At 39.1% G+C, this 57,671-nt stretch carries 55 protein-coding genes and 1 tRNA gene (2 of these 56 running past the window's edge); 42 read left to right on the plus strand and 14 right to left on the minus strand.

All coding sequences use genetic code 11. The features are described 5' to 3' along the window. Nucleotides 1-540, minus strand: partial view of a sodium/glutamate symporter gene (locus DYE54_RS07745; RefSeq protein WP_115310696.1) — the 5' portion only. 714 nt of this gene lie to the left of the window's left edge; only the first 540 of its 1,254 coding nucleotides appear in the window; it begins with the start codon at nucleotides 538-540; its stop codon lies off the left edge, out of view. A gap of 631 nt (nucleotides 541-1,171) precedes the next feature. Between DYE54_RS07745 and DYE54_RS07750 the strand changes: the two genes are divergently transcribed. Further along, nucleotides 1,172-1,639: a GlcG/HbpS family heme-binding protein gene (locus tag DYE54_RS07750; RefSeq protein ID WP_115310697.1), complete on the plus strand. Its 468-nt coding sequence runs from the start codon at nucleotides 1,172-1,174 to the stop codon at nucleotides 1,637-1,639. A 15-nt stretch (nucleotides 1,640-1,654) separates the two neighbouring features. Here DYE54_RS07750 and DYE54_RS07755 read toward each other — a convergent pair whose 3' ends face one another. Both DYE54_RS07755 and DYE54_RS07760 read right to left on the minus strand, forming a co-directional pair. Next, nucleotides 1,655-2,890 carry a M20 family metallo-hydrolase gene (locus DYE54_RS07755; protein ID WP_115310698.1) on the minus strand — a complete coding sequence of 412 codons (1,236 nt, stop codon included), beginning with the start codon at nucleotides 2,888-2,890 and terminating at the stop codon, nucleotides 1,655-1,657. A gap of 244 nt (nucleotides 2,891-3,134) precedes the next feature. After that, entirely contained in the window at nucleotides 3,135-4,019 is an 885-nt protein-coding gene (locus DYE54_RS07760) for a PocR ligand-binding domain-containing protein (protein WP_115310699.1), read from the minus strand. Between the two features lie 296 nt (nucleotides 4,020-4,315). Here DYE54_RS07760 and DYE54_RS07765 point away from each other — a divergent pair, with 296 nt between their 5' ends. The 22 genes from DYE54_RS07765 to DYE54_RS07870 all read left to right on the plus strand — a co-directional run bounded on the left by DYE54_RS07765 (nucleotide 4,316) and on the right by DYE54_RS07870 (nucleotide 22,316). After that, nucleotides 4,316-4,603 (plus strand): BMC domain-containing protein, encoded by a 288-nt coding sequence (locus DYE54_RS07765; RefSeq protein ID WP_115310700.1) that lies wholly within the window; start codon nucleotides 4,316-4,318, stop codon nucleotides 4,601-4,603. Next, on the plus strand, nucleotides 4,603-5,418 hold the full coding sequence (gene pduB / locus DYE54_RS07770; RefSeq protein ID WP_115310701.1) for a propanediol utilization microcompartment protein PduB: 816 nt from the start codon (nucleotides 4,603-4,605) through the stop codon (nucleotides 5,416-5,418). The genes DYE54_RS07765 and pduB overlap by 1 nt, the downstream gene beginning before the upstream one ends. A 27-nt stretch (nucleotides 5,419-5,445) precedes the next feature. Further along, nucleotides 5,446-7,107, plus strand: coding sequence for a propanediol/glycerol family dehydratase large subunit (locus DYE54_RS07775; RefSeq protein ID WP_115310702.1), 1,662 nt, complete (start codon nucleotides 5,446-5,448; stop codon nucleotides 7,105-7,107). Between the two features lie 12 nt (nucleotides 7,108-7,119). Beyond that, a complete protein-coding gene (locus DYE54_RS07780; RefSeq protein ID WP_115310703.1) occupies nucleotides 7,120-7,800 on the plus strand; it encodes a propanediol/glycerol family dehydratase medium subunit in 681 nt (226 codons plus the stop codon). A gap of 10 nt (nucleotides 7,801-7,810) precedes the next feature. Continuing rightward, a complete protein-coding gene (locus DYE54_RS07785) occupies nucleotides 7,811-8,329 on the plus strand; it encodes a diol dehydratase small subunit (protein WP_115310704.1) in 519 nt (172 codons plus the stop codon). 18 nt (nucleotides 8,330-8,347) lie between these two features. Further along, on the plus strand, nucleotides 8,348-10,174 hold the full coding sequence (locus DYE54_RS07790; RefSeq protein ID WP_115310705.1) for a diol dehydratase reactivase subunit alpha: 1,827 nt from the start codon (nucleotides 8,348-8,350) through the stop codon (nucleotides 10,172-10,174). A gap of 2 nt (nucleotides 10,175-10,176) precedes the next feature. Then, entirely contained in the window at nucleotides 10,177-10,554 is a 378-nt protein-coding gene (locus DYE54_RS07795) for a glycerol dehydratase reactivase beta/small subunit family protein (protein WP_115310706.1), read from the plus strand. Further along, nucleotides 10,551-11,147, plus strand: a complete 597-nt coding sequence (locus DYE54_RS10380; RefSeq protein WP_147285269.1) for a BMC domain-containing protein — start codon at nucleotides 10,551-10,553, stop codon at nucleotides 11,145-11,147. Before DYE54_RS07795 ends, DYE54_RS10380 begins: the two co-directional genes overlap by 4 nt. A 46-nt stretch (nucleotides 11,148-11,193) precedes the next feature. Further along, nucleotides 11,194-11,463, plus strand: coding sequence for a propanediol utilization microcompartment protein PduA (gene pduA / locus DYE54_RS07805; protein ID WP_115310708.1), 270 nt, complete (start codon nucleotides 11,194-11,196; stop codon nucleotides 11,461-11,463). A gap of 21 nt (nucleotides 11,464-11,484) precedes the next feature. After that, a complete protein-coding gene (gene pduL / locus DYE54_RS07810) occupies nucleotides 11,485-12,105 on the plus strand; it encodes a phosphate propanoyltransferase (RefSeq protein WP_115310709.1) in 621 nt (206 codons plus the stop codon). A gap of 9 nt (nucleotides 12,106-12,114) precedes the next feature. Next, on the plus strand, nucleotides 12,115-12,957 hold the full coding sequence (gene eutJ / locus DYE54_RS07815) for an ethanolamine utilization protein EutJ (protein WP_115310710.1): 843 nt from the start codon (nucleotides 12,115-12,117) through the stop codon (nucleotides 12,955-12,957). A 21-nt stretch (nucleotides 12,958-12,978) separates the two neighbouring features. Next, nucleotides 12,979-13,470 (plus strand): PduM family microcompartment protein, encoded by a 492-nt coding sequence (gene pduM, locus DYE54_RS07820; RefSeq protein WP_115310711.1) that lies wholly within the window; start codon nucleotides 12,979-12,981, stop codon nucleotides 13,468-13,470. Beyond that, the gene (locus DYE54_RS07825; RefSeq protein WP_115310712.1) at nucleotides 13,457-13,729 is read left to right on the plus strand and encodes a EutN/CcmL family microcompartment protein; all 273 of its coding nucleotides are present in this window, start codon (nucleotides 13,457-13,459) and stop codon (nucleotides 13,727-13,729) included. Before pduM ends, DYE54_RS07825 begins: the two co-directional genes overlap by 14 nt. Nucleotides 13,730-13,740: 11 nt before the next feature. Beyond that, the gene (locus DYE54_RS07830; RefSeq protein ID WP_115310713.1) at nucleotides 13,741-14,844 is read left to right on the plus strand and encodes a cob(I)yrinic acid a,c-diamide adenosyltransferase; all 1,104 of its coding nucleotides are present in this window, start codon (nucleotides 13,741-13,743) and stop codon (nucleotides 14,842-14,844) included. Beyond that, a complete protein-coding gene (locus DYE54_RS07835; RefSeq protein ID WP_115310714.1) occupies nucleotides 14,834-16,249 on the plus strand; it encodes an aldehyde dehydrogenase family protein in 1,416 nt (471 codons plus the stop codon). Before DYE54_RS07830 ends, DYE54_RS07835 begins: the two co-directional genes overlap by 11 nt. 12 nt (nucleotides 16,250-16,261) lie before the next feature. Beyond that, complete coding sequence (locus DYE54_RS07840; protein ID WP_115310715.1) at nucleotides 16,262-17,383, plus strand: 1-propanol dehydrogenase PduQ; 1,122 nt, start codon at nucleotides 16,262-16,264, stop codon at nucleotides 17,381-17,383. Between the two features lie 10 nt (nucleotides 17,384-17,393). Next, the gene (locus DYE54_RS07845; RefSeq protein ID WP_115310716.1) at nucleotides 17,394-18,119 is read left to right on the plus strand and encodes an MIP/aquaporin family protein; all 726 of its coding nucleotides are present in this window, start codon (nucleotides 17,394-17,396) and stop codon (nucleotides 18,117-18,119) included. A gap of 170 nt (nucleotides 18,120-18,289) precedes the next feature. Continuing rightward, nucleotides 18,290-18,652 carry an ethanolamine utilization microcompartment protein EutS gene (eutS, locus tag DYE54_RS07850; RefSeq protein WP_115310717.1) on the plus strand — a complete coding sequence of 121 codons (363 nt, stop codon included), beginning with the start codon at nucleotides 18,290-18,292 and terminating at the stop codon, nucleotides 18,650-18,652. A gap of 174 nt (nucleotides 18,653-18,826) precedes the next feature. Continuing rightward, the gene (locus tag DYE54_RS07855; RefSeq protein ID WP_115310718.1) at nucleotides 18,827-19,273 is read left to right on the plus strand and encodes a EutP/PduV family microcompartment system protein; all 447 of its coding nucleotides are present in this window, start codon (nucleotides 18,827-18,829) and stop codon (nucleotides 19,271-19,273) included. Between the two features lie 58 nt (nucleotides 19,274-19,331). Continuing rightward, complete coding sequence (locus DYE54_RS10260; RefSeq protein WP_218564765.1) at nucleotides 19,332-19,820, plus strand: hypothetical protein; 489 nt, start codon at nucleotides 19,332-19,334, stop codon at nucleotides 19,818-19,820. A 364-nt stretch (nucleotides 19,821-20,184) separates the two neighbouring features. Continuing rightward, on the plus strand, nucleotides 20,185-21,246 hold the full coding sequence (locus DYE54_RS07865; RefSeq protein ID WP_115310719.1) for an NAD(P)-dependent alcohol dehydrogenase: 1,062 nt from the start codon (nucleotides 20,185-20,187) through the stop codon (nucleotides 21,244-21,246). A 2-nt stretch (nucleotides 21,247-21,248) separates the two neighbouring features. Continuing rightward, nucleotides 21,249-22,316, plus strand: coding sequence for a CobW family GTP-binding protein (locus DYE54_RS07870; RefSeq protein ID WP_115310720.1), 1,068 nt, complete (start codon nucleotides 21,249-21,251; stop codon nucleotides 22,314-22,316). Nucleotides 22,317-22,410: 94 nt separating this feature from the next. On the opposite strand, the gene mobA is transcribed toward DYE54_RS07870, so the two are convergent. From mobA to DYE54_RS07905, 7 genes are all read right to left on the minus strand, one after another. Then, entirely contained in the window at nucleotides 22,411-23,067 is a 657-nt protein-coding gene (mobA, locus tag DYE54_RS07875) for a molybdenum cofactor guanylyltransferase (protein ID WP_115310721.1), read from the minus strand. A 212-nt stretch (nucleotides 23,068-23,279) separates the two neighbouring features. After that, nucleotides 23,280-24,980, minus strand: a complete 1,701-nt coding sequence (locus tag DYE54_RS07880; protein ID WP_115310722.1) for a sensor histidine kinase — start codon at nucleotides 24,978-24,980, stop codon at nucleotides 23,280-23,282. Continuing rightward, nucleotides 24,977-25,675, minus strand: a complete 699-nt coding sequence (locus tag DYE54_RS07885) for a response regulator (protein WP_115310723.1) — start codon at nucleotides 25,673-25,675, stop codon at nucleotides 24,977-24,979. Before DYE54_RS07885 ends, DYE54_RS07880 begins: the two co-directional genes overlap by 4 nt. A gap of 63 nt (nucleotides 25,676-25,738) precedes the next feature. Then, the gene (gene pstB, locus DYE54_RS07890; protein WP_115310724.1) at nucleotides 25,739-26,569 is read right to left on the minus strand and encodes a phosphate ABC transporter ATP-binding protein PstB; all 831 of its coding nucleotides are present in this window, start codon (nucleotides 26,567-26,569) and stop codon (nucleotides 25,739-25,741) included. Beyond that, nucleotides 26,569-27,471, minus strand: a complete 903-nt coding sequence (pstA, locus tag DYE54_RS07895) for a phosphate ABC transporter permease PstA (protein ID WP_115310725.1) — start codon at nucleotides 27,469-27,471, stop codon at nucleotides 26,569-26,571. Before pstA ends, pstB begins: the two co-directional genes overlap by 1 nt. Beyond that, nucleotides 27,458-28,366, minus strand: coding sequence for a phosphate ABC transporter permease subunit PstC (pstC, locus tag DYE54_RS07900; RefSeq protein WP_115310726.1), 909 nt, complete (start codon nucleotides 28,364-28,366; stop codon nucleotides 27,458-27,460). Before pstC ends, pstA begins: the two co-directional genes overlap by 14 nt. 3 nt (nucleotides 28,367-28,369) lie before the next feature. After that, nucleotides 28,370-29,254 (minus strand): phosphate ABC transporter substrate-binding protein, encoded by an 885-nt coding sequence (locus tag DYE54_RS07905; protein ID WP_115310727.1) that lies wholly within the window; start codon nucleotides 29,252-29,254, stop codon nucleotides 28,370-28,372. A gap of 356 nt (nucleotides 29,255-29,610) precedes the next feature. On the opposite strand from DYE54_RS07905, the gene alr reads away from it, so the two are divergent. The 4 genes from alr to DYE54_RS07925 all read left to right on the plus strand — a co-directional run bounded on the left by alr (nucleotide 29,611) and on the right by DYE54_RS07925 (nucleotide 35,203). Next, nucleotides 29,611-30,720, plus strand: coding sequence for an alanine racemase (gene alr, locus DYE54_RS07910; protein ID WP_115310728.1), 1,110 nt, complete (start codon nucleotides 29,611-29,613; stop codon nucleotides 30,718-30,720). Nucleotides 30,721-31,138: 418 nt separating this feature from the next. Beyond that, the gene (locus DYE54_RS07915; protein ID WP_245935708.1) at nucleotides 31,139-32,362 is read left to right on the plus strand and encodes an MFS transporter; all 1,224 of its coding nucleotides are present in this window, start codon (nucleotides 31,139-31,141) and stop codon (nucleotides 32,360-32,362) included. A gap of 84 nt (nucleotides 32,363-32,446) precedes the next feature. After that, a complete protein-coding gene (locus DYE54_RS07920) occupies nucleotides 32,447-33,355 on the plus strand; it encodes a DMT family transporter (RefSeq protein WP_115310729.1) in 909 nt (302 codons plus the stop codon). A gap of 306 nt (nucleotides 33,356-33,661) precedes the next feature. Beyond that, entirely contained in the window at nucleotides 33,662-35,203 is a 1,542-nt protein-coding gene (locus tag DYE54_RS07925) for an IS1182 family transposase (protein WP_245935709.1), read from the plus strand. Nucleotides 35,204-35,458: 255 nt separating this feature from the next. Here the strand turns inward: DYE54_RS07925 and DYE54_RS07930 are convergent, their stop codons facing one another. Both DYE54_RS07930 and DYE54_RS07935 read right to left on the minus strand, forming a co-directional pair. Continuing rightward, complete coding sequence (locus DYE54_RS07930; protein WP_115310731.1) at nucleotides 35,459-36,610, minus strand: tyrosine-type recombinase/integrase; 1,152 nt, start codon at nucleotides 36,608-36,610, stop codon at nucleotides 35,459-35,461. Nucleotides 36,611-36,651: 41 nt separating this feature from the next. Beyond that, complete coding sequence (locus DYE54_RS07935; protein ID WP_115310732.1) at nucleotides 36,652-37,149, minus strand: helix-turn-helix domain-containing protein; 498 nt, start codon at nucleotides 37,147-37,149, stop codon at nucleotides 36,652-36,654. Nucleotides 37,150-37,319: 170 nt separating this feature from the next. Here DYE54_RS07935 and DYE54_RS07940 point away from each other — a divergent pair, with 170 nt between their 5' ends. The 11 genes from DYE54_RS07940 to DYE54_RS07980 all read left to right on the plus strand — a co-directional run bounded on the left by DYE54_RS07940 (nucleotide 37,320) and on the right by DYE54_RS07980 (nucleotide 43,587). Then, nucleotides 37,320-37,538: a helix-turn-helix transcriptional regulator gene (locus DYE54_RS07940; RefSeq protein ID WP_115310733.1), complete on the plus strand. Its 219-nt coding sequence runs from the start codon at nucleotides 37,320-37,322 to the stop codon at nucleotides 37,536-37,538. Nucleotides 37,539-37,619: 81 nt separating this feature from the next. Then, nucleotides 37,620-37,835, plus strand: a complete 216-nt coding sequence (locus DYE54_RS07945) for a hypothetical protein (RefSeq protein ID WP_115310734.1) — start codon at nucleotides 37,620-37,622, stop codon at nucleotides 37,833-37,835. A gap of 6 nt (nucleotides 37,836-37,841) precedes the next feature. Further along, nucleotides 37,842-38,030 carry a hypothetical protein gene (locus tag DYE54_RS10120; protein WP_147285270.1) on the plus strand — a complete coding sequence of 63 codons (189 nt, stop codon included), beginning with the start codon at nucleotides 37,842-37,844 and terminating at the stop codon, nucleotides 38,028-38,030. Then, nucleotides 37,976-39,340 carry a DNA primase family protein gene (locus DYE54_RS07950; protein WP_115310735.1) on the plus strand — a complete coding sequence of 455 codons (1,365 nt, stop codon included), beginning with the start codon at nucleotides 37,976-37,978 and terminating at the stop codon, nucleotides 39,338-39,340. Before DYE54_RS10120 ends, DYE54_RS07950 begins: the two co-directional genes overlap by 55 nt. 290 nt (nucleotides 39,341-39,630) lie before the next feature. After that, on the plus strand, nucleotides 39,631-39,867 hold the full coding sequence (locus DYE54_RS07955; protein ID WP_115310736.1) for a hypothetical protein: 237 nt from the start codon (nucleotides 39,631-39,633) through the stop codon (nucleotides 39,865-39,867). A 6-nt stretch (nucleotides 39,868-39,873) separates the two neighbouring features. Continuing rightward, the gene (locus tag DYE54_RS07960) at nucleotides 39,874-40,128 is read left to right on the plus strand and encodes a hypothetical protein (RefSeq protein ID WP_115310737.1); all 255 of its coding nucleotides are present in this window, start codon (nucleotides 39,874-39,876) and stop codon (nucleotides 40,126-40,128) included. A gap of 31 nt (nucleotides 40,129-40,159) precedes the next feature. Further along, complete coding sequence (locus tag DYE54_RS07965; RefSeq protein ID WP_115310738.1) at nucleotides 40,160-40,384, plus strand: hypothetical protein; 225 nt, start codon at nucleotides 40,160-40,162, stop codon at nucleotides 40,382-40,384. Nucleotides 40,385-40,968: 584 nt separating this feature from the next. Further along, nucleotides 40,969-41,139 carry a hypothetical protein gene (locus DYE54_RS10160; protein ID WP_172460580.1) on the plus strand — a complete coding sequence of 57 codons (171 nt, stop codon included), beginning with the start codon at nucleotides 40,969-40,971 and terminating at the stop codon, nucleotides 41,137-41,139. Nucleotides 41,140-41,568: 429 nt separating this feature from the next. Then, on the plus strand, nucleotides 41,569-42,102 hold the full coding sequence (locus DYE54_RS07970; protein ID WP_115310739.1) for a hypothetical protein: 534 nt from the start codon (nucleotides 41,569-41,571) through the stop codon (nucleotides 42,100-42,102). A gap of 7 nt (nucleotides 42,103-42,109) precedes the next feature. Further along, nucleotides 42,110-42,967 carry a hypothetical protein gene (locus DYE54_RS07975; RefSeq protein WP_115310740.1) on the plus strand — a complete coding sequence of 286 codons (858 nt, stop codon included), beginning with the start codon at nucleotides 42,110-42,112 and terminating at the stop codon, nucleotides 42,965-42,967. 170 nt (nucleotides 42,968-43,137) lie between these two features. After that, entirely contained in the window at nucleotides 43,138-43,587 is a 450-nt protein-coding gene (locus tag DYE54_RS07980) for a hypothetical protein (RefSeq protein ID WP_115310741.1), read from the plus strand. Nucleotides 43,588-43,820: 233 nt separating this feature from the next. Here the strand turns inward: DYE54_RS07980 and DYE54_RS07985 are convergent. Beyond that, a tRNA-Gly gene (locus DYE54_RS07985) sits at nucleotides 43,821-43,894 on the minus strand. Between the two features lie 58 nt (nucleotides 43,895-43,952). After that, a complete protein-coding gene (locus DYE54_RS07990; RefSeq protein ID WP_115310742.1) occupies nucleotides 43,953-44,597 on the minus strand; it encodes a DUF3298 and DUF4163 domain-containing protein in 645 nt (214 codons plus the stop codon). 275 nt (nucleotides 44,598-44,872) lie between these two features. On the opposite strand from DYE54_RS07990, the gene DYE54_RS07995 reads away from it, so the two are divergent. The 4 genes from DYE54_RS07995 to DYE54_RS10165 all read left to right on the plus strand — a co-directional run. Continuing rightward, on the plus strand, nucleotides 44,873-45,478 hold the full coding sequence (locus tag DYE54_RS07995) for a beta-class carbonic anhydrase (RefSeq protein WP_115310743.1): 606 nt from the start codon (nucleotides 44,873-44,875) through the stop codon (nucleotides 45,476-45,478). Between the two features lie 101 nt (nucleotides 45,479-45,579). Beyond that, the gene (locus DYE54_RS08000) at nucleotides 45,580-46,941 is read left to right on the plus strand and encodes an MFS transporter (RefSeq protein WP_115310744.1); all 1,362 of its coding nucleotides are present in this window, start codon (nucleotides 45,580-45,582) and stop codon (nucleotides 46,939-46,941) included. A gap of 60 nt (nucleotides 46,942-47,001) precedes the next feature. After that, nucleotides 47,002-47,421 carry a GNAT family N-acetyltransferase gene (locus DYE54_RS08005; protein WP_115310745.1) on the plus strand — a complete coding sequence of 140 codons (420 nt, stop codon included), beginning with the start codon at nucleotides 47,002-47,004 and terminating at the stop codon, nucleotides 47,419-47,421. A gap of 847 nt (nucleotides 47,422-48,268) precedes the next feature. Beyond that, on the plus strand, nucleotides 48,269-57,671 hold the 5' portion of the coding sequence (locus DYE54_RS10165) for an ESPR-type extended signal peptide-containing protein (protein ID WP_172460581.1). It continues 5,870 nt past the right edge of the window; 9,403 of the gene's 15,273 nt are visible here — the first part of the coding sequence; it begins with the start codon at nucleotides 48,269-48,271; its stop codon lies off the right edge, out of view.

Genomic DNA, 57,671 nt, shown 5'->3' on the forward strand with positions numbered 1-57,671 from the left:
TACAAGGGCTACAACCATACCAAAGGTAGCGGCTGTGATGGCAACCGTTGTAGCACCTTCAATGCCATAGGTTGATTCAAAATAAGGACCAAAGGCGGCAGAGGTGCCGAGGCCACCCATCAAGGACACAGCGCCTGCTAAGATGCCATAGTGAGGATCAATGCCCATAGCACCAGCAATGGTCATACCTAATAGGTTTTGGAAGAAACCTAGTACAGAAGAAATTACTAAATACAGAATGAGGGCTAGACCACCATATTTGATTAACTTTAAGCTCGCCATCATACCGATTGTCGTAAAGAACACTAATAAGGCAACGGTAGACAAGGTATTATCAAAATCTACTTGTAAAATACCATTTACGCGTAAACCAGAGAGTATAAATGCTAATGGTAACCCGCCAATTACAGCGGCTGGTAGACTAAGTTTTTGAAATAAATGAACTTTGTTTTTAATCCAAACCCCAATAAAATACGTTACAAATGCGAGTGCGACAGCTTGTGTACTACTAATTTTGACAGTCAAGATTTCTGCGCCCATAAACAACGCCTCCTTTGAGCATGTGAATGACCCCTTTTTATGGTGAAATGGGGGTTTCATAATACGGATGCGTTGTATTGGATATAGAGTATTAAACCTTAGATTATGAATACGTAAAGCAAATCGTACTATGAAACAAAAATGAGAATTTGAGAAAGTTAATATTCACTGGAAAAGTACTTTCTTACACGTAATTATACGGCTGACTTAATTATACTATGGTGATGGTTAAAAATACAATAGTTTTACGAAAATTTTCTATGTATACAAAATCATGTATACCACTATAGAGTTAATATGCACGGCTTTGCGATGTTTTTATTTTTTATAAAAACTCAAAATATATTCTATATCTTGTGTATTAATTACAATTAAAGTGACTGTTTATGCGCATAATTTCAGAATTAATTCATGAAAATAAACATTTTAGAATACATATGTAATGTAAAAAAAGACAAAATGTAATGCTGTGATAGAAGAAAGTATAGTTACAGTCTCTAATGGCAGTTCTTGTTAGGGTTTGTATCTTATTGGTAGATATGTCATAAAAAGCGTATAATATAAACAAAAATAGCTTATAGATGGACATCTATAAGCTATGAGTTGAATGATTTGAGAAAGGAGTCTTAATATGAGTGAAGTAAGTGAGTTAACTTCAGAACTATCAAGTGCAGCTGAAGCTACTGTATTGCGTAAAATGGCAAAGTTATTATTAGAAGGGGCCGAGCATAAAGCCGAGGAATTAGGCGTGCCTATGGTTATTTCTATTGTGGATGCTCATGGTAACCCTGTTTTATTGTATCGCATGGTAAATGCTCTCTTAGTGAGTACTGACATAGCTGCCGGTAAAGCGTATACAGCGGTTGCCTTTAAATGTAAAACCGCTGTATTGCACGATAAAGTTCAGCCTGGGGCGAATTTATTTCAGGTAGAATCGATGGTATCAAGACGATTGGTAACATTTGCTGGTGGGTACCCTCTCAAGTTAGGCAAGCAAATCATTGGTGGTTTAGGTGTTAGTGGAGGTACGGTAGATCAAGATACCGCTGTAGCGGAAGCGGCTTTAGCTTATATGGAAGCACAGTGTTTAAATAGTTAGGTTAACTTAAGGGGATTATTGTTGATCTAAATATTGCACAAGTTCTAAGAGATATTGTGTGCCAGCCACTAAATCGTCAATATTAATGGCTTCTGCTGGGTTGTGACTGATACCTTTTTCACAAGGGATAAAAATCATACCTACATCAGTATAATCGCCCCAATTCATAGCATCATGGCCAGCGCCACTGGGTAAGGTCATGTAGTTATAATTGCCTTTGTTAGCAACTGTTTCCATAGCATTCAGCATTGTTTTACTCATCATGAGTGGTGTTTCATTGGCTATGAGTTCTAGGTCAATTGGAATCTGGCGAGTATTGCTAATTTCAGTAATAGCAGCTAGAATGTCTTCGGCAACATCAGTTTTAGCTGTATTTGAAATGCTACGAATATCAAGCCCTAAGGTGACTTCACCAGGAATTACATTCATTACGCCAGGGGTAGCTTCAATCACACCTATAGTCGCTACTACAGGTGTAGGTTCATAGGCTTTGGCAATACGTTCGGTTGCTAAAATAATATCAGCTGCTGCACAGAGACCATCATGACGATGTGTCATTGGAGTTGCCCCACTATGCCCCGCCGTGCCGTGAATGTGCACTTTATAGCGCGTAGGGGCGGCAATACCAGTGACAATGCCAAGCTGATGTTTGGTTGTTTCTAGGACGAGGCCTTGTTCAATGTGAAGCTCTAAAAATGCTTTAAGTGGTGTATGATAAGAGCCATGGGGTACTTTTTCAGGATCCATACCACGCTGTTGTAGTACTTCGTAAAGGCTAAGCCCCGTTTTATCGCTTAGTTGGATGAGTCGTTGTTTACTTAGTTGACCACGCATAGCTTGACTACCAAGGGTGGCAGAGCCAAAGCGGCTGGATTCTTCACACATAAAGAGGGCAATATCAATAGGTGATTCGAGGCGCTTATTAGATGTTTGTAAGGCTCTTACGACCTCAATGGCGGCTACAATACCAGCCAGGCCATCGTAGTGTCCACCTTGGGGGACGCTGTCTGTATGAGAACCTATCATGATGGCTGGTGCACTAGGATTTAACCCTTTATAGCGTCCTACTACATTGCCGAAGTTATCATATTGTATAGTGAGTTTCAGTTCTTTTAGGCAATCAATTAGATACGCCCGTCCTTGCCAATCTTGTTCAGTAAAGGCAACACGGTTAATGCCAGGAATACCTTCGATTGTACTGAGGGCATGCATTTGATTTAGATGTTGTTGGAGACGGTCTTTGTGTATCATACTAACTCCTTTGGTTTTAATGTAGTAAACGGTATGGTAGTTATAGCTATTATATGATAGTTTATATATCATATGTCATATAATGTATAAGCTATTAATTATAAAATTCAAATTATATAAAAAAGCAGTATTTAATTCATGTAAAATATGTCGTTATGGCGGAAGTGATTGAAAAGCAGGCCTTGGTGGCCTCAGCCTTTCAATCCGTCAAGTTTACGGCGTAAAGAATTAAATACTGCTTTTATTATTTATATTTTCTCCGATAAGAATGTGGTGTTTCAGACGTGGCTTCTTTGAAGACTTTGCAGAAGTAACTAGGGCGGTTATAGCCAAGATTACGAGCAATGGATTCGATGGAAGAGTCTGACCCACGGAGCATGAGTTTCGCTTGGTCTAGTTTACGTTCATTAATATATTGTACTAGCGAGAGCCCCACTTCTTGTTTGAAAATCTTAGACAGATACGATTCGCTTAAATATACATGATTAGCAATATCTCGCAAAGATGGATTATGGCATAAATTTTTATCGATGTATGTCAAGGCTCGTTTAATCTCTGGTCGATAGTTGGTTTTCATCTGCTGACAACTACTACAATTAGTGCTTTGTAATTCCGGTAAATCAAGACTCATGTTGAGGATATCTGGAAAATGATGTCCAGCCATGAGATTCAATACTTTAGTCGCGCTAGTGATTTCTTCTGATGAGTAGGTTGGTAATTGGCGATAGTAGCTTTTTAGCGTACTATCGTTATGCCATTCGCTACGTGCCGTAATTAAAGGCATTTGGGAATCAGTAGCGATAGTTTGTCCCGCTACGATATAACCTAGTAGATGGCCATTATGAATGATAGGCACAGAAATATCAATAATACCTGCATGACAGCGATAAGCTGAAGGACACCGCCCTTTAGACGCTTCCAGTCCACCATAGGCATCACAATAGGCACAAAGGCGCGATAAGGTTGGATGACTGCGAACATATTTGCAGAACTTACTAAAATTATATTTGTTAGAGAGGACTCGACCACGTAGGTCTACATATACGGCCGCTAAGTCCGTAATGTTAGTAAAATCGCGCATGATTTCATTAACCATGCTTGATTCAGTCTTAAAATTATTGGTTGGCACCGTTGCCACCCCCTTTTTTTCTGTTGTATGGGCGTACAAACAAAATAAAAAAAGATTGAAAAGTAGTAATAATTAAAATGATAAAAAATCATGATGAATACAGAACTTACTATAATTTTATGACTTTTAATAATTATTATTATAACAAAAAATTGTTATTTGCAGAATAAAATAATAAAATTTAGCAAAAATGTGTTAAAAAATAGGATACTGTTATTTTGTATACTATTTTTATACAGAACCGCAATATTTGTGGTAGAAAAATAGGATTGCGCCAAAGATAGGAGATGAATTGTATGTCGCAAGAAGCATTGGGCATGGTTGAGACGAAAGGCTTAGTAGGAGCTATCGAAGCAGCAGATGCCATGGTAAAAGCTGCTAATGTATCATTAGTTGGCACTGAAAAGATAGGATCTGGTTTGGTAACTGTTATGGTACGTGGTGATGTAGGTGCTGTTAAAGCCTCTGTAGATGCAGGTGCGGTAGCGGCAGAACGAGTTGGCCAAGTGGTATCTACTCATGTTATTCCACGGCCTCATAGTGAAGTGGAACGCTTGATCTTAAAAGAGAAAGGTGATGCGTAATGAGTAATACGGAGCAAATGGTAGACGAAATTCTAAAGCGTGTTTTAAGTAAGGCTGATAATTTGTCAGCTACATCTAACAAGCAAAGTGAAAACAAAGGAGCGGAACAAGTTATGGCGAATAGTTGCAGTTTAACAGAATTTATCGGCACAGCTAAATTCGGTGACACAATTGGTTTAGTAATTGCTAACGTAGATCAGCAAGTGTTAGACGCTATGAAATTGACTAAAAAATATCGTTCTATCGGTGTTGTTGGTGCTCGTACTGGTGCTGGCCCTCACATTATGGCAGCTGATGAAGCAGTAAAAGCAACGAATACTGAAATCGTAAGTATTGAATTAGCGCGCGATACTAAAGGCGGTGCTGGTCATGGTTCTTTAATCATCTTTGGTGGCGATGATGTATCCGATGTAAAACGGGCTGTAGAAGTTACCCTTAAAGAAGTGGAACGGACTTTTGGTGATGTATATGGCAATGAAGCAGGTCATATTGAATTACAATATACGGCGCGCGCTAGTCATGCGATTAATACCGCATTTGGGGCTCCTGAAGGTAAAGCCTTTGGCCTTATTGTAGGTGCACCAGCAGCGATTGGTGTAGTTATGGCCGATGTAGCTGTTAAAGCGGCTAATGTAGATGTAGTTGGCTATGGTTCACCAGCTAGTGGCACAAGTTTCTCCAATGAAGTTATTTTACAAATCTCTGGTGATTCCGGTGCTGTTCGTCAAGCCGTTATTACAGCTCGTGATGTAGGTAAAGAATTATTAGGTACTTTGGGTAGTGAACCTAAAAATGATGCCCCTTCTTATATCTAACCCTTATACAGAAAGGAAGCTTGAAATATGAGATCAAAACGTTTTGAAGTATTAAGTCAGCGCCCTGTTAATCAGGATGGATATGTAAAAGAGTGGGTAGAAGAAGGCTTTATAGCTATGGAATCCCCACAAGATCCAAAGCCTAGTATTCGGATTGAAAATGGTAAAATTGTTGAACTTGACGGTAAACGCCGTGAAGATTTCGACTTAATCGATACATTTATTGCTAATTATGCAGTTCGTTTAGAACGAGCTGAAGAAGTTATGGCTATGGATTCCCGTCAAATTGCTAATATGATTTTGACGCCAACTGTACCTCGTAGCGAAATTGCTAGCCTAGCTAAATCGATGACACCAGCTAAGATGGTAGAAGTAGTTAGCCATTTTAATGTAGTTGAAATGATGCAATGTATGCAGAAAATGCGTGCCCGTCGCACCATGGCTAATCAGGCGCATGTAACGAATGTTAATGACAACCCGGTTCAAATTGCCGCTGATGCAGCCGAAGGGGCATTCCGCGGGTTTGCAGAAGAAGAAACGACAGTAGCAGTTGCTCGTTATGCGCCGCTAAATGCTATTAGTATTCTTGTTGGTTCTCAAGCTGGTCGCCCTGGTGTATTAACGCAATGCTCCTTAGAAGAAGCGACTGAATTAGAACTTGGTATGCGCGGTTTTACAGCGTATGCAGAAACTATTTCAGTATATGGGACGGAAGATGTATTCACTGATGGTGATGATACACCATGGTCTAAAGCATTTTTGGCCTCAGCCTATGCTTCTCGTGGTTTAAAAATGCGGTTCACTTCTGGTACAGGTTCTGAAGTACAGATGGGCCAAGCAGAAGGTAAATCCATGTTATACCTTGAAACTCGTTGTCTCTACATTACTAAAGGGGCTGGCGTACAAGGTATCCAAAATGGATCTGTAAGTTGTATCGGTATTCCAGCAGCGGTACCATCGGGGATTCGCGCTGTTATTGCGGAAAACTTAATTGCGGCTATGCTCGATCTTGAATGTGCGTCTAGTAATGACCAGACATTCAGTCATTCTGATCTACGTCGTACGGCTCGTACTCTTATGCAATTCTGTCCGGGTACTGACTTTATCTGCTCTGGTTATAGCTCCACACCAAACTATGACAACATGTTTGCTGGTTCTAACTGGGATGCAGAAGACTATGATGATTGGACAATTATTCAACGTGACCTTAAAGTCAATGGTGGCTTGAAACCAGTTCGTGAAGAAGAAGTGGTAGCAGTTCGTAATAAAGCGGCTCGAGCACTTCAAGGTTTATTTGCCGAATTAGGTTTGCCAGCTATTACGGATGAAGAAGTGGAAGCGGCTACTTACGCTCATGGTTCTAAAGACATGCCTGAACGTGATAAAGTAGCTGATATTAAAGGGGCTGCCGATATTATGGCTCGTGGTGTAACAGGGATTGACTTTGTTAAAGGCCTTGCCAAACGTGGCTTTAATGATATTGCCCAAAGCGTACTTAATTTGTTAAAACAAAAAATTGCTGGTGACTATTTGCAAACAGCGGCTATTTTTGATGATAAGTTTAATGTAAACTCCGCTATTAATAATCCAAATGATTATGCTGGTGTAGGTACTGGCTATCGCTTGGAAGGCGAAGATTGGGAAACTATCAAAAATATTCCAAATGCAATTGATCCACGAGATATATAAGGAGGAATCCACATGGCTGAAGTTAATGAGCAAGTTTTACGCGCACTCATCATGGAAGTGCTTAAAGAAATGGGCACTGCTAGCGAGCCTGTAACATTCTCTGGCTCCTCCGCAGCACCTGCTTCACGTCCTAAAGAAGACGATACAGATGATACCTGGATTCAAACAGGTGGTCCTGCTGAATCTCATACAGCCCCTGATGAAGTTGTAATTGCCGTAGGGCCGGCCTTTGGTCGTAGCCAACGGACTACGATTGTAGGGGTACCACATCGCAATGTAATTCGCCAACTAGTAGCAGGTATTGAAGAAGAAGGGTTAAAAGCACGCGTAGTTCGTGTATATCGTTCTTCCGACGTAGCGGCTGTTGCTGTAGAAGGGGATAAATTATCTGGTTCTGGTATTTGTATCGGTATTCAATCTAAAGGGACTACGGTAATTCACCAACGTGATTTACAACCATTATCTAATTTAGAATTATTCCCACAAGCACCATTGCTTACAGAAGAAGTATATCGCGCCATTGGTAAGAATGCAGCTAAATATGCAAAAGGGGAATCTCCTACACCAGTAGCGACCTTAAATGACCAGATGGCACGGCCTAAATATCAAGCCTTGTCAGCCCTATTACACATTAAAGAAACAAAACGGGTAGTTAAAGGTAAACCGGCTGATGAATGCCGTGTGAGCCTATAAGGAGGCCACTATGAGTACAGAAATGGAATCTATGATTCGTAAGATTTTAGAAGATATGCAAAAAGGCGCACCAGCACCTATGACAGCTAGCACTACACATAGTGCACCGACTGGTCGCACCGCTACGGTAGCTGATTACCCAATTGCTAAAAAACATCCTGAGTGGATTCGCGTAGGCGATAAAGGTCTTGATGACATTACCTTAGACAGTGTTATGAACGGCCAAGTGTCGATGGAAGATATGCGCATTAGTCCTGAAATTTTAAAAGCACAAGGACAAATTGCTAAAGCAGGTGGTCGCGATCAAATCGAATTTAACTTCTCTCGTGCCGCTGAAATGACTAAAGTAGGCGATAAGCGTTTGCTTGAAATGTATAATGCTCTTCGTCCTTATCGTTCTTCTAAGCAAGAATTGTTGGCGATGGCTGATGAATTAGAACGAGAATATGGTGCTGTTATTTGTGCAGATTTCGTTCGTGAAGCGGCAGAAAATTATGAACGCCGTAAAAAATTAAAAGGTGATAACTAAGAGTTAGGAGTTAAAGATATGAAGCGAGTCGTTGGTATTGATATAGGAAACTCCACAACTGAATCAGCTTTGGCGGAAATTCATGAGTCTGGTGAAGTCCGTTTCCTAGGGTCGGCCATTGCAGATACGACTGGCATTAAGGGGACCAAAGATAATATTCAGGGATTGTTTGCCTCCCTTAGACAATTAGTTGCCAAAACGGGCCTGTCCTTGCAGGACATCGATTTAATACGTATCAATGAAGCTACCCCGGTTATTGGCGATGTGGCGATGGAAACAATTACTGAAACAATTATTACTGAATCAACGATGATTGGTCATAATCCTAAAACCCCTGGTGGACTGGGTATCGGCGTTGGGCAGACGGCTCATATATTACAACTACTAGATAAACCTATGACTGAGGACTACATCGTAGTGGTACCAAAAGAAATAGATTTTCAACTAGTAGCGGAATTAATTAATGCCTATGTAGTGAAAGGCTATCATATTACGGGCGCTATTTTGCAAGCTGATGATGGCGTGTTGGTAGCGAATCGGTTACAACAACCGATACCGATTATTGATGAAGTGGCGTATGTCGATAAAGTGCCGCTGGGTATGCTCGCAGCGGTAGAAGTTGTAGAACCGGGCAAAGTTATTTCACAATTATCAAATCCCTATGGGATTGCTACCGTGTTTAAATTATCAGCGGAAGAAACTAAGAATATAGTACCGATTGCACGGGCTTTAATTGGCAATCGTTCAGCAGTAGTTATTAAGACGCCTGCTGGGGATGTAAAAGAACGTGTCATTCCTGCTGGCTCCGTCGTTGTCAGTGGCGATGGACGTACGGTATCCGTTGATATATCAGCTGGGGCGGAACAAATTATGGCTACTCTTGGCCAAGTATCAAAAATTGAAAATGTGTGTGGTGAAGCGGGTACTAATGTAGGGGGCATGCTTGAAAAAGTTCGTCAAACTATGGCTAATCTGACTAATAAATCACCGAATGATGTATTTATTGAAGATTTATTAGCAGTAGATACGTCGGTGCCGATTAATGTTAAAGGCGGGCTCGCTGGTGAGTTCTCTATGGAACAAGCGGTAGGCATTGCTTCCATGGTAAAATCGGACCATTTGCAGATGGAAATTATTGCCAAGGAAGTGGAACGAGAATTACGCATTCCTGTTGAGATTGGAGGACAAGAAGCAGAATCTGCTATTTTAGGGGCCTTAACTACACCAGGTACAGAAACACCATTAGCGATTCTTGACTTAGGCGCTGGCTCAACGGATGCTTCTATTATGGGGCCTGATGGTAAAGTGAAGGCGATACATCTAGCTGGCGCTGGTAATATGGTCACTATGTTAATCAACTCCGAGTTAGGTCTTGAAGATATTCACTTAGCCGAAAGTATTAAAAAGTTCCCGTTAGCCAAAGTCATTAGTGTATACCACATTCGACACGAAGATGGTAACGTACAGTTCTTTACGGATCCATTGCCGGCTTCTTTATTTGCAAAGACCGTTATTGTAACGGATGAAGGACTCGTTCCCATTGAAGGGGATGTGTCCATGGAGAAGATAAAGATTGTCCGTCAAACAGCTAAAGAACGAGTATTTGTGACGAATTCCTTACGAGCTTTACGTACTGTAAGTCCAACTCATAATGTACGGGATATTCCATTTGTTGTTATTGTGGGCGGGTCTGCTTTAGATTTTGAAGTACCACAACTGGTAACCGATGCCTTATCACATTTTAATTTGGTGGCTGGTCGAGGCAATGTACGAGGCACTGAAGGAGCACGTAATGCGGTGGCAACAGGACTTATCCTGGCCTATGCTAAAGAACGGAGGGGATAAATATGGAACTTGTCATCACGGCAAAACCCACGATTATGATTTATTACCACCAAGGTATAGGGCCAGAACAGTTTCAAGATGTGTTATATGGCATTGAAGAAGAAGGAATTCCTTATACATTAGAAGAACGGGCCATAAGTAGTGAAGTTTTGACCATGGCCGATGAAGCCTCTCATGTATCGGCTTTGTCGGTAGGGTTAGGTTGTACGGCTGAAACGTTGGTACTTAGTTATAAAAATTTGCCGCCAGAACAATTTATGTACCGGTTGCAACATTATAAAAAAGAAAAACAAGCTATGCGTGCATTGGGTGCCAATGCCGCACGGTTAGTAAAGGGGAATCCTTTTAAGTCCGACCCCAGATTGGAGGTGGCATTTTGAAAGACGCATTAGGACTTGTAGAAGTGGCCGGCTTAGCGAGTGCTATTCAAGTAGCCGATGTCATGGTAAAGTCAGCGAATGTAACAATGATTGATATAGAAAAGGCGAAGGGTAACGGTTGGATGACTGTTAAGGTTCGCGGTGATGTAGGCGCCGTACAGGCAGCTGTACAAGCTGGTGCGGCAGAGGCCCAACAGTTTGGTCATCTTATTGCGCAGAAGGTAATACCAAGACCTGCTGAAGGACTTGATACTTGGTTATTGGCTAGTGGTGGTGAAACTGTATTACAAGGCATTTCCGTAAAAGCAGCTCCAAAGCCTGAGAAAGTTAAGGAAGCTGTGCCTGTAGTAACGGAATCGGTAACACCAACTCCAAAGCAAGAAAAAGCTAAACCAAAGGCCACTGAGCCAGAAGCAACAGCTGATGAAACGAAAAGCGCATTGCTAGAAGTTTTTAAGCCAGGTAGTACGGCTAACGCAAATACTACATCAGTTAGTAAGCTAGCTAAAACTAATACAAGCGCAAGTTCGCCAGCTAAAGCGACCCCAAAGAAGCGAACAAGTCGCGCTAAAAGTACGAAGCCAAAGGCATAAGCCTTGGTATATAACAAAGTAAAGATGTTTTAAAGGAGGATTTACAATGAATAATGCATTAGGCATGGTAGAAACAAAAGGCTTAGTAGGCGCAATTGAAGCGGCTGACGCAATGGTTAAAGCAGCGAATGTAACGTTGACTGGTTATGAAAAAATCGGTTCTGGCTTGGTAACTGTTATGGTACGCGGTGATGTAGGGGCTGTTAAAGCTGCCGTAGATGCTGGTTGTGCAGCAGCTAGCAAAGTAGGTGAAGTGGTATCTACCCATGTAATCCCTCGTCCTCATGGCGATGTAGAAAGCATTTTAGTTAAATAATAACGTGTAAAGGATGTAATTATGGATAGAGATGCTTTAAAAGCGCTCATTCGTCAAGTTATCCAAGACGTCCAAACGCCAGTGATTCCTATTGGAATATCTAATCGACACATTCATTTAAGCCAAGCTGATTATGATCACTTATTTCCTCATATTACATTGCAACGGAAAAAAGATTTAAAACAGCCTGGTGAGTTTGCTTCGGAGCAGTTTGTAACCTTAGTGGGTCCTAAAAATGAAATCACTAAGGTTCGCCTCTTAGGGCCTTTGCGCAAAGCATCTCAAGTTGAAATTTCTATGACCGATGCTCGTACATTAGGGGTAAATCCACCAATTGTATTATCCGGCCATTTAGAAACGGCGGTGCCTATTACGCTCAAAACAGAGCATGCGCAATTGACATTACCTTGTTGTATTGTGGCTAAACGTCACATACATGTAAATGCTGAGGATGCGCCTAAATTAGGCGTTGTAGATGGAGAAACTGTAGCTGTGCGAGTTGGATCGGAACAGAGAACCACGGTGTTTGAAGATGTGATGATTCGGGTATCGCCTAGTTATGTAACAGAAATGCACTTGGATACGGATGAGGCGAATGCAGCTCAAGTAGGAAATAATACGACAGCAACAATTATAAGGTAGGTGGCAAGTATGCGGAGCATAGACGAAGTGAATGAATTATTGGTAGCTTTTAATCAGTGTGTGTTAGAAGGACCAGCACGGACAATTTCAGAAACGGAAGCTAGTACATTACGAGTAGGGATTGACTTAGGTACTTCTTCGATTGTTATTGCTGTTGTAGATGAAGCTGGACTACCAGTATACGGCGCTTTGGAATATGCAAAAGCAGTACGTGATGGATTAGTAGTAGATTATATAGGAGCCGTAACGATAACACGTCGCTTAAAAGCTGAAGCAGAAGCAGCGTTAGGATGCTCACTTACAAGGGCGGCAGCGGCAGTACCACCAGGGACGTTAGGTAAGAATAAAGATGTTGTAAGCCATGTATTAGAAGGGGCTGATTTTGAAGTGACAGCTATCTATGATGAACCTACAGCTGCCGCTAAGGTTCTTGGCTTGGTTAATGGTGCTGTTGTAGATGTAGGTGGTGGTACTACAGGAATTACCATCATTAAGCGGAGCAAAGTAAGCTATACCGTTGATGAGCCTACAGGTGGTTCTCATATGACATTGGTGTTAAGTGGGAGCTATGGTATATCGCAAGAAGAGGCCGAAACGTTAAAACGAGATGCTTCACAAGAGCGTGAAGTATATCCGTTAGTTCGTCCCGTTGTTGAAAAAATGGCCACCATTTCTGCCAACGCGCTAATCACGGGTAAATATCGTAAAACCGGTCCTGTATATGTTGTTGGTGGTGCTACTAATTTTACAGAATTTGCGGATACCTTTAAAAAGGTAGTTGGTCGTGAGGTAATTAAGCCTCTATATCCAGAATTTGTAACACCCTTAGGAATTGCGTTAGGCAGTTCTTAGGGTTCTGAAACAGAGGTAAGTATGGACGAAATTATTGCAGTAGTACTCAAACGCTTGCAGGCGCGAATGAAAAGCCAAGCTACGGTAGACTTGGCTGACGAAAATTCGCTTGTTGAAACTAGTTTGCTCCATCATCATTACATTAAAGTAACTGGCGTCACACAGGCTCATTTAGAAGCGTTGCAACAACGTCAAGCGGGGCCTTGGTTGACTTGGATGGACCAAGCCATTGCGTATGGCTGTGACATTAGCTTAGTAACTACTATGGTGGTAAATCAGCAGTGGAATCCTGAAATGATACTTCAGTGGCCTGTACGTTTCATCGATAAACAAGGGCGGCAGGTATATAGTTTTAAAGAGCGAATTATTAGTGCGTCAGCGATTCGTACCTGCAAGAATGAGTCCGTTATTCTTAAATTTCGTGGACAACGATTCACCGCTTTAGGGCTTGACGAATTGCGGTCCCGCCAGCTGGAATGTGTAGAAGGGACGAAGCGATATGCAGACTGGTAGAGTAATAGGTAGTATTGTATCTACGCAAAAGCATGATTCCTTAGTAGGGTTGAAGCTTATGATTGTACAATACGTAGATGGCAACCAAGAACCGTTACCTTCCTATGAAGTGGCGGCTGATACAGTTAGCGCGGGGATTGGTGAATATGTGCTGTTGACACGAGGATCATCGGCCCGGCATGTATTTGGCGATGATGAACATACTAATAGTGCAGTCGATTGTGCTATTGTAGGGATTATTGATAGTTTTGATAAATGAGGAGGCCAGCCATGGCAATTTACACAAAAACTGGCGACAAAGGTACGACAGGACTCTTTGACGGCACTCGCGTAGCAAAAAACTCAGAGCGCGTAAATACGTATGGCACGTTAGATGAGTTGAATGCGCATTTAAGTGTGTGTGAAAAGCTGGTTCGGTATCCAGAAACAAAAACTATCTTACATCGGTTACAAGGCTTGCTATTTCAGCTTTGTGCAGAAATAGCGACAGTGGATCAAGCTAAATTGAAACAATATAGTACCCTCGTAAGTGAGGACGATATAAAAGAGTTAGAGATAATCATTGATCGCTATACGCAAGCCTTGCCACCGCTTAGAAGTTTTATATATCAAGGTAATAATTTAGCTGCGGCAGAACTACATGTAGCTCGTACAGTATGTCGTAGAGCAGAGCGTATGCTTAATGGCTTACGACAAGGAGAGCCTGTGAGGCCAACAGCCTTGGCTTTTGTAAATCGTTTGTCAGATTGTATTTATACTTTGGCTCGAATGGAAGATTTTATATTTCAGGTAGATGACATTGTAACGAAAGTAGTTGCTAAATTAGCTAAACTACCTACTGACAATACGTTGGTAGATACTATAAAGACAAGTAATTTGGCTATTACAAAATCGAGTGAAGATACGCCTGTAGTGGCTAATTTTGGACAAGCAGTTGCATTAGATAGTCAGGCTGAAGCGCAATTATTGCGACGCATGGCTCAGCAATTGCTAGAGGGAGCGACGGCTAAGAGCGAAGCTATGGGAGTGCCGGTAGTGATTGCAATTGTCGATCGGCATGGCAATCCTGTATTAACGTATCGCATGGTAGATGCTTTATTAGTAAGTACAGATATAGCTGTAGGTAAAGCATATACAGCAGTGGCTCTAAAATGTAAGACAGAACAACTAAATGAAGTAACTCAGCCTGGCGCAGAGTTATATCAAATAGAATCTATGGTTACACGCCCCTTAGTTACATTTGGTGGTGGGTTTCCCTTGACAGTGGCAGGGCGAATTATAGGCGGTCTCGGTATTAGTGGCGGGACAGTGGCTGAAGATATTGCTATTGGAAAGTATGCCATGGATTACATGGAGGCTAATGATGGAAAATAGACAAGAATTAGAACGCATGATTCGCTCAATGGTAATGAGCATGATGAACGGCACCGATACAGGCGCCGCTGTTAGTGAAGGGGCGTTGCCTGACGAACCAGGTGTTTTTACAACTGTAAATGCGGCCGTAGCGGCTGCAAAACAAGCTCAAATTCAATTTGAAGAATGTACCTTAGCAACGCGTGGTAAAGCGATTGAAGCAATTCGTCAAGGCATGCGTCCGCTAGTGAATAAATTGGCACAAATGACATACGAAGAAACGGGTATGGGTCGTGTAGCTGATAAGATTATTAAACTAAATCTAACGATTGATAAGACACCAGGAGTAGAAGATTTAAAGACGGAATGTGAAACTGGTGACAATGGTATGACATTGTATGAATTATCTCCTTATGGTGTTATTGGGGCTGTTACGCCAAGTACCAATCCTAGTGAGACTTTAATTTGTAATGCCATTGGCATGTTAGCGGCTGGGAATGCAATTTTCTTTAGTGTTCATCCTGGGGCTAAGAAATTATCACGTTGGTTAGTCAGTCAATTAAATCGTATTGTATCTGAGTCGATTGGCATTGATAACCTTATTGTTACGATTGCAGAGCCTTCTATTGAAGCGGCGCAAGAAATGATGGTACATCCAGATATTCCATTACTTGTTGTAACTGGTGGTCCTGGTGTCGTTCATCAAGCGTTGTGCAGTGGTAAGAAAGTGATTGGTGCTGGCGCTGGTAATCCACCGGCTTTTGTTGATGAAACGGCGGATATTCGCAAGGCTGCTCAGGATATTGTAATGGGTGCTAGTTTTGATAATAATATCCTTTGTATTGCTGAAAAGAGTGTTGTTGCCATTCGTTCGATTGTAGATCAGCTCATTAGTGAAATGAAATTAGCTGGCGCTGTACTCATTGAGAAGGAAGAAGAGATTCAAAAGTTATTGGACCTTACTTTGCAAAAAAATCAGACGCCAAGCCGCAAATATGTAGGACGTAATGCAGGGGTTATCCTCCGTGATGCTGGTATCAAAGTAGATGGTGATCCTCGTTTAATTATTATGAAAACAGATAAGCATCATCCATTCGCTACGATTGAAATGCTTATGCCAATTCTACCCATTGTAACAGTAGATAGTTTTGAAGATGGTTTAGCGACTGCTTTATTCTTAGAAGCTGGTTTACATCATACTGCTACCATGCATTCCTTGAATATGGAACGTCTTAATAAAATGGCGCGAGCTATGAAAACATCTATTTTTGTTAAGAATGGTCCTTCTTTTGCTGGCCTTGGTTATAATGGGGAAGGAACAACTACATTTACTATTGCAACACCAACGGGAGAAGCGACAACATCAGCTCGTCATTTTGCTCGTCGTCGTCGTTGCTGTTTAACGACTGGATTCCAAATTCGTTAGGAGGTAGCCGCTATGAATAAGTGGACATTTCCTACGAATATCTATGCTGGAGCGGATGCCTTGTCACGGCTAAGCCAGTTTCAGCAAGAACGCATTTTAGTCGTGTGTGATCCCTTTTTAGAGGGGACTGATAATTTAGAACACGTTCTAAATTTTATGCGGCCTCATAATACAGTATGTATTTATACGGATGTAGTGCCAGACCCCCCTATTGGTCATGTAGTCAAAGGTGTGGAAGTAGTGCAACAACAGCAGCCTACAGTAGTGATGGCCATTGGTGGTGGTTCGGCCATTGATTTGACAAAAGCTATTTTATATTTTGCTCGTAAAATGGGGTATCAAGGTGTTCGTTATTTTACAGTTGTACCAACTACTAGTGGTACGGGTTCTGAAGTAACCTCTTTTGCTGTGATTACAGACCCTGAGTCGCAGACAAAGTATCCTATTGTAGATGATAGTGTATTGCCACAAGAAGCGATTTTGACGCCTTTATTTGTAAAAACAGCACCACCTAAAGTTACTGCTTATAGTGGTATGGATGTGTTAGTTCATGCGATTGAAGCTCTTGTAGCTAAAGGAGCGAATCATTTTACCGATGCGTTAGCTGAAAAAGCCTTGGCTTTAGTATTTACATATCTTCCTAAATGCTTTGCACCAACAGCGACTGAAACCGATCGGATGGCCATGCATGAAGCCTCCTGCATGGCAGGACTTGCGTTTAATCAGGCAGGGCTTGGTATTACGCATGCATTAGCTCATCAACTTGGCGGACAATTTCATATTCCTCATGGGTTGGCTAATACCATGCTTGTAGCAAGAGTTGTGATGTTTAATGCCTTCCACGATGAGGAGGCTTATAGAAAATATGTACAGCTTGCAAAGATGCTCGGCTTTGCAGAGCAAAGTACAGATAAACGAGATGCCTTAGTGGCACTCGTTAAAGCTATTTTAAATTTAGCTCGGTCTTTAGAGTGTCCGCTCAATATTACAGCAGCGGCCTCTGTAACAGCCCAAGAAGCAAGACAGAAAGTATCAACGATGGCGGCAAAGGCTATGAAGGATATGACCTATCAAACAAATCCATATGCCGCTTCACAAGATGATTTAGAAAATCTATTATTGATGATTATGTAAGGAGTCACCTATGGATACGACACAAGTCCTAATTAGTGAATTTATTGGCACTGCCGTATTGATGGCTTTTGGTAGCGGTACTAATGCATCTGTTTTACTAAAAAACACCTTGGCTAAAGCATTCAATCCAAACTGGATGACAATTATGTTTGGCTGGGCCTTTGGCGTTGCTTTTGCGGTGTATATTGGTATTGCCTTAGGCGGTCCCGCTCATTTGAATCCTGCGTTGACAGTGGCATTAGCTGCTGGTGGTATGTTCCCTTGGGAGCATGTAATTCCTGTAAGCCTAGCACAAATTGCAGGCGCTTTCGTAGGGTCAGCGCTTGTTATGATTCATTATTACCCTCATTTTAAACAGACAAAAGAAGATGAGGGCAATGTAGTTGGTATTTTTGCTACAGCACCAACAAGTGATAATCGTTTATTAAATGTAATTTCTGAAATTATTGCTACCTTTATGTTTGCCTTAGCTATTTTATGTTTAGGTAAAATGGGGGATGGTTTATTTCCTTTTATCGTAGGGGTATTAGTAGCGGCTATTGGTTTATCGTTTGGCTCTACAACAGGATTTGCCTTAAATCCAGCTCGTGATTTTGGACCGCGTTTAGCGTATACGATTCTACCTGTCCCTAATCGAGGGGCTACGAATTGGGCTTATGCTTGGGTACCTGTTATAGGGCCAATTATTGGAGCTAGTGCAGCGGTAGGGCTATTTTTAGCTATTGCTCCTAAATAGGGTAGTAATAGACCGTGTTAATAGGTGAAACTATTAACAGATGTCTATGACTATATATAATTGATGGTTCTGTAATATGACCTCCCAAAATTAGCGTTTTAGGCTAAGCCCTATATTACAGACCATCATATTAGTCCCTATGGTGAGTTATGGGCAGAAAGGATATATGTATGGACTTTTTAGAGGCTGTTGAAAATAAACAACGGATTATTCAAGAATTTGTGCCAGGTAAGCAAGTTACGATTGCACATATTATTGCTAATCCTAAACCAGAATTATTTCGTAAAATGGGGCTAGAGGAAAAACAACGGAGCGCTATAGGGATTTTAACGATTACACCAGGGGAAGGAACTATCATCGCAGCTGATATTGCCACTAAAGCGGCTGGAATTGAACTCGGTTTTGTGGATCGTTTTTCGGGCGCGTTATTAATTACTGGTGATGTGTCGAGTGTAGAGTCAGCTATGAAAGGTGTCATTGATGGACTCGATAAGATTTTAGGATTTTTTCCTACTAAGATTACACGGACTTAATGATAGGCGAATAAGCAGTTAAAGAGACTTATTTTACCCGTTAATTAACACTACTATAAACGTTGCTAGTTAGTGAATTATGTGTACTTTGCAATAGGTATTCATAGTGATTCTGTAGTATAATAAGAAAGTAACCTAAGTGACTTAATGAAACTTAGATTGTGAGGTGATTAGATGGAACAGGCTTTAAAGACAGTGATTATGGTGGGCCGTACCGAAGTAGGTAAAACTACCTTAGCGAATACCTTAATGTATGGTAGTCCAGAGGCCTTAAAAACACAATCTATTGGTCGCATTGGTTCGATTATTGATACGCCTGGTGAATTCATAGAAAATCCCATTTATTATCGTGCGATTTTATTGAGTGCTTATGATGCGGATGTGGTATTATTTCTTAATGAAGCCAATGAATCGGAAAGCATTTTTCCACCTAACTTTGCCGCTTCTTTTAATCGGGAAGTCATAGGAGTTATTACTAAAATTGATTTAGGTGGCGATGTAACGAGAGCCCGTAAAAATTTACAGGCGGCTGGCGTAAGTCAAATCTTTGAGATATCTGTACATGATGCAGAATCGGTTCAACGTTTACGTGATTATATTTCTCGTGAAAGGCCTTTATAAATCGTTAGATAGTTGGCGAAGCGAGATGTCTTAGTAGTGAATATAATGGTGATATAGGATGAATTTTAAACAAAACTTAGCTAGTGTATTGGCTGGTGCATACAAATTAGAGTATCGCTGGCTCCATATTAAACAAGGTGAGATTTTTATTTATAAAGATGTGAACGACCAAGCAGAAACACCGTTAGCTTTACATTTTGATCCTAGCTTTAATCAAGACGTAATTGCTTTATGTAAGGACACGGTTGGTTCTATTAGTGAACCGATTTTAATTAATACAATTTTGGATGCTCATTGTGCAACTGAAGCTCATGAGATTTATTATGATGAAACTTTATATGCGCAAAAGGCAGTAGCCATTCGTCATAAACCGAATGAATTGACCGCTATTTGCGAAACGGGTGAGCGGTATTTGTTAACTTTGAATGGTGTTGTTAAAACAAATCCTGGTGATTGGGTAATTCGTGGGGTGAATGGGGAAGAATATCCTTGTGACCCTGAGATTTTTAAAATGTTATATGATGTGATGGAAGATACTCATAAATAATGAGTTTTAAATAGGAAGATTCAGGCACTGGCTGTAAAGGCGAGTGCCTTTTTTAGTTGTTTGTTAGGTTTTTTAGACAAAGTTAGCTGGTGTGTAATATGATTTATAAAATCAAATTTTAGTTGATTATTAGTGCTATGATTTTAAACGTTACGATACATATAAATGCTTACCTTATTTGGTTTAATGGAGATTTTATCAGTGAATTAATCTTGAAAAAACAGGTATGCATATAAGTGATATAAGAGGGTAAAATAAGGGGGTATTTTTTAAAAAAGTTAATTGATTTTTTAGTATTATTAATATATAGTTAAGTTAGCTCAAATGCTAAATTAGAATATTTATTATGTTAGGAGGTAATGTTATGAAAGGCTATGCAATGCTTAAAATCGGTGAATCTGGTTGGATTGAAAAAGAGCGTCCTACTTGTGGGCCCTTGGATGCGATTTGTAAACCTTTAGCCGTAGCGATTTGTACATCTGATGTTCATACCCTTTGGGAAGGGGCTATTGGAGAACGTCATAATATGATTCTTGGCCATGAATGCTGTGCTGAAGTGGTTGAAGTGGGCGAATTGGTTAAAGATTTTAAACCAGGTGACCGTGTGTTAGTGCCGGCGATTACACCTGATTGGAATTCTTTAGAAGCGCAAGCTGGCTATGCTATGCATTCTGGTGGTATGTTAGCTGGCTGGAAATTCTCTAACTTCAAGGATGGCGTTTTTTCAGAATTTTTCCACGTAAATGATGCGGATGGCAATTTAGCATTATTACCTCCGAACATTAACTCTGTAGATGCTTGTATGCTATCTGATATGGTTCCAACGGGTTTTCATGGGGTGGAACTAGCTGATGTACAATTTGGTGATACAGTACTCGTTATCGGTATTGGCCCAGTAGGTCTTATGGCGGTAGCTGGATCGAATTTGCGCGGTGCTTCGCGAATTATTGCTGTAGGTACGCGTAAAAATTGTGTAGAAGTAGCTAAAGGCTATGGCGCTGTCGATTTTGTAAGTTATAAAAATGGCACTATTGAAGAACAAGTATTAGCGTTGACCGATGGTCAAGGGGTCGATAAAGTTGTTATTGCTGGTGGTAGCGTAGAAACTTTTGAATCGGCTGTGAAATGTTTAAAACCAGGTGGCAAAATTGGTAACGTTAACTACTTAGGTAGTGGTACCTATATTACCATTCCGCGTGTTGAATGGGGCGTAGGTATGGGGCATAAGCAAATTAATGGTGGTTTGATGCCAGGGGGTCGCTTGCGTATGGAAAAACTTGGTGCGTTAGTGGCTGCAGGAAAACTTGATGTAAGTCCATTGGCTAGCCATGTATTTGAAGGTTGGGACCACTTGGAAGAAGCATTATTTATGATGCGTGACAAACCAGCTGATTTAATTAAACCTGTTGTGAAACTAGCTGATTAATTATGAAAATTTTAGTCATATCTGGTTTTTTAGGAGCTGGCAAGACTACGTTTATTCAGGAACTTGTGAAACGAACAAAGCGTGATTTTGCTATTATGGAAAATGAATACGGTGCTATCGGTGTCGATGGGGATTTATTAGAACAATCTGATGGTTCCATAAATATATGGGAAATGACCGAAGGCTGTATTTGTTGTACGCGTAAAGCTGACTTTGCCTCATCAATTTTGACAATCGCTAATACGATTGATCCTGAAATTCTTTTGGTAGAACCAACTGGTGTCGGCGAATTAAGTAAGCTTTTAGAGAATATTAGCCAAATTGAATACGAGCGGATAAGCCTTTTAGAACCGTTAACTATCGTTGATGGTAGTCATTTTGAACAGACATTGGCAAAGTTTCCGGAGCTTTGCATGGATCAAATTCAGGCTGCGGGCACTGTGATTGTGTCAAAATTAGAGGGTGCTAGTGAGGCCGAGTTGACTGAAATAGAGGCACGGATTCGAACTATTAATAGAACGAGTGATATTAGTAGTTTACATTACAGCAAACAACCTGATAGTTGGTGGGCTATGCTATTAGAACGGCCTTTATTAGTTAGTTCATCGAATCAGTCTGAAGAGGGCTCAGCCCCATTAGAGGATCGTATGATAGAGAATACCTCTGTTAAGAATGAGCCCAGTGTAGCTGATGAAACGGTGGATAGTGTGGCTCTAACATCAATTTCATTGCGTTATGAGCAAGAGCTAATCCTGTTTTTACAAGGTCTTACGGCTGGTGTATTTGGCGATATTGTACGGGCCAAAGGCTTTTTACCTATTGGTAATGGCGATGTATGGCTACAGTTTAGTGTAGTTAATGGTACCTATTCAGTGACGGGCTTTAATCATCCATCAGAAGTGACTGAACTTGAAGCGAAAGGAATTTTTATCGGTACGCGTATAAAGCGTAGTTGGCTTCGCGAAGTTTTGCAAAAATCATTGTATTGCCATCCAGATACGATTAAAGAAGCAGCTAAGCAAAATAAATTAAAAATAGGTAAATTAAGGGGCACTAAACGAGTGTCATAAAGACTATAAAAAACAGCCAACGAATTCTCGCATTGTTAGGCTATGTACGGCTAACAATGTATGTGATGAGAATCCGTTGGCTGTTTTATTTTATTTATTCTTCTGGCTTATGTACAAGTACTTTTTCTGTATCGATTTCATGAATCTTATGGAAGTATTCTTGAGCATACTCTAAATCTTCTGGTGTGTTGATATCAATGAAAATATCTGCTTCTAACGTATTTTCTTTCAATGGTAGTTGAAGTAATGGTACTTCTTTGTAGAAGGAATGTAGAAGCTTTTCACCAGCTTCGATTTTTTCTTTCATAATCGGCAAGAGTTGACGATTATAAATAGCGTGCAAGCAAATATCTTTGCCATTGAGCATAGGGACTACAACTTGCGCCACACCTTGGCTTTCTACCATACGATCTAGCACAACTAGTGATAAGAATGGCATATCAACGCCAATTACGAAGAGGTTGTCCGCATCACAATAATCAAACGCTGTAGCAACAGCACCTAAGGTATTATGACCAGGATACTTATCTTCGACTACATTTGCGTCTTTTAGTGGTTCAAAACGGTCGAAGAGGGTCTTATTATCAGTTACAATAATGGGATCCTTTTCAAAGGAAAATGCTAGCATGGTATAAATCGTTTCAATTAATGTTTGATCGCCAAATTTGGCAAATACTTTGTTATAGCCCATGCGGGAACTGTTATGACCAGCCAAGATAACTGGTTGTAAACTTGCTAATCTTTCATACATAAGATAACCCCCTTTTAGATTGTGTCTCTATATTAATAATATCATAATCGCATAATTAAAATAAAGAAAAATCATGATAAAATTATATTTCACCGTATAAATTTTGCATAATAGCCCGCACAATCAGGGGGTTATATGAGAATAAGGCATACTCGAATTATGAAGCTGAAAATCACTTCTGATTACTCACAAGGTATGGTAAGATAAGTTTCTTATTTTTCTGTGTTTTTAAAGCGGAGTGTAAAGGTAGTCCCTTCACCAGGTTCACTTTTCACGGCTACAGAACCGCTATGGATTTCCATGATGTGTTTTACTAAAGCAAGTCCTAGGCCACTACCTTCTCGTTTACTGTTACGGCTTGGGTCAGCTTGATAGAAACGCTCAAATATACGACTTTGTTTGTCTTTAGGAATGCCCACACCTTCATCGGTAATGTTAACAATATGGAAGCCTTCTTTTAAGTCCATGTGAACAGTAATATGGTTGTCTATGCCACGACTAAATTTAATTGCATTGTCAAAGAGATTGATAAATACCTCTTCAACGAGTTTTGGTGACATTAAAAATACAGGGCTGCTACCTGTCATGGCAAGGGTAATATTTTTGCCTTGCCGTTTGGTCGCTAATTGTTGCCAAGCTGTGTTTATAATAGAACGAAGGGAGGTTCTTTCAAATAATACTTCTGACACACCGTCTTCAATACGAGAGAGTTTTAAAATTGTATCGATGAGCTCTTGCATATGAAGGGCCGCTGTATGGATATGACCGCCGAGCACTGTGGCTTCTTCCTTATTAGGATACATACCTTTGGCGAGAATTTCAGCGTAGCCACTAATTGTGGTGAGTGGAGTCTTTAATTCATGGGATACATTAGAGGTAAACTCATGCCGTCGCTGTTGCTCTAGATAACTTTGTGTAATGTCTGAAATGATGATCAGTAGACGACCTTTATACCGATCGTCCTCTGTAATATGGAACACAATGTGGAAGTGTTGATTATCTTTGTGTAAGAGATACTCCCCACCTTGATGTTTGCGCATAGCATTAATTACATGTTTACGCCAATCTACATCATCAGATAGAAGTAATAAGGACTCACCGTGTAATTCGGACTTATGATTTAAAAATTCTTTTAAATGTTCATTATAGGTGATGATTGTGCCATCTAATTCCGCCAATAATAAACCTTCGGCCATTTCCTCCATAATAGAACGGAGGGTATTTTTTTCAGCTTGGAGACGAACAATCATCGCTTCCAGTTCATTTTTCTGAAACGATAGTCGTGATAGCAAAGGGGTAATTTCATTATAGGCTTCATCAATAACTAATTTGGTATCACCATGAGAAGTCCAGGCTTTTACAATTTCTTCAATTGGATAAATGGCATCGGCCGTCCAACGACGAGCCAATAAATAACAGCCCCCTGACATGAGGACAAAGAGGGTTAAAAGGCCTGGAGCGGCATCAATGATTACTTTGTAGACAGTGGAGCCATTGCGAGAGACCCGGAGAATTGAATTGTCGGGCATACGCAAGGCTTCATAGTAGCTAATTGAATGCAAGGTGGCCGAGTCACGAATGTCACTACCTTCGCCAGTTAAGATGGCTTGGGCTATTTCAGGGCGTTGTAAATGGTTATCCATAGTTTCCGCATCATGGGACGAATCGTAGAGAACTTTGCCTTCATAGGAAATCCAAGTGATTCGTAGGGTATTATTAGTTGCATTAGTAATCGCTTCTAAATGAGCTGGTGTGAGAGTGCCTGTAGAGGCGATAATTTTACCTTCTGTATACAGCACTGTGCGAAAGTCAGCTTTCCAATTATTGTAGAATAGATAGCTTAAGATAACGGTACTAACTACAAGACTGAGCATACCTAGGCCAAAGAGTGCACGGAAAAACTTTTGTCTCATAGGGAAGCCTCCCAGCGGTAACCGATACCACGAACGGTTTTAAGGTGACGGCCAGCTGATCCTAGATGTTGACGCAATGTAACCACATGCATATCTACAGTACGAGATTCGCCTTCGTAAGAAAAGCCCCAGACAACTTCCATGATGCGTTCACGGGATAAAGCAATCCCTGTATTTTCCATAAAGTAGAGAAGCAGTTCATATTCTTTGAGCGTTAAACTGATAGGTTGTCCATCGAGCGTCACGATACGGCTATCTTTATCGAGCACTAAGTTACCACAGGTCAGTGTTGATTTTGGTGGCGGTGCAACTGGCCTGGTGCGACGTAATAGGGCTTTAATTCGTGAAACGAGTTCCACTACGCCGAACGGTTTTGAAATATAATCATCTGCACCACCATCCAGACCTTGGACTACATCAATTTCAGAAGTTTTGGCCGTAATCATAATAATAGGGAGATCTTCCGTATCAGGGCGTTCACGTAGTTTGTGCAAGATGGATAAGCCATCCTCCCCTTCAAGCATAATATCGAGTAAGACAAGTTGAGGTCGGCGTTCTTCTAAGGCTGCCCAAAAAGGACTGCTCGACTCGAAGGTGCCGACCTCAAAGCCCTGCCCGTTTAACACATAGGAGATAAGACCCCGGATACTGTCTTCGTCTTCTACACAATAGATTAAAGGGTGGGTTTGTTTCATAGTAATTCTCCTTGTTAAGTTAAAAAAGGAACGAACTGCATTGAGTTCGTTCCGGGGGAGTCATTAACCGAAGCGACCGTTAATGTAGTCTGCCGTTTTTGGCTGTGCTGGTTCGGTAAAGATAGTCTTTGTTTTATTATATTCTATCAAATCTCCCATTAAGAAGAAAGCTGTTTTATCAGAAATACGAGCAGCTTGTTGCATATTGTGTGTAACAATGACGATAGTATAGTTTTCTTTTAGTTCTAAAGCCAATTCTTCAATTTTAGCGGTAGAGATAGGATCTAGCGCACTAGTTGGTTCGTCCATAAGAATTACATCAGGACGTGTAGCTAATGTACGAGCAATGCAAAGGCGTTGCTGTTGACCACCGGATAAACTAAGCGCACTTTTATGTAAGCGATCTTTTACTTCGTTCCATAAGGAGGCTTGGGTTAAGCTAGTTTCAACTAATTCATCAAGTTCGCTTGCTTTAGTGATACCTTGTAAACGAGGTCCAAAAGCTACATTATCATATAGACTTTGAGGGAATGGATTAGGCTGTTGGAATACCATACCTACGCGGTGGCGAAGGACGATAGGCTCCATATCAGCATAAATGTCTTCTCCTTCTAATAAAATTTTACCTTTAACGGTTACATCGCCTTCTAAATCGTTCATGCGATTTAAAATACGTAAGAATGTGGATTTACCGCAACCAGATGGTCCGATTAAAGCGGTGATTTCATTCTTTTTGATGTCCATGTTGATATTTTTTAAAGCGTGGTAGGAACCATAGAAAAAATCAAGATTTTCTACGGTGAAGGCATTGCCTAGACCTTCATTAGCAACGGCCTTTACTTGTGTGTTAACAAGTACTTGTGGATTAGGCATTACTACTTCAGAAATTTCCATTATTTATTCTCTCCTAAGTTTTTACGATTAAGGTGACGGCTAAGAGCGCGAGCACCAATACTAAATGTGAATACAAGGGCTAATAGTAAAAGGGCACTTAAATTGGCCATAGCTTCTGCATCAGAGGCTAATGACTCACTGCGCGAAGCCCAAATTTGTAAGGCTAAGGTTTCACCTGAACGGAATGGGTTGAAGGCATTAGTAGGGGATGTAATATCTGTACTTGCCCAGTTAATATCAGTGCTCATACCAGCTGTAAACATGAGGGCCGCTGCTTCACCAAATACGCGACCTGCTGCAAGGATAATCCCTGTAATAATAGCTGGAAAGGCTGCCGGTAATAATACCCGGCTAATAGTTTGCCACTTAGTAGCACCTAGACCATAACTCCCTTTGGCATAAGATGGTGGCAAGGCTCGAAGTGCGTCTTCCGTGATGGTAGCAATGAGCGGTAAGGTTAAGATTGAAACAGTTAAGGCCCCAGCAAATAAATTCCATTGGGAGTTGGTCATAATGATAAATACGAGATAACCAAACAAACCAAGTACGATGGAGGGTAAGGAGGATAAGGTTTCAATAGAAATACGCATAATTCGCTGCGCTTTTCCTTCAGTAGCATATTCAGCCATGTAAATACCACCACCGATACCCAGTGGTACACTAATAACTAAGGCTAAAAATACTAAATAAATGGTATTGAATAACTGATTACCAATGCCCGTTGGGGAAAAAGCTAAGAGTTCGAGCTTGAAATCACTCAAAGCATTCCACGCAATGTGGCCTACAAAGGCTAGTAATAAGAGTAAGACGGCACCAGCTAAGCCGTGGAGGGCTAACGTGATGAATCTATCGGTAGATAAGGCCCGCTGCCGAGGAGCGGGAATGGCTTTACTTGCTCTCACTGAGGGCGCCTCCTTTAGATGTAATGTAACGAATTAGCAAGATGAATAGTAAGGAAATGACAAAGAGTAATAGGGCCATAGTCCAAAGGGCCATGTTATATTCACTACCTTCCATAGTACCGCCCATATCAGCAGCGATAGCACTGGTAAGGTTAACAGTAGGATCGAGTAGTGAGCTAGGGAAGGCTTTCATTTTGCCGATGACCATAGCTACGGCGAGGGCTTCCCCAAAAGCTCGAGCAAGACCTAAGACAACGCCAGCTAAGATACCATGTTTAGCCACTGGTAAAACGATTTTGTAAATAACTTCCCAACGAGTTGCACCTAGACCATAGGCGCCTTGACGATATGTTTTTGGTACACTATTAATGGCATTCATCGTTACGGAAGTAATGGTTGGGAATATCATGAGTGCTAAAACGATGGATGCGGCTAATACAGAGAAACCGCTATGCGCATCGGTGTACTTTTGAATAAAAGGAACAAGAATGGTAAGACCTAACCAACCGTAGATGATTGAAGGAATTCCTACAAAAATTTCAATCACTGGTTGCCAGAATTTACGGCCGAGGCTAGGGGTGATTTCTGCCATATAAATGGCAAGAGCAATACTGACTGGCGTAGCCATCAATAATGCTAAGGCACAGGTAATAAGAGAGCCGACAATATAAATGCCGGCTCCAACGTGGCCACCCCCGTCGAGTGTATCGGCGGGTTGCCACTGTGTAGAAAATAGGAATTCTGAAAGACTGTGCCCGTAAAGTGTAAAGGTTCCGGTGCCGCGATAGAGTAAGAAAATCCCTATAGCTGCCGTAACGACTAGCAAGAAGAAACCTGTACCTTTAATTACGTAACGCCATATTTTATCGGCGCGAAGCGTGCTTTCAATGTTCATCTATTATTTCTCCGTTTTCACTTTAGAGGCTACACCGTAACCTTTGGATTCTAATACTTTACCGTATTCTTCAGACATAATGAAGTCTAGGTATGCTTTTTGAAGTGCATCAGGGTTTCCTTTGGTGTACATGTGTTCAAAGCCCCATACTTTGTAAGAACCGTTGTAGCTATTTTCAAGGGTTGGTGCTACGCCATCGATGGAGATAGCAGCTACACTTGAGTTATTTAAAAGGTAAGGTAAGGCAACATAACCAATAGCGCCTGGTGTGCTGGAGATACTTTGGATAAGAGCACCAGAGTCATCTGTTTCTAAAGATTTGTTAGATGCTTCTTGGTTTTTATCAAGGGCAAATTCAGAGAAGAGGGCACGAGTACCGGATGTAGAAGGACGAGTTACTAATACTACATTCTGATCAGGACCGCCTACGTCTTTCCAGTTAGTTACTTTGCCAGTGAAAATGTCAATCAATTGTTGTTTAGTTAAATTTGGTACAGCTTTAGCTACATCTTTGTTAGCTACAGCCGCTACGGTTACAATGGCTACTTTATGGTCAACTAATTCAGCAGCTTTTTCTTTAGGTAATTTGCTTTCTGCTGGAACGTCGGAGTTACCAATGTTAACAGTACCATCAGATACTTGTTTTAAGCCTGTACCAGAACCACCACCATTTAATACGATAGAAACATCAGGATGTTTCTTTTTGAATTCAGCCGCTGCATCTTTAGCAAGTGGTAGCAATGCAGAAGAACCAGAAGAAGTAATGGTACCTTTTAAAGCTTGTTTTGAGTCTGCTGGTGCTGAACTGCTGTTACCGCATCCTGCTAAACCCAAGGCTAATACGCTTGCCATAACCATTGCTGTAAGAGCTTTACTTTTGAATTTCATGATTGAATTGCCTCCTAATCGATGGACAGATTTACAATTTAGTTTGTATACACAGTATACATAAGGTTTGTAAAGTTTATAGTCAGCACTTTGTAAAAGTTTTGTAAAATTAAAATTAGATGAGCGAGACCTCTATTTTCTTGGGAAATATACTATATATAAGTTTTTTATAGCTTGTATTGGAAGGTGAAAATATACAAGGTATTGACAGTGTGTTTTGATGAAAAATGACAATTTGGAAGCGAACAGAGTGTATATTTGGTGATTTTTTTTATGTATCTATTGGCTGGATTATGCTTGAAAAGAGTCATCTTGAGGTATAGAATAAAGGGTAGTAATTTTTATTGAGGTGACTTATGAGACCTACTCACTTAGAAATAGATACGGCGATTATTCGTGAGAATTTGCGTCGCATTAAAGATAGTTTGCCGGAATGGAGTACGAGTACGGCTGTTATTAAAGCGAATGGCTATGGCCATGGTAGTGTTATGGTCGGTCGAATTGCAGTAGAAGAAGGCTATGAATCGCTAGCGGTTGCATTTCCCGAAGAGGCCTTGCCTTTGCGGGCGGCGGGTATTATGGTGCCTATTTATTTATTAGGGATTACGTTGCCGCAGTCGTTTGATTTAATTGTTGAAAGCAATTCGCGTCCTGCTATTTGTGAATCGACTGATTTGGCTGCCTTAGACGCTTGTGCAGCGCGCCATGAAACGATTATTGAATGTTGTATTGCGGTGGATACGGGGATGCATCGAATTGGTGTACACCCAGATAGAGCTTTAGATTTTATGCAAGAAGTAGAATCGTATCCACATCTTAGTGTTGATGGATTTTTCTCACATATGGCGAGTGCTGATGCAGCCGATAAAACGAGTGCGCATAAACAAACGGAGTTATTCCGTCATATGGTGGAAATGATTCGCGCTCATCGTTCCGAGCCGTTTCGTTTTTCTATGGCTAATAGTGCGGGGCTATTATCTGTAAAAGATAGCTTATTTACTGATGCGCGGCCAGGTATTATTCAATATGGTATTATGCCTTCATTAGATGTGCCTAATCGCTTAGGATTGCGCCCCGCTTTAAGTTTGCATAGTAAAGTAGTGCATGTGCAGCATTTAAAAGCAGGTGAGCGCATTGGTTATGGTGGAACTTATACTACGGATCGTTTGACTACGGTGGCGACAATTCCTGTAGGGTATGCGGATGGATATCCGCGGAGCTTGTCAAATCGAGGGGCCGTATTGATTCATGGACACCGATGTCCCATCGTGGGGCGTGTTTGTATGGATCAACTGATGGTAGCTATGCCAGAAGGTGTACCCGTTCATCCTGGTGATGAGGTAGTTCTTATTGGTACGCAAGGCGATGAAAGTATTACCGTTCTTGAAATTGCTACATTGGTAGGAACTATTCCGTATGAAATTTTCTGTGATTTTTCAGAGCGTGTACCAAGGATTTATGTGTAAAGCTGAAATTGAAGAAATTTATCGGTCTATTTTGTAATTGACATACGGTATGAATTTTACCTTGATTTTTGATTGGTTATAATCTATTTAGTGTAATGATATGCATTAAAGTTTTATAAAATAGATTTTTTAATAATGATTAACGTGGTGATAATGAATTTTCGTTATCACCACTTTTCTTATATAAAATATTTTCATTTTGATAGTTGGTTATTTGAGAGTCTATATGTTGTGAAAGATATGAATAAATAAGAGGATGAAGTCATTATACAGTCAGACGGGGAGTGTTCGTAAAACTATATTATAAAAATTTATAATAAAATTCAACTTTTGCAATTTTACATAAAAAATTAATAATTATATAATTAGCCACTGTAGCAAGGTTAGTGATTATTTGTATAAGGAGATGCTTGAGGCTATGGAGGCTAGAAAAGAAAAGTTATGGACGTTACCCTTTGTGTTAGACACCGTTATTAATTTACTGGTATTTTTGATTTATTATTTATTAATCGTTATTATTGCTGTTGTGGCTAAAGATTCGTTGCATGCTACCTCAAGTCAAGCGGGCTTGGCCGTTGGAATTTATATTATTGGTACGGTGGTTGCGCGTATATTTGCAGGGCGCTTTGTAAGCACATTAGGTGGACGTAAGGTATTATATGTAGGCTTAGGAATCTATTTAATTTCAACGATTTTGTATTTTTATATTCCTAATTTACTTGTATTGGATACGATTCGTTTTATCAATGGTTTTGCTTATGGGATCACTTCTACCGCTACGAGTACTATTGTAGCGAGTGTTATTCCTAAAACACGTCGTGGCGAAGGCATTAATTATTATGGTTTGAGCACAAGTTTAGCTGCGGCTATTGGTCCATTTTTAGGGATTTTCTTATTGTCGGTGACGAATTTTAATACGATTATTGCTCTTTGTGTGTTCTTAGTTATTCTATGTGTAGTTGGGGCTTTTTTGATGGAGTTTGAAGAACCTAAGCTTAGTGACGCGTTAATTAAAGAAGAATCAGGGCGTCGCATTTCTGATTATTTAGAACCACGAGTTAATTCTATTACTTTAGTTTCCATATTAGTAGGATTTGCTTATTCGGGGATTTTAGGATTTATGGCGTCGTATACACGAGATATTGATATGGTACAAGCTGGTACTTGGTTCTTTGTAGTCTATGCCATTATTATTACGCTGACTCGTCCGTCTTTAGGTCTTATATTTGATCGCAAGGGCGAAAATTATGTGTTATATCCTTGCTTTATTTCATTGGCTATTGGTATTTTGCTATTAGCATTTGCACAGGCTAGTTGGATGATTTTATTATCGGCTCTTTTTGTGGGATTGGGCTACGGTACGTATATGTCAAACGGACAGGCAGTGGTTGTTAAAATGGTGCCATTTCATCGGATTGGCATTGCTACCTCTACCTATTTTATTGCTCTTGATATTGGTTTGGGTTTTGGCCCCTATGTATTAGGCGGGGTTAAAGAGCTGATAGGTTTCACGAATATGTTTGTATTAACGGCAATTGTTGCGGTAGTGGCCTTTATTTGTTACCATTTTTTATATGGACGCTTAATTGGTACGCCCGATGATCCTGCTTTGAAAGCACAAAAAGAAGAACTGGAAATTTGATAAATTCGCTATTTACTTTATGTTTTAAGGGGTATATACTAGTGCGAGTATATAATTCTCGTTGTGTGGGAGGATAGGATTAACATGTCGGTTAAACAAGCTGAAGGGTTAATGTTATTTGTAACATTTGCGTGGAGTTCGTCGTACTTGTTAATGAAAATTGCTTTAGAAGGTGTAGAGCCATTTAATTTGATTGCGTTGCGGTTTTGTATTGCTTTTATCTGCGTGAGCATTGTGTTTTTTAAGCTATTCAAACAGTGTACTTGGTCGACATTTTATAAGGGCGTCGGATTAGGTGCTTTGGTGTGGATTTCGTTGTTTGGGACTGTTACGGGGGTTAAACTTACAACGGCTTCGGCCGCTGCTTTTTTAGGAACAACGACAGTTGTATTAGTGCCTATTATTGAGGGGATATGGCGCAAAAAATGGCCACCTAAAATAACCGTATTGAGTATTGCCTTAGCTTTTTTAGGATTAATCTTATTCACCGTTAAAGAAGGTTTTTCTCTAGATGTAGGGGCTATATATTGCTTGTGGGGCACTTTTGGTTATGCTAGTTATATTATTATTCTAGGTAATATAGCTAAAGGCAAAGATGGTATTCTTATTAGTATGATTCAATTTGCGGCTATTGGGGTGCTGAGTTTATTGAGTTCGTTTGTTTTTGAAACGCCTCGTTTGCCACAAACAAATGAGCAATGGGGTGCTGTGCTTATACTGGCTATCGTGTGTAGTGCATTTTGCTTTTTGATGCAAATGATTGCTCAACGATATATTTCTCCATCTAAAATCGGTCTTATTTATTCTATGGAACCAGTCTTTGCGGCCGTTTTGGCCTATGTATTCTTGCATGAAGTATTAGGACTACAAGAATATATTGGCGCAACGTTTATTATGATTGCCATTGTTCTTAAAAATATAGTATATCGTAGTAAATATGCTTTATTGCAACGAAAGCGAAAACATTGGAATCGGAAATTGACTGTGAAATAAGACTTCTTAAAATTTAAGTAGTTAATATTTGAGGGCTATAGCGTAAAATCGAAATGATTTAATGCTACACCCTCTTTTCTATTTGTTAGATAATATAAAAAGGGGCTGTAACGAAATACAACTCCTGAAATAAATAATGCGGTTTGAAGATATAAAAGTGTCTTCGAACCGCATTATTTCTATATTTATATAAGAAAAAAGGCCCCAAAGGGCCTTTTTTGTTGGTATAATTAATTTATGAACAAAAACCATATCCAACACGATAATTATACTAAAATTTCAGGTTTTCGCCAAGTAGTTTTATCTTTGGATTATGGCGTTCGGATTGAACCTAATGAGCCGGTGAGATTACTGGATGCTGTATTGGAGGAACTAGATTATACAAAGTTACAGCATCTCTATTCTTCAAAAGGAAGAAAATCTTTAGTACCACCATCTATTTTGTTTAAAATCTATGTATATGCCATGACCGAAGGCATTGTATCTGTTCGTAAAATTGCAGAACAATGTACTAAAAATGTTCACTATATGTGGTTATTACAGGGGTATCCAACACCCTCACATATGGTATTTCATCGATTTTTCAAGCGACTAACTATTGAAGTATTGCAAGATTTGTTTACACAACTAATTGAAACACTGAGCCAAGTAGATAGTATAGATTTTTCAGAAGTATTTATTGATGGAACTAAATGGGAAGCGTATGCCAATAAATATAGTTTTGTATGGAAAAAAGCGATTCTAAAACATGCGGCTAAACTTCCAGAAAAGTTAAACATACTACAGGATAAAGTGGCTACTGAACTTCAATGTGATAAGGTAACATCATTGACTAATGATGAACTTTTAGTCTATCTAGAGAAAGAAATTATTAGACAACAAATTCAATTTGTACATGGTTCAGGTAAGCGTAAGCATACATTACAACGCTTATTCGAAGAGTGTGTAGCCATTCGTAACAAGCGTATGGAGTATGATGAAGCATTACAAATATTAGGGAGTCGAAATAGTTATTCAAAAACAGATGCTGACGCTACCTTTATGCGATTAAAAGAAGACCATATGCTAAATGGTCAATTAAAACCTGCGTATAATGTGCAATTAGCCGTTCATAGTGAATACATTGTGGGTGTTGGTGTATTTCCTAATCCTACAGATACAAAGACGTTAATCCCGTTTATGAAACAATTAGAATCTCAGTACAAACAGAAATTTCAATATATAGTAGCGGATGCTGGTTATGACAGTAATGAAAATTTATCTTGGTTGTTAGCACATGACTACAAAACATGTATAAAACCAAGTAACTACGAACGAAGTAAGACTAAACGATACCGCGAAGACATAGGTCGTGCAGAAAATATGGCGTATGATGAGGTAAGTGATAGTTTTACCTGCGCTAAAGGGCGTAAATTACACTTTCAACGTATTAGAAAAAGTAAAAGTAAAACAGGATTTGTCTATGAAAGTAGAGTCTACTGTTGCGAAACATGCAATTATTGTGGATTACGTAACCAGTGCCAAAAAGCATATTATGGAGTACAACCTAAACGTAACAAAACACTTTATATTTCAACAGATTACCAAGCAATGCTAGTAAAAAACAATGAGGTCTTTAACAGCCCGTTAGGAACACGGCTTCGTGTTAATCGCTCCATTCAAGTTGAAGGCGTATTCGGTGTACTAAAAGAAGATATGATGTACAAACGCTTTCGACATCGAGGGAAAGATAATGTGGAAAAAGATCTTTTACTAATGGCGTTTGGTTTCAATCTAATGAAGTTACATAACCGAATACAAAAAGGCCGGTTAGGTCAGCGTTTATTTAAATTAAAAAACGTTGCATAATTATATTTAAAATAGCTTTGTTGAAAGCTTATTTAAGTGCGTCTAAAAACTAACACCAAGACTTCTTTGAAGACATCAGTATCTCAAAGAAGTCTTGGTGTTAAAAAGAAAAAAGGGCTGTAACGTAAATGCCGGATAAAATCCACATTTCGTTACAGCCCCTTGTGTTAATGCTGTATGGAGCGGAATTTGGGAACACCGCTTCATTATTGCTTTTCTAGCTGTATTTATTAGAAAAGGGCAAAAAAAGGGCAACTATAAATTAATAGTATTTAGTTTTTCTATTATATTTTCTTTCATATGTTCCGTCACATGTGAATATATTTCTAATGTAGTCCGAGGGTTATTGTGGCCAACTCTAGCCATGATAGCTTTAAGGGGGACACCTAATTCACTTAGTAAGCTAATATGAGTATGTCTAAATACATGTGTTGAAATATGCTTGCCGTTGATGTCTAAACGCTTTAATATCTTATTGATTTGTTGCGTTTCGTAAGGGTGGCCATTCTGATTGATGAATATATAGCGTTCTTCTTCTGGTGGCTCACCGAGGCTCATATATTGCCATCTATTGGAGCGTATAAAGAACTCTATAATTTCTTTTGACCTATCATTAAGAGGAACTTTTCTATAGCTGTATAGGTTTTTTGGTGTTCCTCTAGTTCTAGTGCTGGCGTCATAGCTACCGTTTACATCAATTGCACCATTGAAGCGGTTGTAATCACACTCACGGAGCGCTAATAACTCCCCTATGCGTAAGCCTGTAAATGTCATAAATTCTATCAGAAGGCCTATACGCTTATGAATGTTGGCTAACTGTGCAAAACATAGTTTTAGTTCGTTATGATCCAGAAATTTATTACTTGCTTTTCTAATCTCGGTAATAGTCTTTGGCTTTGCTTTTATAGTAATGTCTAAAAAGTCCTGTACATTAGCTATATACCCTTTTCGCCTTGCGTATTGCAGGGCGTTTTTTAGTATGCGTAAAAGGCTACATGTGTATTTATAAGTTGCACCTTGTACGTGATGAAAATTAACCAATACTTCTTCAATATATATGCTTTTTAGGTCGTATAGTGGTATATCCTCAAATAAGGCTTTTAAGCGATTGAATGAAGAATCGTAGGTATTTTGAGTTCTAGGGGATACAGTAGGCTTATAATAGTTTATCCATTCTTCTATTACTTGATACAGTGTTACGGTAGGCGTAATAGTCTTAACTTCTAGCGCTTCTTTAGCTTCATTTATTTTGCACATAAGCTTTGTATAGGCTCTTTTCTGGTGCTTAGGGCTATTACCTTCTAGGGTAACAGATACCCGCTTCATAGTGTTTGTTTTAGGGCATTTGTACCGTTCATAGTAACGGTATACCGTGCCTTTTTGTGTTTGTCGTTCCTCTATCCACATGTCTATTTGTCCTCTCTTGTGGGCGAGAAATAACAAGCCTATTACAGGTTAACATCTGTTAATAGTGATACTCTTGTTAGAAAAATAAAGGGTTCTAAGTTATAGTTTTGCTTTTTTCGATAAATTTCTTCTATAGATTCTAAAGTTAGCTCTAATAATATATTTTCATGGTCTTCATAAAATGAACGCCAGTTTTCGAAGTCTGAATCTTTTATATTAACTACAGGAATTTTATTTTCACTTAGTAAAGTCACATAAAGCGACATTTCTAGAAACTCATCATTATCATAATTAACTATAACTTTAAAAATATTATTATCCAGTGTTATATCAATATTAAATGGGTAGTAATATAAAAAATCTGTAAAATTTAAATTTAGATATTTACATAGATTGTTAAGATATTCAACATTAAGTTGTTGAAATTTATTAGATATTAAATTCTGGATAAAAGTTCTTGAACTGTTAGTTTCAGTTGCTACCCTATAGGCTGTTAAATCTCGTTCATATAATATATTTTTTAGTGTTGATATTATCATTTATTATCACCTCTAAACATATATTAGCAGAATAAGAGCGGTAATTCAATGATATTTTAAATTATATTGTAATTTTATAAAACATTGTATTGACAAAATATAACATTGTGATTTAAAATTTAGTTGTAATTTGAAGTTACAATGAAATTTAAAAGGAGGAAAAGAAATATATGCAGAATAGAATTGAAGTAATGGCGAATGTAAAAGTTCAAATACTTAGAGAATTAATGTTAAAGCATGGTTTATCTTCTAAAGCTTTAGCTAAAGAAGCGGGAGTAGGTATTGTAACAATATATAATTTGTTACGTGGTAAACCATGCGGAATACCTATTGCTAATAAATTGGCTAAGGCTTTAAATGTTCCTGTAGACGAATTATTCACAGTGTAAACCTCAACCTATCATATTATCATCTCTCTAACTGTGAATATTCGTTTGTAAGGCGTTTTTATTAAGAAAGGATGTGTTTGTATGGAGCTAATACAACAAGAGTATGCAAGACCTAAATTCTTCATGATTAAGTACAATGTCAGCCGAACTACATTGTGGCGGTTATTGCAGAATATGAAAACACGGCCAAAGTTTAAGAATTCATTTAGACGAACTAGCCCAGGTGTTGAATTAATCAATATTGCAGATTTTGACCGCTTCATGGTAATTCGAACCGCAGAACTAGAAAGGGTGTGATGGATCATGTCAGAAAAAGAAAAAGCCGCTCCATGTGCGCCAACACATGAAGCGGTAAAGGAAAGTAAAGCTAGCAGGCTTTATACTTCCTTTTTATTATATCAATTCCCCGCAGGGATATCAAATGAAAGGGGGATTATATGTTTAGAAATGGGAAATATTTCAACGGTAGAACATTTTTACATCAACAATTAGGTGATGACCTTATAAACGAATTAAAAATTTGCCGTATTAGACAAAATAAATATGAAGAAGACGGTAATATATTTAATCGGGATTTAATGTTTTATAGTGAAGAATATGGTGTTTATAAAACGCTACCGAGTAAGAAATTGAACGCAGAAATACGAAGGCGAATAAAAAATATTTCTAATAACCGTCAACGAGAAGTGCGACTGTATATTGAAGATATGGCAGAAATTAAGGATATAAAATTTGAAAACTATATAGCAACTAAAAATGTTATTCTTGATGTTTTTAATCGAGCAACATTCAGGTATTCGCCTGATATTATATGCACTCGGTATATACCTACTGAATATAATCGCTTACAGAGTGAATGCTCTATTCTTGATAAGTTTATGAATACAATTACTTGCGGTAATAAAGATATAGAAAACCTGCTTTACGAATTTATAGGGTATTGCTTATCGCCAACAATATTTATACATCAATTTTTTATTATTATTGGTGAGGGTAGCAATGGAAAAAGTACATTTTTTAAGTTGCTAACGGAATTATTAGGGCATTGGAATGTAGGCAATACGCCACTAAATAAATACGGTGGGCGCTTTGAGTTAGCCGGTATGGAATATATAGCTGTTAATATAGGCGATGACATAAGCGATAAGGCGCTATTAGAAACAGATAACCTAAAGAAATTAGTTAGTGGTGACCCTGTCAAGGTAGAGCAGAAAGGAAAACAAGGATATGTTATATATCCAACATGTAAGCATATATTTAGTGCGAACACTATGCCTAGGGTTGTAGATACAAGCGGGGGCATGAAAAGGCGTTTTGTGGCTATTCCATTCAATGCAGATTTTAAAAAGAATGGGGATCCTGAAATTTTAAACAAGATAATTGAAGCGGGTGGTCTTACCGTACTTATGAATAGAGCGCTTGAGGGGTTACAGCGATTACGTTCAGCTTATCAATTCACAATGTGCGATGAAGTCTTACTCACTACTGAAGAGCATTTGAAAGAAATGAACCCCTTAGCAATATTTAATGACATGTGGCTTAATAATGAGTTTGAACCCTATGAAAGCCCTACTGCTAAAGAATTTGTTTGTGTACCGATTAATGAAGTGGTGGCTAATCAATATTACAAGTTTTATAAAGACTTTTGTAAGCAATATGGATTTGAGGCGTTAGGAATTACTCGATTCAATCGGGAGATGAAACGGCTAGGATATGAAAAAACTAGGTGTTGGAATGGAAATTTACGGGGTAAATATGTATATGCTCTAATGCTCAAAGAATGCGCTAATTCATCTAAATAAAATGGTGCATTGAGAATGCAGTATTTATAAGGGTTTATCGGTGAATGCTCTAAATGCTCTAAATATTTTTACATTATAAGTATATATAAGTATATAAAGTATATAAAGTATATAAAGTATATAAAGTATATAAAGTATATAATGAGTTAAAAAAATATGGTGCATTTGTTGCAATGACTACAAAGCCAGTAAATACAAGGGTTTGTATGCACTTTTTTTATAAATTAAATTGGTGCATGCAATAAATTATGTGGTGCATACAGTAGAACTGAAAGATAAGGAGATAAGATATGTTTAATAAATTAGTTTGGGATGAACAAGAATTTAAAAAAGCGCATATGTGCTATAAGAAGATAGTAAAAATTCAAGATGAAGTCTTTACTCAGGAAGTGTTAGATAATATAATCAATGTTTTAGTTCTGTTAGATGCATTTAGCCTTGAGAATATCGAAGATGAGGAGCTTAAATTAATGGCGAGAGTGAAAACTTTATATTTACTAGGCTATATTAACGGTAAGGCAGTGTGATGGCGTATGAATAAAAAGACATCGATTCAAGACAGTACTTTTATAAAAGCTGTAGAAGTTATGACAGACGCAGTACATAGAAATATTAAAACAGTATTTTTTACGGTGAATACAATGGACGCATTAAATGAAATTTGTGCTAACTTTGGTTTTTATGACTATAATATCACTCCGTTTACAATGGAATACAACGGAAAGACATTAGCTTGTTACGCTACTAAAGCAGAATATAACCCTAAGAAAGCAAGTATTAAAGGATAGAATTTACGTTAAAAAAGTGAGGGTATTTATTATGGAAAATATAAACTTAGTTGAAAATATAACTTGTGAAAATGTAAATGAACTTGACGATTTTGATGTTGTTATAGAAATTATGAGAAGTTGCGTTGAAAGCGCTGAAACAGGGCGTAAATGGAATGATGTATTAGCTGAAATGTGTATACGTTGTTATAGAGAGGGTAAGCGTGCAGGTTTTGACATGAGAAAAGCGTATGATGAAGTAGTAGCGACATTGTAGCAGGGCCTAATAAAGAACAGCTAGTAGGCCAATTTAGGGGGCGTTGTGGTTATATCCATAGCGCCTTTACTCTTATTCAAGGTAGGTTCTTCTGGAGCGTATGGAGCAATTACGGCAACTGTGATCGCAAGCATTAGCTAGATGTAAAAAATAAACTTGCCTTGCTTTCGCTCAAAATTAAGCAAAAGTCTAAAAGTCGTGTTTTGCTACTTTTTAATGTGGAATTGTTGACAAAAGTTGACATTGAACAGGCTCAAAAAAGAGCAAGTTCAGATGTTGATAAAAGTTGACATTCGCTCAAAATTGAGCAAAAGTTTAAAAGTCGTGTTTTGTTATATCATTTCAACATGGCCAACATATAAAACTTGAGAAAACTTGAGGTTGAAATGTTAATGTTTGTTAAGGTCAAAACCTTATAAAACCTGATATTTATTTTATGTATTAAGGGGGTAACGTTTTGCGACACCCTAAAAAAGAGTATAGCGAGATTTGCGAGGCCCTAAAAAAGAGGTATCCTTACATTTCTGACTCCCTAAAAAAAGAGTATTCGGAGATTTCGGAGGCCCTAAAAAGGAGATGATACAATGATAAAAGCTAAAATTAGTTATAATCCTAAAGAAGATAAATGCATAGTAGGTGAAGTGTTGAAACAGTTTTCTGTTGATAAATATCGATTGAAATTTATTTCTAGGCCTGTTAATGGAGAACTTAGGACAATCGCATATATTAACCCTAAAATTAAGGGTATAAAGTAGCGATAAATGCAGTAATGGCGGTGCTTTTTGCTTGTTTATATGCCTTGAAATATGGTATAATAAAGATAGTTAAATAAGCAAAGTACCGCTATTGTAATTGACGAATTATAATGGTAAGGCAAATAAATAAAACTGAACTGGGTTCAATGCGCAAGGGCTTAGGAATGTTGAATAGCCGTGGGAATAATAAATCTCTTCTGGGTTAGAGGAGTGCTGTTATTTCCTCGGCTTTTTATTTTGTCCGTGGGACTTATTTAGCTAGGATACTAAGCATTACCTTCTTTTAATGTTGAGTACAACTCTGTTAAAGTGGTTTTGTTTACCTTCGGCAACCACAAACAATATTCCCCGCCATAGCTGTAATTAAATTACAGCTATGGCGGGGTGTGTTGTATAACCTTACTTTAGGGATAAAAAGGAGAATGAATTATGAGTAATAACGCAAACCAAAGCGGTAATAATGGGAATGAAAAGCTGTTTACACAGCAAGAAGTAGATAACATTGTAAAAGATCGTCTTGAACGTGAACGCAAGCGCTACAGTGCAGACGCTGACGCTATGGGCGAATTAAATAGACAGGTTGCAAGCCTACAGGCTGAATTATCACAACTAAAAGAAGATAAGGCAGCACAGGCGGAGCAACTAAAGACTGAAAAAATTAAAAATGCAATTATTGATGAATTAACCAAAGGTAACGCAATAAATACAGCTAGTTTAGTACATGTATTTAGTGGTGGCGCAAATATTAGTGATGATGGAACTATTATGGTAACAGGAGAAGATGGGAATGCTGTTTCTGTAAAAGACGGTGTAAAAGCGTGGTTGAAAGAAAATTTATGGGCTGTTAAAAATACATCTCAGCCGGGCGCTGGTAGTGCCATGGACCCTGGGCGTGCTTATGATAGTGATGCTGTAATGAGTGATTCATTGCGTGAAGCCTTTGGACTAGTTAGAAAGGATTGAATATTATATGGCAACGATTGAATTAGCTTCTAAATATGCTTCATTAGTAGATGAGAAATTCACAACGGAAAGTAAAAGCGACTTGTTAACTAATCAAGATTATGATTGGATAGGTGTTAAGACGGTGCGAATATATAAAGTTAGCACTTCTGAAATGAATGATTATGATCGTGATTTAGAGGGCAAATACGGCGGTAAATCATATTATGGCGAGGTTAAAACGCTAGACGCAACCACGCAAGAAATGACATTAAGCCGTGACCGTTCATTTACATTTGTAATTGATAGATTAGATGATGAGGAAACAGGAGATGCATTAGGTGCAGCGAAAGCTTTAGAACGTCAATTGCGAGAGGTTGCAATTCCTGAATTTGATGAGTACACACTAAATAAGATTTGTACTGAAGCAGGGATTAAACCTAAGGCAAAAGCATTGACTGTTGATAATATTGCTACAGAGATTTTAACGGCTACTAATGCGTTAGACAATAAAGAAGTACCAGAAGCAGGGCGTATTCTTGTTGTAACACCTGATACATACTTCTTAATGAAACAATCTAAAGATATTGTTATGAATACAGAAGTTGGTAGCGATATGCGTATTAAAGGGGTAATCAGTAGCTTAGACGGTATGCAAGTATTGAAAGTACCTGCTTCCCGTTTACCAAAGAATTTCGGCTTTATGGTGGTTCACCCTGTAGCCACAGTATGCCCTCGTAAGCTAAACGATTATAAAATTCATGATAACCCGCCAGGGATTAACGGCTTCTTAGTTGAGGGGCGTTTATGTTATGATGCCTTTATTTTGGATAATAAAAAAGACGCTATTTATTATCAACCTATGACCGTTAGCACAAGTGCATAATTCAGATAGAGAGATGATATAGAAATAGCCACAATGGGGAATGATACGCCTGTTGTGGCTGTTTTATTAGAAAAGTAATTCTCTTATTTGCGCTGTAAGTATAGATAGTTTAGATATAAATACCTTAGGAGATTTTTATTTGTTAGTACGGATTAAATGAGGTGGACGGAATGGGATATTATGAAAAGACATTAGAACTTATGCGATTAAATGATAAAATTCATGTGCTAAAAGCTAAACTATATAGCCTTGATGGGGTAACGGTTAGTTATATATCCAATACACCGAGAGGTAAAGGCCATAAAGGGGATAAAATAGGGCATATCGTGGCTAATAGAGAAGAATTAATAGCTGAAATAGCAGCCTTAGAGAAGCAGAGCGAGCCGTATATTAAAGATGTGCGAAAGGCGTTGCGGGCGTGTTGTAATTATGATTTATCGAATAGTATAGAATCTCATAGACTTGTTAGTAATGTAATCGTATATAATTACACAGTTGAAGAAGTAAGCGAATTAAGTGGTAAGAAAATTTCACAAATCCAAAGGAACATAAGAACTTATCTTAGTCGCATGAAAGAGCGAGAGGAAAAAGGTACATTAGATATTAAATCATACTATTAAAAATAGGCGAGCGCATGGCCCGCCTATGAGAGGTGATAATATGATGTTTCCTATATTTAATTGTAGGGGGCAAACGCGTTTTAGGGGGCAAGCCTAGGGGGCGCTTTTAAGGGCAAACATATAATAAAAATGAAAAAAGAAGAAATACTTCAATCTTGTATAAACCTAGTAACTACCTGAATAGTTGACCTTTTGAAACAAGATGAAATCTTTCTTCTTAGTGTTTTTAATAATGGAGCGGCCGATGGGAGTCGAACCCACCTCTACGGCTTGGGAAGCCGTCGTTCTACCGATGAACTACGGCCGCAATTTATAGTACTCGTTCATTTTATCAAGTTTAGAAACATTTGTAAATAGTTGAATCTTTAAGAATTTAGCCGATTGATGTATTCTATTTTTTCAAGCGGAAATAGGATGGTAGTGACGCCATAGGCATAAGCGGAAAGTTCATATGGTTGATAGAGCATACCAATCGCACCATTTCCTAGGAGCACATAATTATCATTGTGCACTTCTACATCAGGGAGTCCGAATAACTGCTGTGGATAGAGTCGATTTTTCATATCTTGACTATATACTGAAAGCATGCCCGAGCTAACTAACTCTTTTAGTTGCTGATTATTAGCTAGTTTGACATAATTGTAAGCTGGAATACGTTCGCCGGTATGCTTATTGAATACTAAACCTTGGTGGGTATAGTAGCCATGTGCCGCTTGGCCATTATACCAGCCTTGTTCAATTGATAAAGATAATACATTTTCATCTTCGTAGGTAATATCGTAGTTCATGACAACTTGATACATTTTTTCTTTATAATACATAGTTTGCATACGACCTACATAGGAGGCAATGAGTTGATTCATTGCTTCTTGGGCTGTTTGGTTTTCTACATAAATTAGTGGATACCTTAATTTAAGATTGATGTCAGTTTGTGTTTTTTCGATAATTTGTCCTTGACTAGAGGCAGTGAAACAACAAAAGGCGAAGACTAGTGCTAGTAGTTTTTTCATGGGGATCCCTCCTTATGAATATGGTGATGTTTTTACATGATACATGTGTATATTATTGTACTCTGTTTATCGAAAAATATAAATTGCCAATGGGGAAACTGTTATACTATAATGTAGTAGATAGATACAAATGTTAATCAGTAATTATGATATATTGACTAGTAAATCTAATAAAATCTACAGATTAATGATGATTTATATTATATAAAAATATGATGATTTGTATTATGTAGAGAGTTTGATTAGATATATGACTAGTGACAGGAGGTTGACCTATGACATTGTTGGATGAAATTTTAAAAGCCAATGAAGCATATGTAGCAGATATTGTTAAAGAATATGGTGAAGCGGGGATGCCAGCTAATAAGGCTCCACAGCGACACATTGCCATTTTGACATGTATGGATACGCGCTTGGTGGATTTATTGGAACGCACGATGGGGATTGATCGTGGTGATGCTAATGTCATTCGCGTGGCAGGCAATTGTATTACCGATGTGTTTAGTGATGTAGTGCGTAGCTTGATAGTAAGTATTTATGAGTTAGGTGCTAAAGAGATTTTTATTGTTGGTCATGAAGATTGTGGCATGGAAAAAACTTGTCCGGATGCACTTTCTAATCGTATGATTGAACGTGGTATTTCAGCAGAAGCGATTACAATGATTCGTTGTGAGATGGAACGTTGGGCTAATCATTTTTGTCATTCAGAGCAAAATGTGGTGAAAGCAGTTGCTCAGCTTCGTCAGAATCCATTAATTCCGGACGATGTTAAAATTCATGGTCTTATGTTGAATCCATATACAAGTAAATTGACGGTTGTAGTTGATGGCAATAAACCGAACAATCAATTGGATTCGATGGCTGTGTGTACTTGCTGTTAAGTAATAGTGAACCGTTATTTTGTTTGACACTAGTGTCAGATAGATAACGGTTTTCTTATGCTTAAAATAACAATAATTTTGTTTATATAGGAGGTTTTACTTTGCAAATAGAAAAGAATACAAAAGTGTTAATTACGCTCATGATTGCATCGTTTTTAACCCCGTTTTCTGGGAGCTCGCTTAACTTGTCGATGCCTGACATTGGCCGGGCTTTTCAAGTGGGGACATCAGAACTTAGTTGGGTAGTTGAAATTTTCTTGATGACATGTGCTATTTTTACAGTACCTATGGGGCAATTGGGCAATCGCATCGGTAAGAAAAAAGTATTCCTTATGGGAACCATTTTATTCTCGGTGGCTTCCTTTTTGATTTATTTTGCCACCTCGATACATTGGCTCATGATTTTGCGTGCTATACAAGGCATTGCTTCGGCCATGCTGTTTTCGACAGGTACAGCGATTGTCGCATTGGTATATCCGCCGGCACGTAGAGGTTGGGCCATGGGCATGGTTGTTTCTGTAGTGTATGTGGGATTAGCGATTGGCCCTGTTGTAGGGGGCTTTTTGAATTATCGCTTTGGTTGGCAAAGCATATTTTATTTTATTGGCCTATTAGGAACTGTTGCTACGATTATGACGATTCTTTTTATCAAAGAAGATTGGGTGAATCGAGAGCAAGGTCATTTAGGTGGAATGAGTCTTTTTTTATATGCGACGTCGCTTGTTGCTGGCCTATATGGTTTGTCTGAAGTAGCAACGACTTGGTGGGGAAAATATTTGTTGGGGATAGGTGTATTCTTCACTGCCCTGTTTGTTATTCATGAAGCAAAGGTGGCGAAGCCGTTGCTTCCAGTGAGAATTTTTTTAGAGAATAAAACATTTTCTTTTTCTAGTTTGGCTGCTATGTTGAATTATAGTGCCACATTTGCTGTTGGTTTTCTGATGTCACTTTATTTGCAGATGATTATGGGATATGATTCTGAAACGGCCGGTTGGTTTTTATTAGTACAATCTATTGTAATGGCTGTTTTATCACCATTTATGGGGACGTTGTCAGATCGGTATGGTTCGGCTATCTTAGCGTCTGCTGGTATGGGGGTTATTGCTGTTGGTTTATTCGTTGTATGGCAGGCAATGAATATGACTTCGGTGATGGTTATTATTGGGGGATTAATTGTTATGGGGATAGGGTTTGCTATGTTTTCCGCACCTAATAATAATGCGATTATGAGCGCTGTACCGCCGGCTTATTTTGGTATGGCAAGTTCTGTTATTAGCACTGTGCGACTTCTTGGGCAAGTGCTTAGCATGGCTATTGTGGCCTCTATTCTTTCGCGGATTGATGCAACTAGTGCGAATAGTTTAGAACCTGCTGTATTACTGGCGAATATACAGTATGCATTAGTAGTCTTTATGGGATTTTGTATTGTGGGAATTGTGCCCTCTATGATTCGTAATAAATGAGTGGTTTCACATGATATAATATTGTTACGTATTGATTAAGCAGAATGAAAAGGAGTTTATATGAAGTGGTCAGTTGAAATTTATTCGGAATTACCTGAAACAGCTCGGGAGATTCGACAAGTTGTGTTTGTGGAAGAGCAAGGATTTGAAGAGGAATTTGATGCAGTTGATGCTACAGCAGCTCATTTGGTAGGCTTTGTTGATGATGAAGCTGTTTGTACTTGTCGTTTTTTCCGTGAAACAGAAAATTCATCAGTGTTTATCATTGGACGTGTGGCTGTTTTAAAAACACATAGAGGTCAACAATTAGGCTCTAAATTAATACTTGCTGCTGAAGATTTTATTCGAGTTATGGGTGGTGTAAAAAATAAGTTAGCGGCTCAAGTAAGAGCTAAAGGGTTTTATGAATCCTTAGGCTATCAGGCTGAAGGAGAGGAATTTGATGAGGAAGGTTGCCCACATGTGTGGATGACAAAATAATAAAATATTAGGGATAGCGTGTAATTAGATACAATTTTAAATATTGAGAGACTGAAAGGGGCTGTAACGAAATACAACCTCTAAAACTAATAATGCGGATTAAAGATAAGAAAGTGTCTTTAATCCGCATTATTTCTATATTTATATAAGAAGGGGCTGTAACTTAAATAACGGAGAAAATCCGCATTTCGTTACAGCCCCTTTTATTTTGGGAAGTTGGTAGGAGCGTAAATTACTTTCTTTTTATGAAAATATTATATGAAAAGATTAATATTACATTTAAATTTACTGTGTGTTAAATTTTCTGTTTTTAGATAAGATTTTTTGCTATCAAAATGAAAAATTAATGGATTAAAAATGAAGTTTGTTAACAGTATGCATTAAGAGTAATGTAAAAATTGATGGATTAGGTTGTGAAAAATTATGGAATTTAATATTTTGAAATTTATGATTAGAAAAACAAATAAAGTAGATTATAAGTAAACTCAATAATTCCCTTTGTTTTAATGGGTTATTTGCGGTTTTTGGTAAAATTAAATAAAACGATAAATATAACTATAGTAGTATTGATTTTTTATTGTGATAGATGTAGAATAAAAATTGATAATAAGAAATTCATGAAATCCTTATATTTTTGATAGGTGAAAATCAAAGTTTATTTTATAGATATATGAGATTGAATTAGGGATTGATGAGTAAATTTTCTTATATCTGAATATTTTTACTGTTAATAGTTTTGTTATTCATTGGTTTTTATGTAGTTTTATCTTAGGGGGCTTTGAAACAGTATAGTTATAACTTATGTATTGTATCTAATGAGTGGGATAATGGGATAGGAGTAGGTATAATGAATAAGATTTACAAAGTTATTTGGAGTAAAACAAAGGGCTGCTATGTAGTAGCATCTGAATTTGCAAAACGAGAAGGGAAAGCAGCAAGTTCTCATATGAGTGCATTACGTGCTACATTTGCTACTTTTTGTGTTGCAAGTTTATTAACTGGTAGTGTGATGGCGGCTTCGACGGTCATGACACGGGATGATAATTTTAATTTACTCATAGGTGCTAATACGACGGCTGCGTCGGAAAATTCTGTTGTTGTAGGCGATAATATTACAGTTGGTGAAAAGGCGGATAACTCTGTCGTTCTTGGTGGTTCTTATACAGAAGATGGAAAACGGACAGATACTAATGTTACAGCCTTGAATTCTGTAGTTATTGGCTTAGGGAATACTGTAAAGGGCTATGCTACCGATATAAAATATAGCGATAAAAAAGATACGAACATATTTAATACTGTCATTGGTACGGGCAATGTTATTGAAGGGGAAAATGTTACTAATAAGGGACAAGTATTTAAAAATGTAGCGATTGGCTATAAGAATAGAGTCGCCACTCAAAACGCTGTAGCGCTTGGTAATGAAGCAGAAGTAACGGGTATTTCGTCTGTGGCGATTGGTGATAAAGCAAGAGCTATATCGGGAAATACCTTGGCTATTGGGCAAGGTGCTACTGCTCAAGATCAACGCTCTATAGCATTAGGGGTTGGGGCTACCACGGAAAAGAGTGATAGTATTGCTATTGCTGCTACAACTAAGAGCACGTATAGTATTGCTATGGGCTCGTCTGCTAATACGGGTGTGAATGCAAATAACTCGATTGCTATTGGGAAACAGGCTACGGTTAGTGATAATCTTCCTGATTCTATCGTAATGGGCCGTGAGGCTAAAGCTTCTGGTAATGGGTATCAATCAGTAGCAATCGGCACGCAAGCCAATGTGACGGTTGCGGGTGGTGTGGCTCTAGGTGATCGATCTGTTGCTTCTGTAACGACTGGTCAAAAAGGATATGATCCAGCTACTAATAAGGCCAGTGTTAATACAGATAAAACTTGGAAGAGTACATACAGTGCTGTTTCTATTGGTAATGATAGTGCTACTCGACAAATTGTGAATGTAGCAGCCGGCTCTAATGATACGGATGCGGTGAATGTGGCACAGTTAAAAGCAGTGACTTTGCAGACTACAGCTGATACTAAAACAGCAGGTAGCAATGGGCAAGGAAAAGTAAATCTAGCCACTGAAAAACTAAATATTGCTGGTGGTGCTACTGGTACTGCGACAACTGTTAAAAATATTAAAACGTCTTTAACTAGCGATCCTACAAAAATCCAAATCGATTTAGTGAAGGATGTGAATTTAGGTGCTAATGGTTCTCTAACGACAGGGAACACAGTAGTTAATAATAGCGGGGTAAAAGTAACGAATGGTAGCCAATCGAGCTCTTTGACTGCTAGTGGTTTAACGGTTACTAATGGTCCGACGATTTCTACGTCTGGTATTGCTATGGGTAATGATCAGATTACACAGTTAGCAAGTGGTTCTGATGGTGAGTCTAATGGTAAACCGACTTATAATACCCCAACCAATGCAGCGAATATTGGTGACGTAAAGAATATCACGGATGCCGCTACTACAGTGGTTATTAATAACTTGACCGCTAAGGGTATGGATTTTGCCGGTAATACGGGTAAAGTGCATCGTGATTTAGGTCAAACTCTTAATGTAGTAGGTGGTCAAAGTGATACAACTAAGCTATCTGAAGGGGCTAATATTGGCGTAGTTGCTGCAACTACAGGTAATGATGCGAGCTTAACAATTAAACTAGCTAAAGATTTGACTGGTTTAAATACAGTGACAGCTAGTTCGGCTGTTATAGGTAACCAGAGCGGTACAGTAATTAATTCAGATGGTAGTAAGACGCAAGCACCTAAGGGAAGTTATGTAACTGGTTTAAGTAATACGTCTTGGGATGTAAAAAATCCTTCCTATGTGTCTGGTCGAGCAGCGACAGAAGATCAATTAAAAGCGGTGTCAGAGGCTCTTAGCCAACAAGTTGTGGATACAGATGATTATCGTTTAATTCAAAATCCAGCTGCTGGTTCCGATGGGGCATATAAAGTAGCCAATAATAAAGTGACGTTGAAGGTGAAAAATGTTAATGACCCTAAGGCTACCGTTGAAGATGTTGTTATTGATGATGTAGCGTCTGCTACTGATTTAGATAAGTTAACGGATCGTGCTGTTAAATATGATTTAACGGGCGATACAGTGAATAAAAACCAAGTAACGCTAGAAGGTACTAATGGTACACAAATTAAGAATTTAGCAAGTGGCTCTGATGGCGTTAAGGATGGAAAACCAACTTATAATACTGATACCAATGCAGCCAATATTGGTGATGTGAAGCATTTTGCTAATGAAGCCGAAGAAAAAGGCTTAAACTTCTCCGCTGATTCTGGTGCGGCTGTACATCGTGATCTTGGTGAAACCTTAGCGATTGCTGGTGATGGTCAAAATATTGCAACAACAGCTGATGCTAAAACTGGTAAAGTTACTATCTCCTTAACTAACGATATTTCCGTAGGCCAACCAGGCGTACCAGGTAAAGATGGAAAGCCTGGCACACCAGGTAAAGACGGTTCTATTGGTGCTAAAGGAGCCGATGGCTCTGCTGTCGTACTCAACGGTAAAGATGGTTCTATCGGTTTAACAGGCCCTGCCGGTAAAGATGGTGAACCAGGTACATCTATTACAATTAAAGGTGAAAAAGGTCAGCCAGGTTTAAATGGCACTCCAGGTAAAGATGGCATAACTCGAATTGTTTATCAAGAAGGGGAAACAAAGCATGAAGTGGCAACCCTTGACGACGGCATGGTATACACCGGTGATACGGGTCGCGCAGCGGTTAAGTTGAATAAAACAGTAAATATTACTGGTGGTCAAACTGATGCAACAAAATTAGCAGCAGGTCCTAACATTGGTGTTGTAGCGGCTCAAAATAGTGAAAATGGTAAATTAACCATTCAATTAGCTAAAGACATCAATCTTGGTAACGATGGTTCTGTAACAACTGGTAATACTGTAATTAATAATGATGGTTTAACAATCAATAACGGTCCATCTGTAACTAATACAGGCATCAATGCTGGAGATGAACAAATTACAGATGTAGCGAGTGGTGCTACTAGTAAGGACAAAGATAATAATCCAATATATGACAATGATACGAATGCAGCCAATATTGGTGATGTGAAGCATTTTGCTAATGAAGCCGAAGAAAAAGGCTTAAACTTCTCCGCTGATTCTGGTGCGGTTGTACATCGTGACCTTGGTGAAACTTTAGCCATTGCTGGCGATGCACAAAACATTACGACTACAACAGACCCTACTAATGGTAAAGTTACCATCTCCTTAACTAACGATATTTCCGTAGGTCAACCAGGCGTACCAGGTAAAGATGGTCAGCCAGGTACACCAGGCAAAGACGGTTCTATTGGAGCTAAAGGGGCAGATGGTTCGGCTGTTGTACTCAATGGTAAAGACGGTTCCATCGGGTTAACCGGTCCTGCTGGTAAAGATGGTGAACCAGGTAAAACTATCACTATTAAAGGGATTGATGGCCAACCAGGTGTTGATGGTAAAGATGGTATTACTCGTATCGTAGTTGATGAGCATGAAGTAGCAACGCTCGAAGACGGCATGGTATACACTGGCGATACAGGTCGCGCAGCCGTTAAATTGAATAAGGTTGTCAATGTTGCTGGTGGTGAAAAAGAAAGCGCTAGATTATCTTCTGGTAAAAATATTGGCGTAGTAGCTGATCAAGATGGTGAAAATGGTAAGTTAACTATTAAATTGGCTAAGAATTTAACTGATTTAACTTCCGTACAAATAGGTAATACAACAATTAATACAGATGGCTTAACGATTACAAATGGTCCATCGGTAACAAATACAGGTATTGCTGCTGGTGATAAACAAATTACAGATGTAGCGAGTGGTGCTACTGGTAAGGACAAAGCTAATAACCCAATATATGATAACGATACCAATGCAGCTAATATTGGTGATGTGAAGCATTTTGCTACTGAAGCCGAAGAAAAAGGCTTAAACTTCTCCGCTGATTCTGGTGAAGTTGTACATCGTGATCTTGGACAAACTTTAGCGATTGCTGGCGATACACAAAACATTACGACTACAACAGATCCTACTTCTGGCAAAATTATAGTTTCCTTAACCAACGATATTTCCGTAGGGCAACCAGGCGTACCAGGTAAAGATGGTCAGCCGGGTATCCCAGGCAAAGATGGTTCTATTGGTGCTAAAGGGGCAGATGGTTCTGCTGTCGTACTCAATGGTAAAGATGGTTCTATCGGTTTAACAGGTCCTGCTGGTAAAGATGGCCAACCAGGTAAAACTATTACCATTAAAGGGATTGATGGCCAACCAGGTGTTGATGGTAAAGATGGTATTACTCGTATCGTAGTTGATGAGCATGAAGTGGCAACGCTCGAAGACGGCATGGTATATGCTGGTGACCAAGGCAGTGCTGATGTTAAGTTAAATAAGAAAGTCACTGTATCTGGTGGTGTAACTAAGAGTGATGCTTTATCTACTGCTGACAATATTGGTGTGGTAGCAACAAAAGATGAAAAGGGGAATGCGGTTCTTGATGTACGATTAGCCAAAGATATTACAGGTCTTAACTCTGTGACTGCTGGTGGCGTAACTGTTGGTACACAATCGACTACGACTGAAGGTGGCGTAACAAAAGACGGTAATTTCGTTACTGGATTGACGAATACAACTTGGAATACAGACGATCCAGATATTGTATCTGGTCGTGGTGCTACGGAAGACCAATTGAAAGTGGTGTCTGGTGATTTAACAGAAAAAATTAATGCTAAATCAGATTATCGTTTAATCCAAAATCCAGCTGCTGATTCCAATGGGGCCTATAAAGTAGCCGATAACAAAGTGACGTTGAAGGTGAAAAATGTTAATGACCCTAATGCTACCGCTGAAGATGTTGTGATTGATGATGTAGCGTCTGCAGATGATTTAGATAAGCTAACGGATCGTGCTGTTAAATATGATTTGACTGGCGATACTGTGAATAAAAATCAAGTAACGCTAGAAGGTACTAGTGGTACACAAATCAAGAATTTAGCAAGTGGCTCTGATGGTATTAAGGATGGGAAACTAACCTATAATACGGATACCAATGCAGCCAATATTGGTGATGTGAAGCATTTTGCGAATGAAGCAGAACAAAAAGGCTTAAATTTCTCTGCTGATTCTGGTGAAGTTGTACATCGTGATCTTGGACAAACTTTAGCGATTGCTGGCGATACACAAAACATTACGACTACAACAGATCCTACTTCTGGTAAAATTATAGTTTCCTTAACTAACGATATTTCCGTAGGTCAACCAGGCACACCAGGTAAAGATGGTTCTATTGGAGCTAAAGGGGCAGATGGTTCGGCTGTTGTACTCAATGGTAAAGACGGTTCCATCGGGTTAACCGGTCCTGCTGGTAAAGATGGTGAACCAGGTAAAACTATCACTATTAAAGGGATTGATGGTAAACCAGGTGTTGATGGCAAAGATGGTATTACTCGTATCGTAGTTGATGAGCATGAAGTGGCAACGCTTGAAGACGGCATGGTATACACTGGTGATACGGGTCGTGCAGCTGTTAAATTGAATAAGGTTGTCAATGTTGCTGGCGGTGAAAAAGAAAGCGCTAAATTATCTACTGGTAAAAATATTGGCGTAGTAGCTGATCAAGATGGTGAAAATGGTAAGTTAACTATTAAATTGGCTAAGAATTTAACTGATTTAACTTCCGTACAAATAGGTAATACAACAATTAATACAGATGGCTTAACGATTACAAATGGTCCATCGGTAACAAATACAGGTATTGCTGCTGGTGATAAACAAATTACAGATGTAGCGAGTGGTGCTACTGGTAAGGACAAAGCTAATAACCCAGTATATGATAATGATACCAATGCAGCCAATATTGGTGATGTGAAGCATTTTGCTACTGAAGCCGAAGAAAAAGGCTTAAACTTCTCCGCTGATTCTGGTGAAGTTGTACATCGTGATCTTGGACAAACTTTAGCGATTGCTGGCGATAAACAAAATATTGCGACTACAACAGATCCTACTTCTGGCAAAATTATAGTTTCCTTAACTAACGATATTTCCGTAGGTCAACCAGGCGTACCAGGTAAAGATGGTCAGCCGGGTACACCAGGCAAAGATGGTTCTATTGGAGCTAAAGGGGCAGATGGTTCGGCTGTTGTACTCAATGGTAAAGACGGTTCCATCGGGTTAACCGGTCCTGCTGGTAAAGATGGTGAACCAGGTAAAACTATCACTATTAAAGGGATTGATGGTCAACCAGGTGTTGATGGCAAAGATGGTATTACTCGTATCGTAGTTGATGAGCATGAAGTGGCAACGCTTGAAGACGGCATGGTATACACTGGTGATACGGGTCGTGCAGCTGTTAAATTGAATAAGGTTGTCAATGTTGCTGGCGGTGAAAAAGAAAGCGCTAAATTATCTACTGGTAAAAATATTGGCGTAGTAGCTGATCAAGATGGTGAAAATGGTAAGTTAACTATTAAATTGGCTAAGAATTTAACTGATTTAACTTCCGTACAAATAGGTAATACAACAATTAATACAGATGGCTTAACGATTACAAATGGTCCATCGGTAACAAATACAGGTATTGCTGCTGGTGATAAACAAATTACAGATGTAGCGAGTGGTGCTACTGGTAAGGACAAAGCTAATAACCCAGTATATGATAATGATACCAATGCAGCCAATATTGGTGATGTGAAGCATTTTGCTACTGAAGCCGAAGAAAAAGGCTTAAACTTCTCCGCTGATTCTGGTGAAGTTGTACATCGTGATCTTGGACAAACTTTAGCGATTGCTGGCGATAAACAAAATATTGCGACTACAACAGATCCTACTTCTGGCAAAATTATAGTTTCCTTAACTAACGATATTTCCGTAGGTCAACCAGGCATACCAGGTAAAGATGGTCAGCCAGGTATCCCAGGCAAAGACGGTTCTATTGGTGCTAGAGGAGCAGATGGATCGGCTGTTGTACTCAATGGTAAAGACGGTTCTATCGGTTTAACCGGTCCTGCTGGTAAAGATGGTGAACCAGGTAAAACTATCACTATTAAAGGGATTGATGGTCAACCAGGTGTTGATGGCAAAGATGGTATTACTCGTATCGTAGTTGATGAGCATGAAGTGGCAACGCTCGAAGACGGCATGGTATATGCGGGTGACCAAGGCAGTGCTGATGTTAAGTTAAATAAGAAAGTCACTGTATCTGGTGGTGTAACTAAGAGTGATGCTTTATCTACTGCTGACAATATTGGTGTGGTAGCAACAAAAGATGAAAAGGGTAATGCGGTTCTTGATGTACGATTAGCCAAAGATATTACAGGTCTTAACTCTGTGACTGCTGGTGGCGTAACCGTTGGTACACAATCGACTACGACTGAAGGTGGCGTAACAAAAGACGGTAATTTCGTTACTGGATTGACGAATACAACTTGGAATACAGACGATCCAGATATTGTATCTGGTCGTGGTGCTACGGAAGACCAATTGAAAGTGGTGTCTGGTGATTTAACAGAAAAAATTAATGCTAAATCAGATTATCGTTTAATCCAAAATCCAGCTGCTGATTCCAATGGGGCCTATAAAGTAGCCGATAACAAAGTGACGTTGAAGGTGAAAAATGTTAATGACCCTAATGCTACCGCTGAAGATGTTGTGATTGATGATGTAGCGTCTGCAGATGATTTAGATAAGCTAACGGATCGTGCTGTTAAATATGATTTGACTGGCGATACTGTGAATAAAAATCAAGTAACGCTAGAAGGTACTAGTGGTACACAAATCAAGAATTTAGCAAGTGGCTCTGATGGTATTAAGGATGGGAAACCAACCTATAATACTGATACGAATGCAGCTAATATTGGTGATGTGAAGCATTTTGCGAATGAAGCCGAAGAAAAAGGCTTAAACTTCTCCGCTGATTCTGGTGCGGTTGTACATCGTGACCTTGGTGAAACTTTAGCGATTGCTGGTGATACACAAAACATTGCGACTACAACAGATCCTACTTCCGGCAAAATTATAGTATCTTTAACTAACGATATTTCCGTAGGCCAACCAGGCGTACCAGGTAAAGATGGTCAGCCTGGTATCCCGGGCAAAGACGGTTCTATTGGTGCTAAAGGGGCAGATGGTTCGGCTGTCGTACTCAATGGTAAAGATGGCTCTATCGGGTTAACGGGTCCTGCTGGTAAAGATGGTGAACCAGGTAAAACCATTACTATTAAAGGGATTGATGGTAAACCAGGTGTTGATGGCAAAGATGGTATTACTCGTATCGTAGTTGATGAACATGAAGTAGCAACGCTTGAAGACGGCATGGTATACACCGGTGATACGGGTCGCGCAGCGGTTAAATTGAATAAGGTTGTCAATGTTACTGGTGGTGAAAAAGAAAGCACCAACCTATCTTCTGGTAAAAATATTGGCGTAGTAGCCGATCAAGATGGTGAAAATGGTAAGTTAACTATTAAATTAGCTAAAGAATTAACCGATTTAACTTCTGTACAAACTGGCGATACAACAATTAATACGGATGGCTTAACGATTACGAAGACTGCACCGGTTGAAGGTAGTGAAACTGGTGCAGAAGGTACTAAGAGTACAACTACTATCGGTGCTAATCAAATCGTTGTAAATGGACAAGATGGTAAAGATGGTGTTGATGGTAAACTGGGTATTGTTATTGGCAATCAAGATGTTACCCCAATAATTACTAATGCAGATGGTGGAACTAAAGAAGGTAAAATTGAATCTGGTAATTATGTAACTGGTCTTGATAATACAAAATGGAATCCTGCTGAAAATGGTATTGTAGAAAATCGTGCCGCTACGGAAGGTCAAGTAAAAGCCGCTGTTGATGGTGTTTCTTCTGATATAACAACTAAAGGCTTGAATTTCTCTGCTGATTCTGGCGAAGTTGTACATCGTGACCTTGGTGAAACCTTAGCCATTGCTGGCGATACACAAAACATTGCGACTACAACAGATCCTACTTCTGGCAAAATTATAGTTTCCTTAACCAACGATATTTCCGTAGGTCAACCAGGCGTACCAGGTAAAGATGGTCAGCCAGGTATCCCAGGCAAAGATGGTTCTATTGGTGCTAAAGGGGCAGATGGTTCTGCTGTTGTACTCAATGGTAAAGATGGTTCCATCGGTTTAACTGGCCCTGCGGGTAAAGATGGTGAACCAGGTAAAACCATTACCATTAAAGGGATTGATGGTAAACCAGGTGTTGATG

The sequence above is a fragment of the Veillonella criceti genome (genome assembly GCF_900460315.1).
GTDB classification, from domain to species: Bacteria; Bacillota; Negativicutes; order Veillonellales; family Veillonellaceae; genus Veillonella_A; species Veillonella_A criceti.

What these genes read in the sequence shown, in the direction of transcription:
- DYE54_RS07905 (WP_115310727.1), bottom strand. Translation starts at nt 29,254, where the DNA reads ATGAAATTCAAAAGTAAAGCTCTTACAGCAATGGTTATGGCAAGCGTA.
- DYE54_RS07885 (WP_115310723.1), bottom strand. Translation starts at nt 25,675, where the DNA reads ATGAAACAAACCCACCCTTTAATCTATTGTGTAGAAGACGAAGACAGT.
- DYE54_RS07950 (WP_115310735.1), top strand. Translation starts at nt 37,976, where the DNA reads ATGTTTAGAAATGGGAAATATTTCAACGGTAGAACATTTTTACATCAA.
- DYE54_RS07880 (WP_115310722.1), bottom strand. Translation starts at nt 24,980, where the DNA reads ATGAGACAAAAGTTTTTCCGTGCACTCTTTGGCCTAGGTATGCTCAGT.
- pduB (WP_115310701.1), top strand. Translation starts at nt 4,603, where the DNA reads ATGAGTAATACGGAGCAAATGGTAGACGAAATTCTAAAGCGTGTTTTA.
- DYE54_RS10120 (WP_147285270.1), top strand. Translation starts at nt 37,842, where the DNA reads ATGTCAGAAAAAGAAAAAGCCGCTCCATGTGCGCCAACACATGAAGCG.
- alr (WP_115310728.1), top strand. Translation starts at nt 29,611, where the DNA reads ATGAGACCTACTCACTTAGAAATAGATACGGCGATTATTCGTGAGAAT.
- eutS (WP_115310717.1), top strand. Translation starts at nt 18,290, where the DNA reads ATGGACTTTTTAGAGGCTGTTGAAAATAAACAACGGATTATTCAAGAA.
- DYE54_RS07870 (WP_115310720.1), top strand. Translation starts at nt 21,249, where the DNA reads ATGAAAATTTTAGTCATATCTGGTTTTTTAGGAGCTGGCAAGACTACG.
- mobA (WP_115310721.1), bottom strand. Translation starts at nt 23,067, where the DNA reads ATGTATGAAAGATTAGCAAGTTTACAACCAGTTATCTTGGCTGGTCAT.
- DYE54_RS07980 (WP_115310741.1), top strand. Translation starts at nt 43,138, where the DNA reads ATGGGATATTATGAAAAGACATTAGAACTTATGCGATTAAATGATAAA.
- DYE54_RS07995 (WP_115310743.1), top strand. Translation starts at nt 44,873, where the DNA reads ATGACATTGTTGGATGAAATTTTAAAAGCCAATGAAGCATATGTAGCA.
- DYE54_RS07755 (WP_115310698.1), bottom strand. Translation starts at nt 2,890, where the DNA reads ATGATACACAAAGACCGTCTCCAACAACATCTAAATCAAATGCATGCC.
- DYE54_RS10160 (WP_172460580.1), top strand. Translation starts at nt 40,969, where the DNA reads ATGATAAAAGCTAAAATTAGTTATAATCCTAAAGAAGATAAATGCATA.
- DYE54_RS07790 (WP_115310705.1), top strand. Translation starts at nt 8,348, where the DNA reads ATGAAGCGAGTCGTTGGTATTGATATAGGAAACTCCACAACTGAATCA.
- DYE54_RS07915 (WP_245935708.1), top strand. Translation starts at nt 31,139, where the DNA reads ATGGAGGCTAGAAAAGAAAAGTTATGGACGTTACCCTTTGTGTTAGAC.
- DYE54_RS07975 (WP_115310740.1), top strand. Translation starts at nt 42,110, where the DNA reads ATGGCAACGATTGAATTAGCTTCTAAATATGCTTCATTAGTAGATGAG.
- pstB (WP_115310724.1), bottom strand. Translation starts at nt 26,569, where the DNA reads ATGGAAATTTCTGAAGTAGTAATGCCTAATCCACAAGTACTTGTTAAC.
- DYE54_RS07765 (WP_115310700.1), top strand. Translation starts at nt 4,316, where the DNA reads ATGTCGCAAGAAGCATTGGGCATGGTTGAGACGAAAGGCTTAGTAGGA.
- DYE54_RS08005 (WP_115310745.1), top strand. Translation starts at nt 47,002, where the DNA reads ATGAAGTGGTCAGTTGAAATTTATTCGGAATTACCTGAAACAGCTCGG.
- DYE54_RS07855 (WP_115310718.1), top strand. Translation starts at nt 18,827, where the DNA reads ATGGAACAGGCTTTAAAGACAGTGATTATGGTGGGCCGTACCGAAGTA.
- DYE54_RS07965 (WP_115310738.1), top strand. Translation starts at nt 40,160, where the DNA reads ATGGAAAATATAAACTTAGTTGAAAATATAACTTGTGAAAATGTAAAT.
- pduL (WP_115310709.1), top strand. Translation starts at nt 11,485, where the DNA reads ATGGATAGAGATGCTTTAAAAGCGCTCATTCGTCAAGTTATCCAAGAC.
- DYE54_RS07825 (WP_115310712.1), top strand. Translation starts at nt 13,457, where the DNA reads ATGCAGACTGGTAGAGTAATAGGTAGTATTGTATCTACGCAAAAGCAT.
- DYE54_RS07775 (WP_115310702.1), top strand. Translation starts at nt 5,446, where the DNA reads ATGAGATCAAAACGTTTTGAAGTATTAAGTCAGCGCCCTGTTAATCAG.
- DYE54_RS07780 (WP_115310703.1), top strand. Translation starts at nt 7,120, where the DNA reads ATGGCTGAAGTTAATGAGCAAGTTTTACGCGCACTCATCATGGAAGTG.
- DYE54_RS07840 (WP_115310715.1), top strand. Translation starts at nt 16,262, where the DNA reads ATGAATAAGTGGACATTTCCTACGAATATCTATGCTGGAGCGGATGCC.
- DYE54_RS07795 (WP_115310706.1), top strand. Translation starts at nt 10,177, where the DNA reads ATGGAACTTGTCATCACGGCAAAACCCACGATTATGATTTATTACCAC.
- eutJ (WP_115310710.1), top strand. Translation starts at nt 12,115, where the DNA reads ATGCGGAGCATAGACGAAGTGAATGAATTATTGGTAGCTTTTAATCAG.
- DYE54_RS07940 (WP_115310733.1), top strand. Translation starts at nt 37,320, where the DNA reads ATGCAGAATAGAATTGAAGTAATGGCGAATGTAAAAGTTCAAATACTT.
- DYE54_RS07990 (WP_115310742.1), bottom strand. Translation starts at nt 44,597, where the DNA reads ATGAAAAAACTACTAGCACTAGTCTTCGCCTTTTGTTGTTTCACTGCC.
- DYE54_RS07845 (WP_115310716.1), top strand. Translation starts at nt 17,394, where the DNA reads ATGGATACGACACAAGTCCTAATTAGTGAATTTATTGGCACTGCCGTA.
- DYE54_RS10260 (WP_218564765.1), top strand. Translation starts at nt 19,332, where the DNA reads ATGAATTTTAAACAAAACTTAGCTAGTGTATTGGCTGGTGCATACAAA.
- pduA (WP_115310708.1), top strand. Translation starts at nt 11,194, where the DNA reads ATGAATAATGCATTAGGCATGGTAGAAACAAAAGGCTTAGTAGGCGCA.
- DYE54_RS07920 (WP_115310729.1), top strand. Translation starts at nt 32,447, where the DNA reads ATGTCGGTTAAACAAGCTGAAGGGTTAATGTTATTTGTAACATTTGCG.
- pduM (WP_115310711.1), top strand. Translation starts at nt 12,979, where the DNA reads ATGGACGAAATTATTGCAGTAGTACTCAAACGCTTGCAGGCGCGAATG.
- pstC (WP_115310726.1), bottom strand. Translation starts at nt 28,366, where the DNA reads ATGAACATTGAAAGCACGCTTCGCGCCGATAAAATATGGCGTTACGTA.
- DYE54_RS07865 (WP_115310719.1), top strand. Translation starts at nt 20,185, where the DNA reads ATGAAAGGCTATGCAATGCTTAAAATCGGTGAATCTGGTTGGATTGAA.
- DYE54_RS07835 (WP_115310714.1), top strand. Translation starts at nt 14,834, where the DNA reads ATGGAAAATAGACAAGAATTAGAACGCATGATTCGCTCAATGGTAATG.
- DYE54_RS07960 (WP_115310737.1), top strand. Translation starts at nt 39,874, where the DNA reads ATGAATAAAAAGACATCGATTCAAGACAGTACTTTTATAAAAGCTGTA.
- DYE54_RS07945 (WP_115310734.1), top strand. Translation starts at nt 37,620, where the DNA reads ATGGAGCTAATACAACAAGAGTATGCAAGACCTAAATTCTTCATGATT.
- DYE54_RS07930 (WP_115310731.1), bottom strand. Translation starts at nt 36,610, where the DNA reads ATGTGGATAGAGGAACGACAAACACAAAAAGGCACGGTATACCGTTAC.
- DYE54_RS07970 (WP_115310739.1), top strand. Translation starts at nt 41,569, where the DNA reads ATGAGTAATAACGCAAACCAAAGCGGTAATAATGGGAATGAAAAGCTG.
- DYE54_RS07750 (WP_115310697.1), top strand. Translation starts at nt 1,172, where the DNA reads ATGAGTGAAGTAAGTGAGTTAACTTCAGAACTATCAAGTGCAGCTGAA.
- DYE54_RS07955 (WP_115310736.1), top strand. Translation starts at nt 39,631, where the DNA reads ATGTTTAATAAATTAGTTTGGGATGAACAAGAATTTAAAAAAGCGCAT.
- DYE54_RS07830 (WP_115310713.1), top strand. Translation starts at nt 13,741, where the DNA reads ATGGCAATTTACACAAAAACTGGCGACAAAGGTACGACAGGACTCTTT.
- DYE54_RS07785 (WP_115310704.1), top strand. Translation starts at nt 7,811, where the DNA reads ATGAGTACAGAAATGGAATCTATGATTCGTAAGATTTTAGAAGATATG.
- DYE54_RS07935 (WP_115310732.1), bottom strand. Translation starts at nt 37,149, where the DNA reads ATGATAATATCAACACTAAAAAATATATTATATGAACGAGATTTAACA.